Source organism: Pseudomonas phenolilytica (assembly GCF_021432765.1).
Lineage (GTDB): Bacteria > Pseudomonadota > Gammaproteobacteria > Pseudomonadales > Pseudomonadaceae > Stutzerimonas > Stutzerimonas phenolilytica.
In genome coordinates, this window is sequence record NZ_CP058908.1 from 1,530,520 (window position 1) to 1,588,190 (window position 57,671).

General features: G+C 63.3%; 47 protein-coding genes and 1 tRNA gene (1 of these 48 running past the window's edge). 29 read left to right on the top strand and 19 right to left on the bottom strand.

Going from position 1 to position 57,671, the window contains the following annotated elements; genetic code table 11:
• A protein-coding gene (locus HU825_RS07245) for a TIGR02444 family protein (RefSeq protein ID WP_043297904.1) crosses the window boundary here: on the bottom strand, positions 1–446 show its 5' portion. 34 nt of this gene lie to the left of the window's left edge; only the first 446 of its 480 coding nucleotides appear in the window; its start codon is at positions 444–446; its stop codon lies beyond the left edge, outside the window.
• A gap of 65 nt (positions 447–511) precedes the next feature.
• Between HU825_RS07245 and HU825_RS07250 the strand changes: the two genes are divergently transcribed.
• Genes HU825_RS07250 through HU825_RS07270 form a run of 5 tightly spaced genes read left to right on the top strand, consistent with a single transcriptional unit; the run spans position 512 to position 4,917 of the window.
• Entirely contained in the window at positions 512–2,422 is a 1,911-nt protein-coding gene (locus HU825_RS07250; RefSeq protein ID WP_234303208.1) for an ATP-binding cassette domain-containing protein, read from the top strand.
• A complete protein-coding gene (locus HU825_RS07255) occupies positions 2,419–3,003 on the top strand; it encodes a mechanosensitive ion channel family protein (protein ID WP_234303209.1) in 585 nt (194 codons plus the stop codon). Before HU825_RS07250 ends, HU825_RS07255 begins: the two co-directional genes overlap by 4 nt.
• A 6-nt stretch (positions 3,004–3,009) precedes the next feature.
• On the top strand, positions 3,010–3,771 hold the full coding sequence (locus tag HU825_RS07260) for a TerC family protein (RefSeq protein ID WP_043297906.1): 762 nt from the start codon (positions 3,010–3,012) through the stop codon (positions 3,769–3,771).
• A gap of 46 nt (positions 3,772–3,817) precedes the next feature.
• Positions 3,818–4,450, top strand: a complete 633-nt coding sequence (locus HU825_RS07265; RefSeq protein ID WP_234303210.1) for a LysE family transporter — start codon at positions 3,818–3,820, stop codon at positions 4,448–4,450.
• An 11-nt stretch (positions 4,451–4,461) separates the two neighbouring features.
• Positions 4,462–4,917, top strand: a complete 456-nt coding sequence (locus HU825_RS07270; protein WP_008568334.1) for a YaiI/YqxD family protein — start codon at positions 4,462–4,464, stop codon at positions 4,915–4,917.
• A gap of 23 nt (positions 4,918–4,940) precedes the next feature.
• Here the strand turns inward: HU825_RS07270 and HU825_RS07275 are convergent, their stop codons facing one another.
• Together HU825_RS07275 and elbB are read right to left on the bottom strand one after the other, a co-directional pair.
• Positions 4,941–5,405, bottom strand: coding sequence for a thioesterase family protein (locus tag HU825_RS07275; protein ID WP_234303211.1), 465 nt, complete (start codon positions 5,403–5,405; stop codon positions 4,941–4,943).
• 141 nt (positions 5,406–5,546) lie between these two features.
• Entirely contained in the window at positions 5,547–6,212 is a 666-nt protein-coding gene (gene elbB, locus HU825_RS07280; protein ID WP_043297909.1) for an isoprenoid biosynthesis glyoxalase ElbB, read from the bottom strand.
• Between the two features lie 293 nt (positions 6,213–6,505).
• On the opposite strand from elbB, the gene hemB reads away from it, so the two are divergent.
• Positions 6,506–7,519, top strand: coding sequence for a porphobilinogen synthase (hemB, locus tag HU825_RS07285; RefSeq protein ID WP_008568330.1), 1,014 nt, complete (start codon positions 6,506–6,508; stop codon positions 7,517–7,519).
• Between the two features lie 16 nt (positions 7,520–7,535).
• The gene (ppk1, locus tag HU825_RS07290; protein WP_234303212.1) at positions 7,536–9,743 is read left to right on the top strand and encodes a polyphosphate kinase 1; all 2,208 of its coding nucleotides are present in this window, start codon (positions 7,536–7,538) and stop codon (positions 9,741–9,743) included.
• A 48-nt stretch (positions 9,744–9,791) separates the two neighbouring features.
• On the opposite strand, the gene ppx is transcribed toward ppk1, so the two are convergent.
• Positions 9,792–11,297, bottom strand: coding sequence for an exopolyphosphatase (ppx, locus tag HU825_RS07295; protein ID WP_043297911.1), 1,506 nt, complete (start codon positions 11,295–11,297; stop codon positions 9,792–9,794).
• Between the two features lie 177 nt (positions 11,298–11,474).
• On the opposite strand from ppx, the gene trxA reads away from it, so the two are divergent.
• From trxA to HU825_RS07315, 4 genes are all read left to right on the top strand, one after another.
• Positions 11,475–11,801 carry a thioredoxin TrxA gene (trxA, locus tag HU825_RS07300; protein ID WP_003283463.1) on the top strand — a complete coding sequence of 109 codons (327 nt, stop codon included), beginning with the start codon at positions 11,475–11,477 and terminating at the stop codon, positions 11,799–11,801.
• A 228-nt stretch (positions 11,802–12,029) separates the two neighbouring features.
• Positions 12,030–13,289, top strand: coding sequence for a transcription termination factor Rho (rho, locus tag HU825_RS07305; protein ID WP_008568325.1), 1,260 nt, complete (start codon positions 12,030–12,032; stop codon positions 13,287–13,289).
• A gap of 122 nt (positions 13,290–13,411) precedes the next feature.
• Positions 13,412–14,878, top strand: coding sequence for a 4-hydroxy-3-polyprenylbenzoate decarboxylase (gene ubiD / locus HU825_RS07310; protein WP_234303213.1), 1,467 nt, complete (start codon positions 13,412–13,414; stop codon positions 14,876–14,878).
• A 74-nt stretch (positions 14,879–14,952) separates the two neighbouring features.
• Complete coding sequence (locus HU825_RS07315) at positions 14,953–15,924, top strand: CDP-6-deoxy-delta-3,4-glucoseen reductase (RefSeq protein ID WP_234303214.1); 972 nt, start codon at positions 14,953–14,955, stop codon at positions 15,922–15,924.
• A 57-nt stretch (positions 15,925–15,981) separates the two neighbouring features.
• Here the strand turns inward: HU825_RS07315 and HU825_RS07320 are convergent, their stop codons facing one another.
• The 3 genes from HU825_RS07320 to HU825_RS07330 form a co-directional block, all read right to left on the bottom strand.
• The gene (locus tag HU825_RS07320; protein WP_234303215.1) at positions 15,982–16,653 is read right to left on the bottom strand and encodes an SPOR domain-containing protein; all 672 of its coding nucleotides are present in this window, start codon (positions 16,651–16,653) and stop codon (positions 15,982–15,984) included.
• The gene (gene argS / locus HU825_RS07325) at positions 16,654–18,393 is read right to left on the bottom strand and encodes an arginine--tRNA ligase (protein ID WP_234303216.1); all 1,740 of its coding nucleotides are present in this window, start codon (positions 18,391–18,393) and stop codon (positions 16,654–16,656) included.
• A 102-nt stretch (positions 18,394–18,495) separates the two neighbouring features.
• Positions 18,496–20,718 carry a primosomal protein N' gene (locus HU825_RS07330; RefSeq protein WP_234303217.1) on the bottom strand — a complete coding sequence of 741 codons (2,223 nt, stop codon included), beginning with the start codon at positions 20,716–20,718 and terminating at the stop codon, positions 18,496–18,498.
• A 173-nt stretch (positions 20,719–20,891) separates the two neighbouring features.
• Here HU825_RS07330 and rpmE point away from each other — a divergent pair, with 173 nt between their 5' ends.
• The 3 genes from rpmE to HU825_RS07345 all read left to right on the top strand — a co-directional run bounded on the left by rpmE (position 20,892) and on the right by HU825_RS07345 (position 23,331).
• Entirely contained in the window at positions 20,892–21,104 is a 213-nt protein-coding gene (gene rpmE, locus HU825_RS07335) for a 50S ribosomal protein L31 (RefSeq protein WP_008568318.1), read from the top strand.
• 19 nt (positions 21,105–21,123) lie between these two features.
• A complete protein-coding gene (locus HU825_RS07340; RefSeq protein ID WP_234303218.1) occupies positions 21,124–21,915 on the top strand; it encodes a thermonuclease family protein in 792 nt (263 codons plus the stop codon).
• A 147-nt stretch (positions 21,916–22,062) separates the two neighbouring features.
• On the top strand, positions 22,063–23,331 hold the full coding sequence (locus HU825_RS07345) for a malic enzyme-like NAD(P)-binding protein (RefSeq protein WP_008568316.1): 1,269 nt from the start codon (positions 22,063–22,065) through the stop codon (positions 23,329–23,331).
• 65 nt (positions 23,332–23,396) lie between these two features.
• Here the strand turns inward: HU825_RS07345 and HU825_RS07350 are convergent, their stop codons facing one another.
• A complete protein-coding gene (locus HU825_RS07350) occupies positions 23,397–25,796 on the bottom strand; it encodes a penicillin-binding protein 1A (RefSeq protein WP_077682697.1) in 2,400 nt (799 codons plus the stop codon).
• Between the two features lie 178 nt (positions 25,797–25,974).
• On the opposite strand from HU825_RS07350, the gene HU825_RS07355 reads away from it, so the two are divergent.
• The 11 genes from HU825_RS07355 to hemE all read left to right on the top strand — a co-directional run bounded on the left by HU825_RS07355 (position 25,975) and on the right by hemE (position 41,534).
• Positions 25,975–27,039, top strand: a complete 1,065-nt coding sequence (locus tag HU825_RS07355; protein ID WP_043297919.1) for a pilus assembly protein PilM — start codon at positions 25,975–25,977, stop codon at positions 27,037–27,039.
• Complete coding sequence (gene pilN, locus HU825_RS07360; RefSeq protein WP_043297920.1) at positions 27,039–27,611, top strand: type 4a pilus biogenesis protein PilN; 573 nt, start codon at positions 27,039–27,041, stop codon at positions 27,609–27,611. Before HU825_RS07355 ends, pilN begins: the two co-directional genes overlap by 1 nt.
• On the top strand, positions 27,608–28,231 hold the full coding sequence (gene pilO, locus HU825_RS07365) for a type 4a pilus biogenesis protein PilO (RefSeq protein ID WP_043297921.1): 624 nt from the start codon (positions 27,608–27,610) through the stop codon (positions 28,229–28,231). The genes pilN and pilO overlap by 4 nt, the downstream gene beginning before the upstream one ends.
• Positions 28,228–28,755: a type 4a pilus biogenesis lipoprotein PilP gene (gene pilP / locus HU825_RS07370; RefSeq protein ID WP_043297922.1), complete on the top strand. Its 528-nt coding sequence runs from the start codon at positions 28,228–28,230 to the stop codon at positions 28,753–28,755. Before pilO ends, pilP begins: the two co-directional genes overlap by 4 nt.
• A gap of 55 nt (positions 28,756–28,810) precedes the next feature.
• Positions 28,811–30,955: a type IV pilus secretin PilQ gene (gene pilQ, locus HU825_RS07375; protein ID WP_234303219.1), complete on the top strand. Its 2,145-nt coding sequence runs from the start codon at positions 28,811–28,813 to the stop codon at positions 30,953–30,955.
• Positions 30,956–30,962: 7 nt separating this feature from the next.
• Complete coding sequence (gene aroK / locus HU825_RS07380) at positions 30,963–31,508, top strand: shikimate kinase AroK (protein ID WP_043297924.1); 546 nt, start codon at positions 30,963–30,965, stop codon at positions 31,506–31,508.
• Positions 31,509–31,528: 20 nt separating this feature from the next.
• On the top strand, positions 31,529–32,632 hold the full coding sequence (gene aroB, locus HU825_RS07385) for a 3-dehydroquinate synthase (RefSeq protein ID WP_043297925.1): 1,104 nt from the start codon (positions 31,529–31,531) through the stop codon (positions 32,630–32,632).
• 9 nt (positions 32,633–32,641) lie between these two features.
• On the top strand, positions 32,642–34,195 hold the full coding sequence (locus HU825_RS07390; RefSeq protein WP_234303220.1) for an AAA family ATPase: 1,554 nt from the start codon (positions 32,642–32,644) through the stop codon (positions 34,193–34,195).
• A gap of 177 nt (positions 34,196–34,372) precedes the next feature.
• Positions 34,373–38,818, top strand: a complete 4,446-nt coding sequence (gltB, locus tag HU825_RS07395; RefSeq protein WP_234303221.1) for a glutamate synthase large subunit — start codon at positions 34,373–34,375, stop codon at positions 38,816–38,818.
• A gap of 111 nt (positions 38,819–38,929) precedes the next feature.
• Positions 38,930–40,348 (top strand): FAD-dependent oxidoreductase, encoded by a 1,419-nt coding sequence (locus HU825_RS07400; protein WP_043298838.1) that lies wholly within the window; start codon positions 38,930–38,932, stop codon positions 40,346–40,348.
• 121 nt (positions 40,349–40,469) lie between these two features.
• Complete coding sequence (hemE, locus tag HU825_RS07405) at positions 40,470–41,534, top strand: uroporphyrinogen decarboxylase (RefSeq protein ID WP_234303222.1); 1,065 nt, start codon at positions 40,470–40,472, stop codon at positions 41,532–41,534.
• A 45-nt stretch (positions 41,535–41,579) separates the two neighbouring features.
• Here the strand turns inward: hemE and HU825_RS07410 are convergent, their stop codons facing one another.
• Positions 41,580–42,860, bottom strand: a complete 1,281-nt coding sequence (locus HU825_RS07410; protein ID WP_043298841.1) for an MFS transporter — start codon at positions 42,858–42,860, stop codon at positions 41,580–41,582.
• Between the two features lie 144 nt (positions 42,861–43,004).
• Between HU825_RS07410 and HU825_RS07415 the strand changes: the two genes are divergently transcribed.
• Entirely contained in the window at positions 43,005–43,904 is a 900-nt protein-coding gene (locus tag HU825_RS07415; RefSeq protein ID WP_043298843.1) for a LysR family transcriptional regulator, read from the top strand.
• A 48-nt stretch (positions 43,905–43,952) separates the two neighbouring features.
• Here the strand turns inward: HU825_RS07415 and HU825_RS07420 are convergent, their stop codons facing one another.
• Positions 43,953–44,378: a hypothetical protein gene (locus tag HU825_RS07420; protein WP_077682686.1), complete on the bottom strand. Its 426-nt coding sequence runs from the start codon at positions 44,376–44,378 to the stop codon at positions 43,953–43,955.
• Positions 44,379–44,647: 269 nt separating this feature from the next.
• Between HU825_RS07420 and HU825_RS07425 the strand changes: the two genes are divergently transcribed.
• Positions 44,648–45,136: a DUF3015 domain-containing protein gene (locus HU825_RS07425; RefSeq protein WP_008568296.1), complete on the top strand. Its 489-nt coding sequence runs from the start codon at positions 44,648–44,650 to the stop codon at positions 45,134–45,136.
• A gap of 67 nt (positions 45,137–45,203) precedes the next feature.
• Positions 45,204–47,057: an Lnb N-terminal periplasmic domain-containing protein gene (locus HU825_RS07430; protein WP_234303223.1), complete on the top strand. Its 1,854-nt coding sequence runs from the start codon at positions 45,204–45,206 to the stop codon at positions 47,055–47,057.
• 16 nt (positions 47,058–47,073) lie between these two features.
• On the opposite strand, the gene HU825_RS18755 is transcribed toward HU825_RS07430, so the two are convergent.
• The 8 genes from HU825_RS18755 to rpsU form a co-directional block, all read right to left on the bottom strand.
• On the bottom strand, positions 47,074–47,208 hold the full coding sequence (locus tag HU825_RS18755; RefSeq protein ID WP_284692204.1) for a hypothetical protein: 135 nt from the start codon (positions 47,206–47,208) through the stop codon (positions 47,074–47,076).
• A 237-nt stretch (positions 47,209–47,445) separates the two neighbouring features.
• The gene (gene trxC / locus HU825_RS07435) at positions 47,446–47,880 is read right to left on the bottom strand and encodes a thioredoxin TrxC (protein WP_043298850.1); all 435 of its coding nucleotides are present in this window, start codon (positions 47,878–47,880) and stop codon (positions 47,446–47,448) included.
• 78 nt (positions 47,881–47,958) lie between these two features.
• Positions 47,959–49,236: a bifunctional O-acetylhomoserine aminocarboxypropyltransferase/cysteine synthase gene (locus tag HU825_RS07440; RefSeq protein ID WP_234303224.1), complete on the bottom strand. Its 1,278-nt coding sequence runs from the start codon at positions 49,234–49,236 to the stop codon at positions 47,959–47,961.
• A 102-nt stretch (positions 49,237–49,338) separates the two neighbouring features.
• Entirely contained in the window at positions 49,339–51,129 is a 1,791-nt protein-coding gene (locus HU825_RS07445) for an SLC13 family permease (protein ID WP_234303225.1), read from the bottom strand.
• A 238-nt stretch (positions 51,130–51,367) separates the two neighbouring features.
• Positions 51,368–51,444: transfer RNA gene (locus HU825_RS07450), tRNA-Ile, on the bottom strand.
• Positions 51,445–51,556: 112 nt separating this feature from the next.
• Positions 51,557–53,413 carry an RNA polymerase sigma factor RpoD gene (gene rpoD, locus HU825_RS07455; RefSeq protein WP_054094459.1) on the bottom strand — a complete coding sequence of 619 codons (1,857 nt, stop codon included), beginning with the start codon at positions 53,411–53,413 and terminating at the stop codon, positions 51,557–51,559.
• 67 nt (positions 53,414–53,480) lie between these two features.
• Complete coding sequence (gene dnaG / locus HU825_RS07460) at positions 53,481–55,424, bottom strand: DNA primase (RefSeq protein ID WP_234303226.1); 1,944 nt, start codon at positions 55,422–55,424, stop codon at positions 53,481–53,483.
• Positions 55,425–55,562: 138 nt separating this feature from the next.
• Positions 55,563–55,778, bottom strand: coding sequence for a 30S ribosomal protein S21 (gene rpsU, locus HU825_RS07465; RefSeq protein ID WP_003290642.1), 216 nt, complete (start codon positions 55,776–55,778; stop codon positions 55,563–55,565).
• A 197-nt stretch (positions 55,779–55,975) separates the two neighbouring features.
• Here rpsU and tsaD point away from each other — a divergent pair, with 197 nt between their 5' ends.
• Positions 55,976–57,001, top strand: a complete 1,026-nt coding sequence (gene tsaD / locus HU825_RS07470) for a tRNA (adenosine(37)-N6)-threonylcarbamoyltransferase complex transferase subunit TsaD (protein ID WP_156716177.1) — start codon at positions 55,976–55,978, stop codon at positions 56,999–57,001.
• A gap of 48 nt (positions 57,002–57,049) precedes the next feature.
• Here tsaD and plsY read toward each other — a convergent pair whose 3' ends face one another.
• Positions 57,050–57,619 (bottom strand): glycerol-3-phosphate 1-O-acyltransferase PlsY, encoded by a 570-nt coding sequence (gene plsY / locus HU825_RS07475; RefSeq protein WP_043298938.1) that lies wholly within the window; start codon positions 57,617–57,619, stop codon positions 57,050–57,052.
• Positions 57,620–57,671 lie beyond the last annotated feature (52 nt).

Genomic DNA, 57,671 nt, shown 5'->3' on the forward strand with positions numbered 1-57,671 from the left:
GCCGCGTCGCGCAGCACCGCCAAGGCTGCGCGACTGCTTTCGCTGTTCACGGGCAGCAGCGCTTCCAGCCAATGCGCCTGCTCAGCGCTCGTCGGCCAGGTGTCACAGCAATGTTCCAGGCGTTCCAGCAGGACGCGTTCTCCTTGCAGTTCCAACGATTTGAGCTGTTCGCGTAGCCGATTCAGCGCCGCATCCTGCTGCGCGGCCGCGCGCCATTGCTGACGCAGCTGGCGCAGAGAGTGGAGATGTTGCTGCAAGGGTGTGGCGATTGCCATGAGTTGTCCCAGGCGCACTGGATCGGATGCGCTGCCGCGCACCTCCAGCCAGGCGCCACACAACAGCAGGCAGACGTCGGCACCTTGCGCTTGCAGTTCCAGACAGGCGGACTCCACGCCGGGTCGGGCATAGCAGGCGAGAGCGAAAGACCAGAGATCGGCGGTAGGCATGGGCTCGGTTTTTTTTGTCGGCGCCCGACCGCATTTCGGGCGAGCTGATAAACTCCGCCGCCATTATGATCCGACTTCAGAACCTCACTCTACAGCGCGGCCCCCAGCGTCTGCTGGAAGGCGTCGAGCTGACCCTGCATCCTGGCCAGAAGACCGGTCTGGTGGGCGCCAACGGTGCCGGCAAATCCACCCTGTTCGCGTTGCTGCGCGGCGAGCTGGTGCCGGACGGCGGCGACTGCCAGCTGCCGCCGGACTGGCGCATCGCCCATATGCGTCAGGAAATCGAGACGCTCGATCGGCTGGCGGTGGATTATGTGCTCGATGGCGACGTCGAGTTGCGGCGCATCCAGCGTGATCTGGCCGTGGCCGAGCAGGCGCACGACGGCAACGCGCTGGCGCGCCTGCACACCGAGCTGGACAACGCCGACGGCTACAGCGCCGATGCGCGCGCGCGCAAGCTGCTCGCCGGACTGGGCTTTTCCCACGCGCAGATGGCCCTGCCGGTCGGCAGCTTCTCCGGTGGCTGGCGCATGCGCCTGAACCTGGCGCAGGCGCTGATGTGTCCGTCCGAGCTGCTGCTGCTGGACGAACCGACCAACCACCTCGATCTCGATGCGATCCTCTGGCTGGAGGACTGGCTGAAGAACTATCCGGGCACGCTGCTGCTGATTTCCCACGACCGCGATTTCCTCGATGCGGTGGTCGATCACGTCATTCATCTCGAACAGCGTACGCTGACGCTCTATCGCGGCGGCTACTCGGCCTTCGAGCGCACCCGTGCCGAGCGCCTGGCGCAACAGCAGCAGGCGTACGAGAAACAGCAGGCGCAGCGCGCGCACATGGAGAGCTTCATCCGTCGCTTCAAGGCAAAGGCGACCAAGGCACGTCAGGCGCAGAGCCGGATCAAGGCGCTGGAGCGCCTCGAGGAGTTGGCGCCGGCCCATGTCGATTCGCCGTTCGATTTCAGCTTTCGCGAGGCCGACAAGGTGTCAAGCCCGCTGCTCGATCTGGCTGAAGGCCGGCTCGGCTACGGCGACAAGACCGTGCTGGACAAGGTCAAGCTGCAGCTGGTGCCCGGTGCACGGATCGGCCTGCTGGGACCGAACGGTGCGGGCAAGTCGACGCTGATCAAGACCCTGGCCAACGAGCTCAGCCCGATCGCCGGCCGCCTGCAGCGCGGCGAGAATCTGGTGATCGGCTATTTCGCCCAGCATCAGCTGGATGCGCTCGACCCCAAGGCCAGCCCGCTGTTGCATCTGCAGCGCATCGCACCCGGCGAGCGCGAGCAGACCCTGCGCGACTTCCTCGGTGGATTCGATTTTCGTGGCGAGCGCTGTGATGAGCCGGTGCTGAATTTTTCCGGCGGCGAGAAGGCACGACTGGCGCTGGCACTGATCGCCTGGGGCAAGCCGAACCTGCTGCTGCTCGACGAACCGACCAACCATCTCGATCTGGAAATGCGCCTGGCGCTGACCCTGGCTCTGCAGGAGTTCGAAGGCGCGGTGCTGGTGGTTTCCCACGACCGCCATCTGCTCAAGAGCACCACCGACGAGTTTCTGCTGGTGGCTGACGGTCAGGTACAGTCCTTCGATGGCGATCTGGAGGATTACGCACGCTGGCTGGTGGATTACCGCGCGCGCCAGCAGCCCACGACGGTCAACGACGGCGCGCCGGATAAGACCGACCGCCGCGCCCAGCGCCAGGCCGCCGCTGCGCTGCGCCAGCAGCTGGCACCGCACAAGCGGCACGCCGACAAGCTGGAGAAGGACCTTGGCGGCGTGCACGAGAAGCTGGCCGAGCTGGAAGATCGACTCGGCGACCCGGCGCTCTACGAGGCGGCGCGCAAGGACGAGCTGCGCGAGCTGCTGGCGCGTCAGGCTGAGCTGAAGGTGCGCGAAGGCGAACTGGAGGAGGCCTGGCTGGAAGCGCTGGAAACCCTCGAGCGCCTGCAGGCGCAGCTGGAGGCAAGCGCATGAACGAGCGCCTGCTGACCCTCTTCGGCCCGTGGCGCGAACCGCTGCTGCTTGGCCTGCAGGTGCTGTTGATCCTGCTGGTGGCCTACGTGCTGCAGCGCCTGGTGGCGCGCGGTCTGACCCGCCTGGGCAGTCGCTATCCGCTACCGCCGGAGTTGCTGCTGCCGGTGCGTGGCGGCATCCGCTGGTTCATCATGGGTGGTGCGCTGATCATGGTTCTGGAGCGCCTCGGCGTATCCGCTACCGTACTGTGGACGGCGATTTCCGGCTTCGTCGCGGTGGCGGCCGTGGCCTTCTTCGCGATCTGGAGCGTGCTGTCCAACCTGCTCTGCGCGGTGCTGATTCTTACCGTCGGGCCGTTTCGGCTTGGTGATGTGGTGGAGATCGTCGAGGCGTTCGACAAGCCCATCGTCAAAGGCCGCGTGATCGATATCAATCTGCTCTACACCACCCTCGAGGAGAGCGCCGAAAGTGTAACCGGTGCCATCGTTCAGGTGCCCAACAGCTTGTTTTTCCAGAAAGCCGTGCGCCGCTGGCGCGGCAGCGAACTGCAGTTCACCCCACAACCCCCCAACGAGAAGTAAACCCTTATGGAATGGCTGAGCAACCCGGAAATCTGGGTCGCATTTCTAACCCTGACCGCCCTGGAAATCGTCCTCGGCATCGACAACATCATCTTTATCTCGATCCTCGTCAGCCGGCTGCCCAAGGCGCAGCAACCGAAGGCGCGCTTCTTCGGTCTGGCGCTGGCGATGGGTACGCGGATCTTGCTGCTATTGTCGATTGCGTGGGTCATGCGCCTGACCGACGACCTGTTCACCGTCTGGGAGCAGGGCGTCTCCGGACGCGACCTGATCCTGTTCTTCGGCGGTCTGTTCCTGTTGTTCAAGAGCACCATGGAAATCTGGCACAGCGTCGAAGGTGAGGAAGAAGAACAGCACGGTGCCGGCGGCGCGGTGAAGGCCGGCTTCCTTGGCATCATCCTGCAGATTGCGGTGATCGATATCGTCTTCTCGCTGGACTCGGTGATCACTGCGGTGGGCCTGGTGCAGAACGTGCCGGTGATGGTCGCGGCCATCGTCATCGCGGTGCTGGTCATGATGATGTCGGCAGGCACCATCAGCGATTTCATCGAGAAGCACCCGACCCTGAAGATCCTGGCGCTGTCGTTCCTCATCGTGGTCGGCACCCTGCTGATTGCCGAAGCCTTCGGTGTGCATGTACCCAAGGGCTATGTCTACTTTGCGATGGCCTTCTCGCTGGGCGTCGAAGCGCTGAACATCCGTATGCGCAAGGCGATGGGACGCAAGCTCAAGGAGCCGGTGAAGCTGGGCAAGGACGTGCCGGACTGATCGCCGGCCTCGCAGCGCCCGACCTTCGTTCACCAGGAGATGGAACATGACGCTTGAAACCTGGCTTGCCTTCTTCGTCGCCTGCTGGGTGATCAGCCTGTCGCCTGGTGCGGGGGCGATCGCCTCGATGTCCTGCGGGCTGCAGTACGGCTTCTGGCGCGGCTACTGGAATGCCATCGGCCTGCAGCTGGCGCTGGTCCTGCAGATCGCCATCGTCGCCGCCGGTGTCGGCGCGGTGCTGGCGACCTCGGAACTGGCGTTCGGCCTGATCAAGTGGTTTGGCGTCGGCTACCTGCTGTGGCTGGCATTCAAGCAATGGCAGGCGCAACCCGAAGCGCTGGACGATTCCGCTGCGCCGCGGCCGATCGGGCGGCCGCTAAGCCTGGTGCTGCGCGGCTTCCTGGTGAATGCCAGTAATCCCAAGGCAATCGTGTTCATTCTCGCCGTACTGCCGCAGTTCCTCGATCCGCAGCGACCGCTGGTGCTGCAGTACACGGAAATGGCCGCGACGATGGTGGCGGTCGATCTCATTGTCATGGCCGGTTATACCGGGCTGGCTGCCCGGGTGCTGCGCCTGCTGCGTACGCCGCACCAACAGCGGCTGGTCAATCGCAGCTTTGCCGTCATGTTTGCCGGTGCGGCCGCGTTGCTGGCGACCGTCAGGCGCGCCGCCACGTGAGCACGCAGCGAATGCGCGTCTGGATCGACGCCGACGCCTGCCCGCGTGCCGCCAAGGATCAGGTGGTCAAGTTCGCCCTGAAGCGCGGCTTCGAGGTGTGGCTGGTAGCCGGGCAGAGCCAGGTCAAGCCGGCGTTCGCCTGTGTCCGGCTGGTCGTGGTGCCGAGCGGTCCGGATGCGGCTGACGACTATCTGGTCGAGCATGCCGTTCCGGGCGATCTGGTGATCTGCAGCGACGTGCCGCTGGCCGATCGTCTGGTGAAGAAGGGCGTGGTCGCGCTCGATCCGCGCGGGCGCGAGTTCGATGAGCGCAACATGGGCGAGCGCCTGGCGGTGCGCAACCTGTTCACCGATCTGCGCGAGCAGGGCCAGGTCGGCGGCGGTCAGGCCGCCTATGGCGAGCGCGAGCGCCAGGCCTTCGCCAATGCCCTGGATCGGCTGCTGACGCAGCTGATGCGGCGCCAGTAGCGCGCGTGGCATCCGCGCGGTGCTTAGCCGCACAGATAGGTTCCGGTTCCCACCGCGACCAGCACGCCCTCCTCGTTGTGCAGTTCCGAGCGTACGACCGCTACCTTGTTGCCTGCGCGCAACGGCACCGCGCTGGCGCTGAAGCGTTTGCCGCGTCCGGGGCGCAGGTAATCGATGCGCAGGTCGATGGTGCCGAGCCGCGCCAGGCGCGTCGCACGTTCATGCTCGGTGAGATGCCGGTGTCGGTCGAACACGCCGAGCATCGCCGTGGCGCCGCCGGCAACATCCAGCAGCGAGGCAATGACGCCGCCATGCAGGATGCCGTGGACGAAGTTGCCGACCAGCTCGGGCTTCATCGACAGGTGCATGACCACGCTTGAGGTCGAGATTTCGTCCAGTTCGATGCCGAGGGCTTGATTGAAGGGGATTCGCTCGAACATCTCGCGAACCGCCTGAGCCTGTTCGGCAAGCAGCGTGTCTTCGTGCATGATCGGTTTCCTGCGTGGACGAGTGACAACGCTGCCTCACGGGCGCCCAGCTGAACAGAGCGACGGCGCGAGTGCCCGCGGATTTGGCGAGTTTCACGCAAAAAAATCCCGGGTTGCCCCGGGACTTTCTGGCGATGGCTGTCAGTCCTCGCTGGCCAGTTCGAGCACGCGGTCGACCAGTTTGTAGATGCCGGCGGCGGCCTCGCTGATCGATTGGGCGAGCATGTAGGCCGGCGTGGTGACCAGATTGTGGCGCGGGTCTTCGACGATGTCGCCGACTTCGCATGCCTGGTGCTCGGCGCCCATCGTGACCACCGCGCGGGCGGCGTCGGCGTCATCACTGCCGAGCGTGCAGACCACGCCGGCACCGAAGATCTGTGCCGCCATAGTCGGAGCGATGCACATCAGGCCGACCGGCTTGCCGGCCTGGGCGAACGCCTGGGCCAGCGCCAGCACCTCCGGCAGTACCTTCGCGGCCGCGCCTTCGGTAGCAAAGGTCGACAGGTTCTTCGCCGCGCCGAAGCCGCCGGGCAAGATCAGGGCGTCGAAATCCTCGGCGCGGGCCTCGCGCAGGTCTTTGATCTGGCCACGCGCCAGGCGCGCCGATTCGGTGAGCACGTTGCGCGACTCGGGCATCTCTTCGCCGGTGAGGTGGTTGATCACATGCAGCTGCGGCACGTTCGGTGCGAAGCACTGCACCTTCGCGCCGCGCTGGTCGAGGCGCAGCAGGGTGATCACACTTTCGTAGATTTCCGAGCCGTCGTAGACGCCACAGCCGGAAAGGATCACGGCGACTTTCTTGTTCATAGCGATACTCCTGGTCTAGACACGGCCGAGCGGGCCTGCGTATGCGCTGATGCTAAAACGCGAGCGGATCGCAGGTAAGCCCTTCTGTCAGCTTTGATGCGCGCGCCGTCCCGGTGTTCAGTACGCTCTACGTTGCGCCTGCGCGGCGATTCGCGGCGGTGCAAAGCACTGGCAGTCGGCGCCGTGGCTGGCGACAATGGTCCGGATATTTTTTGGTCCGCCTGTCATCAAGCTGTCATCGGGTTGGCCTATAACCGTCATATTCGCCCGTTCTGCGGGCCAGGAGTTCGTCCGTGAGTCTCGTTCCGGCCAATCGCTTGTTTCCTGCCACTCGCCTGCGGCGCAATCGTCGCGACGACTTTTCCCGTCGCCTGGTACGCGAGAACGTGCTGACCGTGGACGACCTGATCCTGCCGGTGTTCGTGCTCGACGGTGAGAACCGTCGCGAGGCGGTGCCGTCGATGCCCGGCGTGGAGCGCCTGTCCATCGACCTGCTGCTCAAGGAAGCCGAGGAGCTGGTGGCGCTGGGCATCCCGGCGTTGGCGCTGTTTCCGGTGACGCCGCTGGAGAAGAAGTCGCTCGACGCCGCCGAAGCCTGGAACCCGGACGGCATTGCCCAGCGCGCCACCCGCGCGCTGCGTGAGCGCTTCCCGGAGCTGGGGATCATCACCGACGTGGCGCTCGATCCGTTCACCACCCACGGCCAGGACGGCATTCTCGATGCCGACGGCTACGTGCAGAACGACGTCACTGTCGATGCGCTGGTCAAGCAGGCGCTGTCGCATGCCGAGGCGGGCGCCCAGGTCGTCGCGCCGTCGGACATGATGGACGGCCGCATCCAGGCGATCCGCGAGGCGCTGGAAGTCGCCGAGCATCATAATGTGCGCATCATGGCCTACTCGGCCAAGTACGCCAGTGCCTACTACGGCCCGTTCCGCGATGCGGTGGGCTCGGCGGCGAACCTCGGCAAGGGCAGCAAGAACACCTACCAGATGGACCCGGCCAACGGCGACGAGGCGTTGCACGAAGTGGGCGCGGATCTGGCCGAAGGCGCCGACATGGTGATGGTCAAACCGGGGCAGCCGTATCTGGATATCGTCTGGCGGGTCAAGGAGGCGTTCAAGGCGCCGACCTTCGTCTATCAGGTCAGTGGCGAATACGCCATGCACATGGCGGCGATCCAGAACGGCTGGCTGAGCGAGGCGGTCATTCTTGAGTCTTTGGTCGGCTTCAAGCGTGCCGGGGCCGATGGCATTCTCACCTACTTCGCCAAACAGGCCGCACAACAATTGAAACGGGGCCAGTAGGCCCGCGAGGCATTGCATGACCAATCAAGGACTCAGCGAAACGGAATTGCACACCGCCATCGAAGAGGTTCAGCCGCTGGCCGAGGCGGTGGCTGAGGTCCCCGTGGTCGAAGCACCGCTGCCATTGCCGGTGCCGGTCACGGTGCCGGTGCCGAACCTCGACGACAGCAGTTTGTATATCCATCGCGAGCTGTCGCAGCTGCAGTTCAACATCCGCGTGCTGGAACAGGCGCTGGACGAGTCCAATCCGCTGCTGGAGCGGCTGAAGTTCCTGCTGATTTTCTCCAGCAATCTGGATGAATTCTTCGAGATCCGCGTCGCCGGCCTGAAGAAGCAGGTGGCCTTTGCCCGCGAGCAGGCCGGTGCCGACGGCTTGCAGCCCCATCAGGCGTTGGCGCGCATCTCCGAGCTGGTGCACGTTCAGGTGGATCGGCAGTACGCGATTCTCAACGAGGTGCTGCTGCCGGCGCTGGCCGAGCACGGCATCCGCTTCATTCGCCGCCGTCATTGGACCACCAAGATCAAGACCTGGGTGCGTCGCTACTTCCGCGACGAGATCGCGCCGATCGTCACGCCGATCGGCCTCGATCCGACTCACCCGTTCCCGCTGCTGGTGAACAAGAGCCTGAACTTCATCGTCGAGCTCGAAGGCATCGATGCGTTCGGCCGCGATTCGGGCCTGGCGATCATCCCGGCGCCGCGTCTGCTGCCGCGGGTGATCCGCGTGCCGGAAGACGTCGGCGGTACGGGCGACAACTTCGTATTCCTCTCCTCGATGATTCACGCGCATGCTGACGACCTGTTCCACGGCATGCGCGTCAAGGGCTGCTACCAGTTCCGCCTGACCCGCAACGCCGATCTGTCCGTGGATACCGAGGACGTCGAGGATCTCGCCCGCGCGCTGCGCGGCGAGCTGATGTCTCGCCGCTACGGCGATGCGGTGCGGTTGGAGGTGGCCGACACCTGTCCGCAGCACCTGGCCGATTTCCTGCTCAAGCAGTTCAGCCTCGGCGAGAGTGAGCTGTACCGGGTCAACGGCCCGGTGAACCTGACCCGGCTGTTCAGCATCACCGGTCTGGATAGCCATCCGGAGCTGCAATATTTGCCGTTCACCCCGACGATCCCCAAGTTGCTGCAGAACAGCGGCAACATCTTCAACGTAGTGCGTAAGCAGGACATTCTGCTGATGCACCCGTTTGAGTCGTTCACGCCGGTGATCGATCTGTTGCGCGAAGCGGCCAAGGATCCGTCGGTGCTGGCCGTGAAACAGACGCTGTATCGCTCGGGCGCCAACTCCGAGATCGTCGACGCACTGGTCGAAGCGGCGCGCAACGGCAAGGAGGTCACCGCGGTGATCGAGCTGCGCGCGCGGTTCGATGAGGAGTCCAACCTGCAGCTCGCCAGCCGGCTGCAGCAGGCTGGCGCGGTGGTGATCTACGGCGTGGTGGGCTACAAGACCCACGCCAAGATGATGCTGATCCTGCGCCGCGAGAACGGCGAGCTGTGCCGCTACGCGCACCTGGGAACCGGCAACTACCACGCCGGCAACGCCCGTCTGTATACCGATTACAGCCTGCTGACCTCGGACGATGCGCTTTGCGAGGACGTCTCCAAACTGTTCAGTCAGCTGATCGGCATGGGCAAGACCATGCGTATGAAGAAGCTGCTGCACGCACCGTTCACCCTGAAGAAGGCACTGCTCGACCTCATCGCGCAGGAAACCCAGCACGCCAGCGAAGGCAAGCCGGCGCACATCATCCTCAAAGTCAACTCACTGACCGATCCGCGGATGATCAAGGCGCTGTACAAGGCCAGCCAGACCGGTGTGCGCATCGACCTGGTGGTGCGCGGCATGTGCTGCCTGCGGCCGGGTATCGCCGGGGTTTCGCACAACATTCAGGTGCGCTCGATCATCGGCCGATTCCTCGAGCACAGCCGGGTGTTCTATTTCCATAACGACGGCGACGAGAAGCTCTATCTCTCGAGTGCTGACTGGATGGAGCGCAACCTGGATCGGCGGGTGGAAACCTGCTTCCCGGTCGAAGGCAAGAAGCTGGTTACGCGTGTGAAGAAGGAGCTCGAAGCCTTCCTCACCGACAACACCCAGAGCTGGATTCTGCAGCCCGATGGCAGCTACGTGCGCAACAGCCCGAGCGGCAACCAGAATCCGCGCAATGCGCAGTACGCGTTGCTCGAGCGGCTGAGCAACCCTAACTCGCGCTAGTACGAGGGATGTGCGGCGCCAGCCGGGTTGCGCTGGCGCCGTGATCGCTCAGCGGACGCTGAGGGTGAAGCCGATGCGCTTGAGCCATTCGGCTTCGAGGGCGAAATCGGCCTCCGTGAGCGGGTTGTCCTGCAGCCAGCCATCGGCGAATACCACGTCCAGGCTGTCGCCATCGACACTCAAGCGGTAGGCCGGCGCCTGCTGCGCGCCGCGGATATGGTGGAAGAGGATGGCGAAGCGCAGCAGCACGCACAGGCGCGTCAGCTTGACGCCTTCCTCGGACAATTCCTCGAACTTCTGCTTGGGAATGTTGCGGCGGTGGCCGCGCACCAGCAGCGCAAGCATCTGCTGATCCTGGCGCGAGAAGCCGGGCAGGTCGGAGTGCTCGATCAGATAGGCGCCGTGCTTGTGGTAGTGATAGTGCGCGATATCCAGTCCGACCTCATGGATGCGCGCCGCCCAGCCCAGCAATTCGCGCAGCCACTCGTCGTCCAGCCCCCAGCTCTCGGCCACCTGATCGAAGGCCTCCAGTGCCTTGGCTTCCACGCGCGCGGCGTGTTCGGTGTCGACGTGATAGCGCTCCATGAGGAAGCTCAGAGTCCGATCGCGCACGTCCTCGCGATGGTGGCGGCCGAGCAGATCGTAGAGCACGCCCTCGCGCAGAGCGCCTTCGGAGTGGGTCATGCTGTCCAGTTCGAGCGCATCGAAGATCGCCTCGAGGATCGCCAGTCCGGCCGGGAATACACCACGTCGATCCGGCTTGATGCCGTCCATGTCGATGCGCTCGACATCGCCGAGCTTGAACAGCCGGCGCTTCAGCCAGCCGATGCCCTCGGCCGTGACCTCGCCATTGCTGTAGCCGCCGCCCTTGATCGCCTGGCCGACCGCGCGAATCGTGCCCGATGCGCCGATCGATTCCTGCCAGCCCAGCCGGCGCAGCGCATGTTCGATTCCCATCAGCTCCACGCGCGCGGCGGTATAGGCTTGCGCATAGCGCGCCGGGGTGATCTTGCCGTCGCGGAAGAAACGCTGGGTATAGCTGACGCAGCCCATCTGCAGGCTTTCACGCAGCTGCGATTCGAAATGCTCGCCGATGATGAATTCCGTGCTGCCGCCGCCGATATCGGCGACCAGACGCCGGCCAGCGCGACCGGGGAAGGTATGCGAGACGCCGAGGTAGATCAAGCGCGCTTCCTCCCGACCGGAGACGACCTCGACCTGGTGGTTGACGATTTCCTCCGCGCGGCGAATGAACTCGGCGCGGTTGCGTGCCTCGCGCAGCGCGTTCGTACCGACCACACGCACGGCGCCTTGCGGCAGGTGGTTGACCAGTTGCGCAAAGCGCCGCAGGCAGTCGAGGCCGCGCTGCATGGCGGCTTCGTCGAGCAGGCGGGTGGTCTCATCGATGCCCGCAGCCAGCTGCACCTTCTCGCCGAGACGTTCGAGGATGCGCATCTCGCCATTGTTGGTACGTGCCAGCACCATGTGGAAACTGTTCGAGCCCAGATCGAGGGCGGCGATCAGGGGATAGGATTCGGGAGCGGTCTTGCGCATGGGCTGGTCTCGATGCAGAACCTCGACATCGTGACACGATCGACATTCATCCGCCAACGTGAGGCGCTGACGCAGGCGCAGCCACCGGGCGTGCCCGCCGGCCGCCTGCGGCTTTCGGTCAGCCGGAAGGCGGGCTATCATGTCGGCCACTTTCCGTTCAGACCCTGGAGACTATCCATGAGCGAATACATCAACAATGTCAGCGACAGCAGCTTCGAGCAGGACGTTCTCCAGGCGGACGGCCCCGTGCTGGTCGACTATTGGGCCGAGTGGTGCGGGCCGTGCAAGATGATTGCCCCGGTACTCGACGAGATCGCCAAGGATTACGAAGGCCGCCTCAAGGTCTGCAAGCTGAACATCGATGAAAACCAGGAGACTCCGCCCAAGTACGGCGTGCGTGGTATCCCGACGCTGATGCTGTTCAAGAACGGCAACGTCGAGGCCACCAAGGTCGGCGCCCTGTCGAAATCGCAGCTGGCGGCGTTCCTCGATAGCAATATCTGAGCCTTCTCGCTACACGCAAAGCCCTCGCATCCGCGGGGGCTTTTTGCATTCCAGGGTGGACGCTACGTTGATGCGGTGCTAAATTCGGCCACGCGATCATTCCTTCGGTCGCCCTCTGCATGCCGTCGCCGACGCACATCAGCCTCTCAAAGCACCACGAACCTGTTCGTCTCCTGCTGCGCGGCTTCTCAAGCTAATCGCTGTCTACATCCTTCCTGATCTCTTTCTATGAATCTGACCGAACTCAAGCAAAAGCCCATCACCGAACTGCTGGAAATGGCCGAACAGATGGGCATCGAAAACATGGCCCGTTCGCGCAAGCAGGACGTGATTTTCTCCCTGCTCAAAAAGCACGCCAAAGGCGGCGAGGAAATCTCCGGTGACGGCGTGCTGGAGATTCTCCAGGACGGTTTCGGTTTCCTGCGCTCCGCGGATTCGTCGTACCTGGCCGGCCCGGACGACATCTACGTCTCGCCGAGCCAGATCCGCCGCTTCAACCTGCGTACCGGCGACACCATCGTCGGCAAGATCCGTCCGCCGAAGGAGGGCGAGCGCTATTTCGCCCTGCTCAAGGTCGACTCGATCAACTACGACCGACCGGAAAACGCGAAGAACAAGATCCTCTTCGAGAACCTTACTCCGCTGTTCCCCAACGAACGGCTGAAGATGGAGGCTGGCAACGGCTCCACCGAGGACCTCACTGGTCGCGTCATCGATCTGACTGCACCAATTGGCAAAGGCCAGCGCGGCCTGATCGTCGCCCCGCCGAAAGCGGGCAAGACCATCATGCTGCAGAACATCGCCAGCAACATCACCCGCAACAACCCCGACTGCCATCTGATCGTCCTGCTGATCGACGAGCGCCCGGAAGAAGTGACCGAGATGCAGCGCACCGTGCGCGGCGAAGTGGTCGCCTCCACCTTCGACGAGCCGCCGACCCGTCACGTGCAGGTTGCCGAAATGGTCATCGAGAAGGCCAAGCGCTTGGTCGAGCACAAGAAGGACGTAGTCATCCTGCTCGACTCCATCACCCGTCTGGCGCGTGCCTACAACACCGTGATCCCGAGCTCCGGCAAGGTGCTGACTGGTGGTGTCGACGCCCACGCGCTGGAAAAGCCCAAGCGCTTCTTCGGCGCGGCGCGCAACATCGAGGAGGGCGGCAGCCTGACTATCCTCGCCACCGCGCTGGTGGAAACCGGCTCGAAGATGGACGAAGTGATTTACGAGGAATTCAAAGGCACCGGGAACCTGGAGCTGCAGCTGGATCGCCGTATCGCCGAGAAGCGCGTGTTCCCGGCGATTAACATCAACAAGTCTGGTACTCGTCGCGAAGAGCTGCTGACCAGCGAGGACGAGCTGCAGCGCATGTGGATCCTGCGCAAGCTGCTGCATCCGATGGACGAGATTGCTGCCATCGAGTTCCTGCTCGACAAGCTCAAGGACACTAAGACCAACGACGAATTCTTCATGTCCATGAAGCGCAAGTAAGCATCACGTCGTTGCCAACAAGGCCGGGGAAACCCGGCCTTCGTCTATCTGCAGGTTTTGGAAAACCCGACGCGAGCGCTAAACTTTGCGCCCCGACCTGCCGGCCCATGCGAGGCTCAAGCATGCAGTATCGCGATCTGCGCGACTTTATCAGCGGCCTGGAACAACGCGGTGAACTCAAGCGCGTCACGACGGCCGTGTCTCCCGTTCTGGAAATGACCGAGATCTGCGACCGTACCCTGCGCAAACAGGGCCCGGCGCTGCTGTTCGAGAACCCGACGGGTTTCGACATGCCGGTACTCGGCAATCTGTTCGGCACCCCGCAGCGCGTTGCGCTGGGCATGGGCGCCGAGGCGGTGGGTGAGCTGCGCGAGATTGGCAAGCTGCTGGCCTACCTCAAGGAGCCGGAGCCGCCAAAAGGGCTCAAGGACGCCTGGAGCAAGCTGCCGATCTTCAAGAAGGTCATCAGCATGGCGCCCAAGGTGCTCAAGGATGCGCCCTGCCAGGAAGTGGTGCTCGAGGGCGACGACGTCGACCTGGCGAAGATTCCGGTGCAGCACTGCTGGCCGGGCGATGCCGCGCCGCTGATCACCTGGGGGCTGACCATCACCAAAGGCCCGAACAAGGAGCGGCAGAACCTCGGCATCTACCGCCAGCAGGTGATCGGCCGCAACAAGGTGATCATGCGTTGGCTCAGTCATCGTGGCGGCGCGCTGGATTACCGCGAATGGTGCGAGAAGTACCCCGACCGTCCGTATCCGGTGGCGGTGGCGCTGGGCGCGGACCCGGCGACCATCCTCGGCGCGGTGACCCCGGTGCCCGACACCCTCTCCGAATATGCATTCGCCGGCCTGCTGCGCGGCTCGCGCACCGAGCTGGTCAAAGCCATCGGCTCGGACCTGCAGGTGCCGGCCTATGCCGAGATCGTGCTCGAAGGGCACATCTATCCCGGTGAAATGGCCGACGAAGGGCCGTACGGCGACCACACCGGCTATTACAACGAGGTGGATCGCTTCCCGGTGTTCACCGTCGAGCGCATCACCCATCGCCGCGATCCGATCTACCACAGCACCTACACCGGCCGTCCTCCGGATGAGCCGGCCGTCCTCGGCGTGGCGCTGAATGAAGTGTTCGTGCCGATTTTGCAGAAGCAGTTCCCGGAGATCGTCGACTTCTACCTGCCGCCCGAGGGTTGCTCCTACCGCATGGCGGTGGTAACCATGAAGAAGCAGTATCCCGGCCACGCCAAGCGGGTGATGCTCGGCGTGTGGAGCTTCCTGCGCCAGTTCATGTACACCAAGTTCGTCATCGTCACCGACGACGACATTAACGCGCGCGACTGGAACGACGTGATCTGGGCGGTCACCACGCGCATGGACCCCAAGCGCGACACGGTGCTGATCGACAACACACCCATCGACTACCTGGACTTCGCCTCGCCGGTTTCCGGTCTGGGCTCGAAGATGGGCCTGGATGCCACTCATAAATGGCCGGGCGAAACCAGCCGCGAATGGGGTCGCGCCATCGTGCAGGACGAGGCGGTGAAACGACGGGTCGACGAACTCTGGTCGCAGCTGGGCATCGATTGAGATAACACGAGGCGGGCTCGAGCCCGCCCGCAGCCTTGGCGGGGCGACCCGCTCATTGAAGAAACGACGTGCACATGAAAGTGACCTTGCAGCCATCCGGCGCCGTTCTCGACGTAGTCCCCGGCGAACGCATTCTCGACGCCGCGCGGCGCCTGGGCTACGAGTGCCCGCAGAGCTGTCGCAACGGCAACTGCCATATCTGCGCTTCGCTGCTGGTTGAGGGGCGCGTGCGTCAAAGCGGCGAAGAACGTGACCACGGCGAGTTGCTTGCCTGTCTGGCCGAGCCATTGGAAGACTGCGTGCTGCACTGGGACGGCGTGCTGGCCCCCGGCGAGCTGCCGGTGCGCGAGCTGAGCTGCCAGCTGAGCGGCTACGAGGAAGTGGGTGGCGATGTGGTACGTCTGCTGCTGCGCCTGCCGGCCGGCAAGCAACCGCGTTACTACGCCGGGCAGTACCTGCTGCTGCAGCGCGCCGATGGCGAGTGGTCGGCGTTTTCCCTGGCCTCGGCTCCGGGGCGCGGGCGTGAGCTAGAGCTGCATGTACTTGCGCGCGAAGATTCGGCGATCGAGCTGCTGGCACATGTGCGCCGCCAGGGTTTCGCCCGCGTGCAACTGCCGTTCGGCGATACGCATCTGGCCGAGTTACCGGACGGTCCGCTGGTGCTGGTCGCCGCCGGTACCGGCATGGCGCAGATGCACAGCCTGATCGAATACTGCCGCGCCGCCGGCTTCGCACATCCGGTGCATCTGTACTGGGGCGTGCGGCGACCGGAAGACTTCTATCGTCTGCCGCACTGGGAAGAGTGGCAGGGTATGGCCAACCTGCACCTGCACCGGGTGGTCAGCGATGTCTGTGGCTGGGAGGAGCGCTGCGGGCTGCTGCACGAGGCGATTCGCGAGGATTTCAGCGACCTCGGCGAGCTGCACGTCTACGCCAGCGGCTCTCCTTCGATGGTCTATGGCACGCTGGACGCGCTGGTGGCGGCCGGTATGGATCCGCATCAGATGCGCGCCGATGTATTCGCCTACGCACCACGCGAGACCTGAACGGCGGCGCAATAAAGCAAGCAGAAAAACGCCGGGTCGAGCCCGGCGTTTTTCGTTTCAGCGAACCTGGCGCTGTTGTAGCAGCAGATTCTTGTAGCCGCTGGCGGCCAGAGTCTTCTGCGCCGCGCCCAGTTGTTCACGGCTGCTGTACGGCCCGACTAGGACGCGATACCAGGGTTCGTCGCGCACCTTGACGTTCTCCACGCGCACATCCTGGCCGAGCAGGATGATTTGGGCGCGCACCTTTTCCGCCTCGGCCTGCTGGCGGAACGAGCCGGCCTGGAGGAAATACTGCGTCACCGGCGCCTTGGCCACGGTCGGTGGCGGCGGCGGAACCTGACCGCTGAGGGCGGCCAGGGCGCGCGCTTCGTCGAGCTTGGCCGCTTCGGCCGGTGTCACCGGTTTGCTCGGCGGCGGCTCCGGCTGCTTGGTTTCCGGCGGCAGGATCACTTCCGATTCCGGCAGCAGCGTGTAGAAGTCGTACTTGGGCTTGCTCGGCGGCTCGCTTGCCGCCGTGCTGTGCTTGGGCTGCTCCTTGATCGCGGCTTTGGGGGTTTCCTTGTTGCGCTTCACCTCGTCGCCACCCGGTTCCAGGCTGGCCAGGAAGACGATGAAACCGCCGATCACCAGTCCACAGGCGAGCCAGATCCAGCCGGGGACGGCTTTCTTCGTCGGCGCCTGGTAGCGACTGGCGCCGCGCTTGGGGGCGGCCTTCTTGCGCGCAGCCACTTACATCCGCTCCAGCGGTTCCAGGCCGAGCAGCTCCAGGCCCTGCTTGAGGGTTTTGCCGGTCAGGGCCGCCAGACGCAGGCGGCTGTCTTTCTGCGCCGGCTCGTCGGCGCCGAGGATCGGGCAATGCTCGTAGAAGCTGGAGAACAGCCCGGCCAGGTCATAGAGGTAGCTGCACAGCTGGTGCGGTTCGCCTTTGGCGGCAACATTGTTCAGCACTTCGCCGAACTGCGCGAGGCGGGCGGCCAGCGCCAGCTCCTGCTCGGCTTCCAGTCGGATGCGGCCGGTGATTTCATCGATGCCTTTGCCCAGCTTGCGGAACACGCTGGCCACGCGGGTGTAGGCATACAGCAGGTATGGCGCGGTGTTGCCTTCGAAGCTGAGCATCAACTCGAAGTTGAAGCGGTAGTCGCTGGTGCGGTGCTTGGACAGGTCGGCGTATTTCACCGCGCTGATACCCACGGCACGGGCGATCTGGCGCAGCTCGCTTTCATCGAGCTCCGGATTCTTCTCCTTCACCAGGCTATAGGCGCGTTGCTCGGCTTCATCCAGCAGATCGATCAGCTTCACGGTGCCGCCGTCGCGAGTCTTGAACGGCCGGCCATCGGCACCGTTCATGGTGCCGAAGCCCATGTGCTCCAGCTGCATGCCGTCATGCACGAAGCCAGCGCGCCGCGCCACTTCGAAGGCCATCTGAAAATGCAGCGCCTGGCGCTGGTCGACGAAATACAGCACGCGATCGGCGTGTAGCACCTGGCTGCGATAACGCATGGCGGCGAGGTCGGTGGTGGCGTAGAGGTAGCCTCCACCGGCCTTCTGCACGATCACCGGCAGCGGGTTGCCCTCGGCGTTCTTGAACTCGTCGAGGAACACGCACTGGGCACCGTCGTCCTCGGTCAGCAAGCCTTTCGTGCGCAGGGCCTCGACGATGCCCGGCAGCTCGGCGTTATAGGCGCTCTCACCCTTGACGTCGGCCGGACTCAGGCTGACGCCGAGGCGGTCATAGACGGCTTGGCAGTGGCTCAGTGAGACGTCGTTGAAGCGCTGCCACAGACGCAGGCACTCGGCATCGCCGGCTTGCAGGCGAACCACCAGCTCGCGGGCGCGGTCGGCGAACTCGGCGGATTCGTCGAAGCGCTTCTTCGCCGCGCGGTAGAACTGCTCGAGATCGGCCAGCTCGCTTTCGGCGGCCGCCGGCTGCTCCTCCAGATAGGCCAGCAGCATGCCGAACTGGGTGCCCCAGTCACCGACGTGGTTCTGCCGGATCACGTCGTCGCCGAGGAAGGTCAGCACGCGCGCGACGGCGTCACCGATGATGGTCGAGCGCAGGTGGCCGACGTGCATTTCCTTGGCCAGGTTCGGCGACGACAGATCGATCACCACGCGCTGCGCTGCGCCGACTTTGCGCACCGCCAGCTGCGGATCGGCCAGGGCCGCCTCAAGGCGTTCGGCAAGGGCAGCGGTGTTCTGGAAGAAGTTGAGAAAGCCCGGGCCGGCGATCTCCACCTTGCTGACCTGAGCATCCTGCGGCAGCGCGGCGATCAGCTTCTCGGCCAGTTCACGCGGCTTCAGGCCGGCGGGCTTGGCCAGCATCATCGCGATGTTGCTGGCGAAGTCGCCGTGGCTCTTGTCCTTGGTGTTTTCCACCTGGATCGTCGGGCTCAGGCCAGCAGGCAGCACGCCGTCGGCGGTCAGGCGGTCGAGGGCTTGCTGGATCAGGTGGCGAATGCTGTCTTTCATGATCGGCTCGGTCGGGCGGGCTTGCGCGAAAACCCGGCATTATAGAAGCAGCGACAAGCTTCAGGCCACCGGTGGCAAGCCACCGCCGGCGTTCACCTGCCGCTAGAAAAGATCGATCGGATCGACATCCAGCGACCAGCGCACCGCCCGTCCGCCCGGCAGCTGCTCGAGCTGCACCAGCCAGGCGCTCATCAGGCGGTGCAGTGGCGCGCGGCTGTTACCTTGCAGCAGCAGCTGTGCGCGATAGCGTCCGGCGCGGCGTTCCATCGGTGCGGGCACCGGGCCGAGCAGCTCGATGCCGCTGAGCTGCAGTTCGTCCAGTAGTCGTTCGGCCAGACTGCAGGCCTGTTCGAGAAATTCTTCCGCCTGACCCGGCCGGTGCGCCTCGGCCCGCAGCAGTGCGAGATGGCTGAATGGTGGCAGACCGGCGGCGCGCCGCTCGGAAAGCGCCTGCTCGGCGAAAGCGAAATAGCCTTGTTCGGTGAGCTGCACGAGCAGCGGATGATCGGCCAGATGGGTCTGAATGATCACGCGCCCGGGTTCCTCGGCGCGTCCGGCGCGTCCGGCGACCTGGACGATCAGCTGCGCCATGCGTTCGCTGGCGCGAAAATCGGCGGAGAACAACCCGCCATCGGCGTCCAGGATCGCTACCAGCGTCACCCGCGGAAAATGGTGGCCCTTGGCGAGCATCTGTGTGCCGACCAGCAGACACGGCTCTCCGCGGTTGATGGTGCCGAACAGCTGCTCCATCGCGCCCTTGCGCGCGGTGCTGTCGCGATCGATGCGCAGCACCGGGTAATCGGGAAAGAGAATGCCGAGCCGCTCCTCGGCGCGTTCGGTACCGGCGCCCACCGGGCGCAGATCGACCTTGGCGCACTGTGGGCAATTGCTCGGCGGGCGTTCGACATGTCCGCAATGGTGGCAGCGCAGTTCGTGGTGGCGCTGGTGCAGGGTCATGCGCGCATCGCAGCGCGGGCACTGGCTGAGCCAGCCGCAGTCGTGGCACAGCAGTGTGGGGGCGAAGCCGCGGCGGTTGAGGAACACCAGCACTTGCTGGCCGGCCGCCAGGGTCTGCGCGATCGCCTGCTGCAGCGGGCCGGAGATGCCTGAATCGAGTGGGCGGCTCTTGACGTCCAGGCGCAGGAAACGTGGTGGCTGGGCGCCACCGGCGCGACGGGTCAGCTTGAGCAGGGCGTAGCGGCCAGCGTGGGCGTTGTGCAGGCTCTCCAGCGACGGCGTGGCCGAGCCGAGCACGATCGGCAGATTCTCCTGGCGGGCGCGCAGCAGGGCGAGGTCGCGGGCGTGGTAGCGCAGCCCCTCCTGCTGTTTATAGGAGGCGTCGTGTTCCTCATCGATGATGATAAGGCCGGGGTTCTTCAGCGGCGTGAACAGCGCAGAGCGCGTACCGATGACGATATCCGCTTCGCCGTCGCGTGCTGCGAGCCAGGCATCCAGGCGCTCGCGGTCGTTCACGCTGGAGTGCAGCAGGGCGATGCGGGCGTTGAAGCGCTGCTCGAAGCGCGCCAGCGTCTGCGGCCCGAGATTGATTTCCGGAATCAGCACCAGTGCCTGTTTGCCGGCGGCGAGCACCTGATGGATCAGCTGCAGATAGACCTCGGTCTTGCCGCTGCCGGTAACGCCGGCGAGTAGAAACGCTTGGAAGCCGCCCAGTCCGGCACGGATGGCCTCGAAGGCCGCGCGCTGTTCGCTGTTGAGTGCCAGCTCCGATTGCAGCAGCCAACTGCCGCTGTGGCTGCGCGACTGGCTGCGGCGCCGGCTGTCGATGCGCAGCAGGCGTTTGTCCAGCAACAGTTCGAGGCTGTCGCGGTTCAGCTGCAGCTTGCCGAGCAGGCTGTGCGGTACGCCGTGCGGGTGCTGGGCGATGGTCTTGAGCGCTTCACGCTGGCGCGGCGCGCGTGCCAGGCGCGGATCGTCGGCGCGGGCGCCTTCGGCCAGCTGCCAGAAACGCTCCTGCCGCGCTTCCGCCGCCTCGCCCTGACGCAGCAGTGCCGGCAATGCCCAGCTGAAGGTGTCGCCCAGGCTATGCTGGTAATACTGGGCGGCCCACAGACAGAGTCGGAACAATGCGACCGGCAGCAGCGGCTGGCGGTCGAGCAGTTCGAGTGCCGGCTTGAGCTTCGCCTCCGGCACTTCACTGTGGTCGGACAGCTCGACCAGTACGCCCACCACCTCGCGCCGGCCGAAGGGCACGCGCAGGCGCACCCCCGGTTGCAGCGCGGCGATTGCGCAGCCGGCCGGCGGCAGATAGTCGAACAGGCGGCGCAGCGGCGAGGGTAGGGCCAGGCGAAGGATGGTCGTGGGCACGCGGCAATCCCTGGAGAGCGGGCGCCGATGGTAAACGATCGCCGCGCGCGCTGCTGCTTTGGCGGCCACGGCCCGCGCTTGCATCACCCGAATGCTCTGGTATCATTCGCGCCCTAATTCGTGCGGTACTCGGCATAGGGTCGGGTGGCGGCACGCAATCCAGAGGATTCATCATGAAAGCCGATATCCATCCGAACTACGTCGAAATCGACGCCACCTGCAGCTGCGGCAACGTCATCAAGACTCGCTCCACGCTGGGCAAGAACCTGAACATCGACGTGTGCTCCGAATGCCACCCGTTCTACACCGGCAAGCAGAAGGTACTGGATACCGGCGGCCGTATCGATCGCTTCAAGCAGCGTTTCGGTGTGTTCGGCGCCAAGTAAGCTGGCGTATCGAGAACTTATGCAGTTCTCCGAGTACATGAAAAAGGCGTCCCTGGTGGGCGCCTTTTTCGTTTCCGTCACCTGCAGCTTGTCGGTGCAGGCCTTCTGTCCGGCACCGGAGCGCCTGCCTCAGTTCGCGGTAGCGCAGGTCATCGATGGCGATACCCTGCGCCTGACCGACGGCCGCAGCGTCCGCCTGATTGGCCTTAACACGCCGGAGCTGGGACGTAAGGGACGTGCCGCCGAGCCGCTGGCAGACGCGGCGCGTAGCCATCTGCAGCAACTGGTGAAGGCCAGTGACGGTCGGCTCGGTCTGCGCATGGGGGGCGAAGCGCGCGATCGCTACGGTCGCGTGCTGGCGCATGCTTACGATGCGCAGGGAAACAACTTGGAGGCAGCATTGCTGGCGCAGGGGCTCGGCTTCTTCGTCGCGGTGGCGCCCAATACCGAACTGGTCGACTGCCATCGTACTGCCGAGGCGCAGGCGCGCCAACAGCATCGAGGTCTCTGGAAGCGACCGCTGCTGCGCCAGGCGCGGGAAATTCGCGCCGGCGGCTTCGCTCTGGTCGAAGGGCGGGTCGAGCGCGTCGAGCGCAACCGCGGGGGGCTGTGGATCGAGCTTGACGGACCGCTGGTGCTGCACGTGCCGCTACGCGATGTCGCAGCGTTCGCTGCGGTGCAGGCGTCGCTGCGAGGTGCGCGAATCGAGGCGCGCGGCTGGGTGGTCGATCGTGGCTCGCGGACGCGACGCGATCAGGCGCGCTGGCTGATGCGGCTGTCTCATCCGGCGGCGCTTGTCGTTCGTCCGTGAGAAAACGCCGTTTAGCCTGGCATTTATTCCCTAAAAGTCGCAGTCATCAGCGCTTGACACTCTCCTCTTGGCTCGCTTGTGACGGCGCGCGCTCTTGGCGTATGCTCGACCGCCTGTCTGTCCCAGTAAAAACAAGCGGAAATGCCAATGACTGACCTGAAAACCGCCGCTCTCGACTACCATTCCCAGCCGCGTCCGGGAAAACTGAGTGTCGAGCTGACCAAGCCTACCGCCACCGCCCGCGATCTGTCGCTGGCCTACAGTCCAGGTGTTGCCGCTCCCGTACGAGAAATCGCTCGTGATCCCGAGCTGGCCTACCGCTATACCGGCAAGGGCAATCTGGTCGCTGTGATCTCCGACGGTACCGCGATTCTCGGTCTGGGCAACCTCGGCCCGCTGGCCTCCAAGCCGGTGATGGAGGGCAAGGGTGTGCTGTTCAAGCGCTTCGCCGGCGTCGATGTGTTCGACATCGAGGTGGACGCCGAAAGCCCGCAGGCCTTCATCGACACTGTCAAGCGCATCTCGATCACCTTCGGTGGTATTAACCTGGAAGACATCAAAGCGCCCGAGTGCTTCGAGATCGAGCGCGCGCTTATCGAGCAGTGCGATATTCCAGTCTTCCATGACGATCAGCACGGCACGGCCATCGTGACCGCGGCGGGCATGCTCAACGCGTTGGAGATCGCTGGCAAGACCATCGAAGAGGCAAAAATTGTTTGCCTCGGTGCCGGCGCTGCCGCGACGTCCTGCATGAAGCTGCTGGTCAGCATCGGCGCGAAGATCGAGAACATCTTCATGGTCGACCGCAAGGGCGTGATTCATGCCGGTCGCGACGATCTCAACCAGTACAAGGCGATCTTTGCCCACGAAACCGACAAGCGCACGCTGGACGATGCGCTGGACGGCGCCGATGTGTTCGTCGGCCTGTCCGGGGCCAATCTGCTGAGTGCCGAGGGTCTCAAGCGCATGGCGGCCGATCCGATCGTTTTCGCCTGCTCCAATCCGGATCCGGAGATCAGTCCCGAGCTGGCGCACGCCACCCGTTCCGACGTCATTATGGCCACCGGTCGTTCGGACTACCCGAATCAGGTTAACAACGTGCTTGGCTTCCCGTTCATCTTCCGCGGTGCGCTGGACGTGCGGGCGACCCGCATCAACGAGGAAATGAAGATCGCTGCGGCGCTCGCCCTGCGTGATCTGGCGAAGCTGCCGGTGCCGGCGGAAGTCGCGGCTGCCTATGGCGTGTCCGACCTGCAGTTCGGTCGCGAGTACATCATTCCGAAACCGATGGACCCGCGTCTGATCACGCTGGTATCGGACGCGGTTGCCAAGGCGGCAATCGACAGCGGCGTGGCGACGTTGCCCTATCCGTCGAACTACCCGCTCAAGTCGGTCAACGACGTATTCAACGGCTGATCCCGACCTGAATGAAAAAGCCCCGCAGATTCTGCGGGGCTTTTTTGTTTGGGGTCGAAGGGGTTCTAGAACAGGTCGATCGGCGCCGCTTCGCTGGCTGGCAAAGGGCTGCCAGGCACCGGCGCGCCGGGCTCGAGTTCGCTCATCGAGGGGGGCGAGTCTTCGCTTTTGAATAGCTCGAAATATGCATTCGGCGTCGACGGTGTTGCTGCACGGCCGCTCTGCGGATCGACCCGTAGTGTCAGCAGCCCGGCGGGCTCGGCTGGCAAATGTTCTGGAAGATCTTTGAGCACGGTTCCCATGTACTTCATCCAGATGGGCAATGCCACGGTGCCGCCGTACTCGTGCCGGCCTAGGCTCTGTGGCTGATCGAAGCCGGCCCAGACCGTCGTCACCAGATCCGCGTTGTAGCCCGAGAACCAGCTATCGATCGAATCGTTGGTGGTGCCGGTCTTACCGGCTAAGTCGTGGCGGCCGAGCGCCAGCGCGCGCCGGCCGGTACCGCGAGTGATCACGTCCTGCAACATGCTGGTCATGATATAGGCGGTTCGTTCATCGATGATCTGCTCGGCAGTGCGGGGGGGCGTGTCCGCCTCCGCAGGTGCGACTTGGTCCGTACTGACGGTGGCCGCGTTCGGCGCATCCGGAACACGGGTGGGGTTGGCGGCGAAGACCTGCTGGCCTTCGCGATCCTCGACGCGCTCGATGAGATAGGGCTCGATCTTGTAGCCCCCGTTGGCGAACACGGTCCAGCCGGTAGCGATCTCCATCGGTGTGAGCGTCGCGGTGCCCAGCGCCAGCGAAAGGTTGCGTGGCAGATCCTGCGCTTGGAAGCCGAAACGGCTGATGTAGTCGATGGTGTAATCGATGCCAATGCTTTGCAGTAGCCGGATCGAAACGAGGTTACGCGACTTATATAGCGCCTCGCGCATGCGGATAGGACCGAGGAAGGTGTTGTTGTCGTTCTTCGGTCGCCAGATGCGATCCATCCCTTCTTCCACGAAGACGATTGGCGAGTCGTTAACGAGCGTGGCGGCGGTGTAGCCCGCGTCGAGCGCGGCGCTGTAGACGAAGGGTTTGAAGCTCGAGCCCGGCTGGCGTTTGGCCTGGATCGCACGGTTATATTTGCTTTGACCGAACGAAAAACCACCGGCCAATGCTTCGATGGAGCCGTCGACGGGATCCAGCGATACCAGCGCTGCCTGTGCGACTGGAACCTGGCTAAAGGTGGCACTCTCGCCATCGAGACGGATGCGGATCAGGTCGCCACGCGCCACGACATCGGCAGGTCGCTGGGGGCGAGGACCAAGGCTGTTGGTGGCCAGAAACGGCCGGGCCCATTTCATGCTCTCCCAGCTCACCGCGTGTTCGCTGCCGTCACGCAACAGCACCTTGATCCCTTCGCCGCCGACCTGGCTGACGATTGCCGGGAGCAGGCCGGAAAGTGCGCGATGCTGCGCCAGTTCTTCAAGCCAGACAGCTGGTGTCTTGTCACCCAGGCGAGCCTCGGGACCCCGGTACCCGTGGCGTTGGTCGTATTCGATCAGGCCTTCAAACAACGCCCGATTGGCGGCCTGTTGCCGCTCACTGCTGACGGTGGTGTAGACGCGAAAGCCATCGGTATAGGCTGCACTGCCGAAGCGGCCGACCATCTCCGCGCGTGCCATTTCGGCGATGTAGGCTGCATCCAGCTCCGGCGCAGCGCCATGGTAGCGTGCGGTTTCGGGCTCAGCGATGGCTTGCTGGTAGCTGGCCTCATCGATCGAGCCCAATCGATACATGCGACCCAGAATCCAGTCGCGGCGCTCCTTGCTGCGAGCGGGATTGACCAGTGGATTGAACGCCGAGGGGGCTTTGGGTAGGCCGGCAATCATCGCCTTCTGAGCGAGGGTCAGCTCGCCGATCGATTTACCGTAATAGACCTGCGCCGCCGCCTCGATACCGTAGGCTCGATGACCCAGGTAGATCTTGTTCACGTAGAGCTCGAGAATTTCGTTCTTGGTGAGCTCGCGCTCGATCTGCAGGGCCAGCAGAATTTCATTGATCTTGCGGGAAAAGCTGCGCTCGCTAGTCAGGAAGAAGTTCTTGGCGACCTGCATGGTGATAGTGCTGCCGCCGGTCTGAATGTGGCCGCTCTTCAATAATTGCGCGGCAGCGCGCAGCAGCCCGGTGACGTCGACGCCATAATGATTTGCGAAATTGTCGTCTTCGGCGGCCAGCAGCGCCTGGATGAAGTCGCTGGGAATCTCCTCGAAGCGAACAGGAGAACGACGCATTTCCCCGAACTCCGCAATGAGCTTGTCATCGGCGCTGTAGACCCGCAGCGGGATCTGCAGCTGGATGCTGCGTAGCGAATCCACGGACGGCAGGTTCGGACTCAGATAGAGAAAAGCACCGCTGAGGCTGAGCGCAAATGCGCAAAAAAGTGCAAGGCAAGACCAGAAGAGAAACTTCAGAAAGCGCATCGGGGTTCTTGAAATCCAGAATATAGGAGGGCGCCGCAGGCGATGCTGAAAGGGAAAAACCGGTCACATTATAAGCGGTTTTTTTGTCGGCTAGCCATTTGCGCTTCTGTCAAGGCTGTAATCTAATGTGGATAACCATAATTAATCCGTAAGTCGCGGATAAAATAGGAAATTGGTCGTGCTAGGGCTCTTCACGAAGAAAGCGAACACGCTACTTGGGATCGATATTAGTTCGACATCCGTCAAGCTCCTCGAATTGAGCCGCTCGGGTAATCGCTATCGGGTGGAGGCTTACGCCGTTGAGCCATTACCGCCGAATGCCGTCGTCGAGAAGAATATCGTCGAGCTCGAGGGTGTCGGTCAGGCGCTGCAGCGTGTTGTCGCCAGGGCCAAGGTAAGCGTCAAGCAGGCGGCGGTTGCCGTGTCTGGCTCGGCGGTCATTACCAAGAGCATCGAGATGGAGTCCGGCCTCTCGGACGATGAGTTGGAAAATCAGCTCAAGATCGAGGCGGATCAGTACATCCCTTACCCCCTTGAAGAGGTAGCCATCGACTTCGAGGTACAGGGTCCTGCCGCGCGTTCGCCCGGACGTGTAGAAGTGCTGTTGGCAGCCTGTCGCAAAGAAAACGTCGAGATCCGCGAGGCCGCCCTTGCGCTGGCGGGCCTAACTGCGAAGGTGGTGGATGTCGAGGCCTATGCGCTGGAGCGCTCCTACGGCCTGCTTGCTCCGATGTTGGCAGGTGCGCAGGGCGAGCTGACAGTGGCTGTCGTTGATATCGGTGCCACCATGACAACTCTAAGCGTGTTGCACAACGGACGCACCATCTATACGCGCGAGCAGCTATTCGGCGGCCGTCAGCTGACCGAAGAGATTCAGCGGCGTTATGGTTTGTCCGTTGAGGAAGCTGGTTTGGCCAAGAAACAGGGTGGTCTTCCAGATGACTACGACAGCGAGGTGTTGCAGCCGTTCAAGGAGGCGGTGGTGCAACAGGTCTCGCGTTCGCTGCAGTTCTTTTTCGCCGCCGGCCAATTCCATGATGTGGATTACATTTTGCTGGCCGGCGGTACGGCGTCGCTGCCAGGACTCGATCGTCTGATCCAGCAGAAGATCGGTACTCAGACTCTAGTCGCCAATCCCTTTGCCGATATGTCGCTGAGTAACAAGGTCAACGCAGGAGCGCTGGCCAGTGATGCACCGGCGCTGATGATTGCGTGTGGCTTGGCGATGAGGAGTTTCGACTGATGGCACGGATCAACCTGCTTCCCTGGCGCGAGCAGCTGCGCGAGGAGCGTAAGCAGCGCTTCCTGGCGACGTTGGCCGGTGTACTTCTGCTCGCGGGTGGACTTGTCTTCCTCGGTGATCGTTATTTTCAAGGTGCTATCGAGTATCAGAACGCGCGTAACGACTTCGTGCGCAAGGAGATTGCTGTGCTCGATGCGCGTATCAAGGAGATCCGAGAGCTGAAAGAGCGGCGCCAGCAGCTTCTGGAGCGCATGAAGATCATTCAGGATCTACAAGGCAATCGACCGGTTATCGGTCGTGTGTTCGATCAGTTGGTGCGCACCTTGCCCGATGGCGTCTATTTCACCGGCTTGAAGATGACCGGGAAGAACATCGCCATCGTCGGCGCCGCCGAATCGAATAATCGGGTTTCCAACCTGATGCGCAACCTCGATGGGTCAGATTGGCTTGATGCGCCGAACCTCACGGAGGTCAAGGCGGTCACCGCAGGCGCGGTGGATCAGGAAAACGTGTTCCAGCTTACGGTGCAACAGACGCAGCCTGGCGTCGCCATGGAAGGAGGCAAGCCATGAGTCTGGCCGATTCGCTGGAAAGTCTGCGCAAGGTCGATCTGGCAGAACTGGATCTCAACAACCTCGGCTCCTGGCCCGGGCCTGTTAAGGTCATTGCCTCGGTACTTCTGCTGTCGGTCGTACTTGCGTTGGGTTACTACTTTCATTTGAAGGACCTGCAGGCGAGTCTTGAGCAGCAGCAGGCTCAGGAGGAAACGCTGAAGCAGCAGTTCTCGACGAAGGCGTTCCAGGCGGCGAATCTGGAAGCCTACCGAGAGCAAATGGCTGAAATGGAAACTTCTTTTGGTGCACTGTTGCGTCAACTGCCTAGCGATACGGAAGTTCCCGGTTTACTTGAGGATATAACTCGCACCGGGTTGGGAAGTGGGCTGGAGTTCGAGGAGATAAAGCTACAGCCGGAAGTTGTTCAGCAATTCTATATAGAACTCCCCATACAAATAAAAGTGGTGGGTGGCTATCACGATTTGGCGACGTTTGTGAGCGGCGTTGCAAGCTTGCCACGTATCGTCACGTTGCATGATTTTGAGATCAAGACCGAAAAAGCGGATACCTCCAACAAGTTGCGCATGAGTATTTTGGCCAAGACTTATCGCTATAACGACAAGGGGCTGCAAAAATGAAAAAAGCCCGTTTCGCCGTATTGGGCTTGGGTCTGCTAGCGCTGACAGGTTGTGGCGACGGATCCGATTTTTCCGATTTGCAGCAGTATCTCGATGAGGTGCGAGCCCGACCGAAAGGCTCGATCGAGCCTCTTCCAGCATTTGTTCCATACGAGGCCTTCACCTATAGCGCAGCCGCCCTGCGTCATCCATTCCAGCCGCCGGTGAAAATAGACCTGGCGCAGCGAGAAAAGGGGTCCAAGGATATTCGTCCGGACGAGACCCGGATCAAGCAGTTCCTCGAAGGTTTCAATATTGAAAATTTCGTCATGGTTGGAACATTGGCTAACGGTGACGGCCGATTCGCCTTGGTCAAAGGGGGGGATGGCGTTCATCGCGTCAAGGTCGGTGATTACTTGGGACGAAACCACGGTCGCATCGTCGATATCACTGATGCGGAGATCGAGGTGCTGGAGATAGTTCCGGATGGCGAGGGTGGGTGGCTAGAGCGCCCGCGCAGTTTGAATTTGAAAGAGCGCACCTGAGCGCGGGGCAACAAGAATGGAAAACCTGTACCGGTCTGCACAACGGAAGAACTCTATGAATAGCACCGTCTCGCGTCTTGGTGTCGCATTGTTGGCGCTCCTGGCCGCCCCGGCTCTGCTGGCTGCCAACCTCAACGCGTTGGATGTTGCAGCGCTGCCCGGTGATCGTGTCGAACTCAAGCTGGCGTTCGACGAGCCGGTGAATAAGCCACATGGCTATACGCTCGAGCAGCCGGCGCGCATTGCGCTGGATTTGCCCGGCGTGTCCAACAAGCTGGGTGTGAAGAATCGTGAGTTGGGAGTAGGTAATGCTCGCAGCGTTACGGTTGTTGAGGCGCAAGGGCGTACCCGTCTGATCGTCAACCTGACGACCCTGGTGCCCTACTCGACGCGCATCGAGGGCAGCAACCTGTTCGTTGTGCTCGGCGAATCCTCGGCGCCGGTTGCCGTATCCAATTCCGCCGTGGCTGGCCCGGTAGCTACGCCAGCGCCTGCTAAGCCACTGCTAACGAGCAAGGCAATCAACAACATCGATTTTAGGCGCGGCGAAGATGGCGCCGGTAATGTAATCATCACGCTTTCCGATCCTTCGATCAGTTCGAATATCGAAGAGCAGAGCGGGAAGATCCACGTTTCGTTTGCCAAAACTCAGTTGCCTGAGGCTTTGCGGGTTCGTCTGGATGTGCAGGATTTCGCTACTCCAGTGAAGTTCGTCGATGCGACTACACAGGGTGGTGGTGCAGCTATCGCCATTGAACCTACAGGTCGCTACGACTATCTGGCCTATCAGACCGATGACAAGCTGACGATCAGCATCAAACCGCTGACCGAAGATGAGGCGCAGAAACGCAAGGCAGAGCGCTTTGCCTATTCGGGCGAGAAATTGTCGCTCAACTTCCAGGACATTGATGTCCGCTCGGTACTGCAGTTGATTGCAGACTTTACCGATCTCAATTTGGTCGCCAGCGATACGGTGCAGGGCAACATCACGCTACGGTTGCAGAATGTGCCGTGGGACCAGGCTCTTGATCTGGTCCTCAAAACCAAGGGGCTGGACAAGCGGCAGGTTGGCAATGTGCTGCTGGTCGCGCCGGCTGATGAGATTGCAGCGCGCGAGCGCCAAGAACTTGAGTCGCAGCGGCAGATCGCGGATCTCGCGCCGCTGCGCCGAGAAGTGGTCCAGGTTAATTACGCCAAGGCTGCCGATATCGCCCGACTGTTCCAGTCTGTAACTGACAAGGACGGCGCGAGCGAAGATCGCGGGTCCATCGCAGTCGATGATCGCACCAACAACATTATTGCCTACCAGACGCAGGAGCGACTCGACGAGCTGCGCCGCATCGTCGCGCAACTGGATATTCCGGTACGCCAGGTGATGATCGAGGCGCGTATCGTCGAAGCCAACGTCGACTATGACAAGAGCCTGGGTGTGCGTTGGGGGGGCAACCTCTGGGCGGGCGACAAGTGGAACGCCTGGGGCAAGAATGGGCAGCTGGGTGTAGCTGATGATCCGGATGCGAGCGGCAAGCCTGGCGATGATGGTTATGTGCCGTCCCGGCAGGTCGGGCGTTTCCCTGGTATCCCGGAAGTGCCAATGAACAGCCCGTTTGTTGATATGGGGGCTGTTGGCGCAACGTCGGGTATCGGCTTGGGGTTCATTACTGACAACGCGATTCTTGATCTGCAGTTGTCCGCTATGGAAAAGACTGGTAATGGTGAGGTCGTCTCGCAGCCGAAGGTTGTTACGGCAGACAAGGAAACGGCCAAGATCCTGAAAGGTTCAGAGGTTCCCTATCAGGAGGCCAGCTCCAGCGGCGCGACCAGCACGTCTTTCAAGGAAGCTGCGCTTTCACTGGAGGTGACGCCGCAGATCACTCCGGATAATCGCATCATCATGGAAGTCAAGGTAACCAAGGATGAGCCAGACTTCTCGCAAGCGGCGAGTACCGGCGGTATCCCAGCAATTCGCAAGAATGAAGTGAACGCCAAGGTGCTGGTCAGCGATGGTGAAACCATCGTGATTGGCGGCGTTTTCTCCAACACGCAGAGCAAGTCGGTAGACAAGGTTCCGTTCCTCGGTGATCTACCGTTCATTGGTCGAGTGTTCCGCCGCGATCTGGTTCAAGATCGGAAGTCCGAACTGCTGGTATTCATCACGCCACGGATCATGAATAATCAGGCGATCCAAGCCAGCCGCTAACCAGTGAATGCAGAATCTGATCCTCGTAGGCCCGATGGGAGCTGGCAAGAGCACCATCGGGCGTTTGCTTGCCAAAGAGTTGCGCTTGCCGTTCAAGGACTCGGACAAGGAGATCGAGCAGCGCACTGGCGCCAGTATCCCCCTGATTTTCGATGTGGAAGGTGAAGGCGGCTTCCGTGAGCGCGAGCACGCCGCCATTGCCGACCTTTGCATGTTGAACGGAGTAGTGCTGGCTACGGGTGGGGGCGCTGTGTTGCGGGAGGACAATCGTCGCGCATTGCGCTCCGGTGGACAGGTCGTTTATCTGTGCACGTCCGTGGAGCAGCAGCTGGAGCGAACTTCCAGGGATCGTAATCGTCCGCTCCTGCAGGCCGCAGATCCACGGGCTGTGTTGGAGACTCTCATGGCCGTTCGCGATCCGCTTTATCGAGAGATCGCTGACATCGTGGTGGAAACCGATGAGCGTCCGCCGCGACTGGTGGTGATGGAAATTCTCGATCGGCTTCACGCACTCCGGCACCGTGAAAGCCGTGGCGGAACTGCGCTATCCTAGCCTCCTTTTTTGGAGGCCTCATGCAGACACTTCAGGTCGATCTCGGCGAGCGCAGTTATCCGATAGAAATTGGCGAGCAACTACTGGACCGCGCCGATTTGCTATCCGCTCGAATCCGCGGCAAGCAGGTGGCGATCGTCACCAACGAGACCGTTGCGCCGCTGTATCTGGATCGACTGGCGCGTTCGTTGAGTGCTTTCTCGGTCACGCCGATCATTCTTCCTGATGGCGAAGCCCACAAGAATTGGCAGACGTTGCAGCTGATCTTCGATGGCCTGCTCGGCGCGCGACATGACCGCGGTACCACGATCGTCGCGCTGGGCGGCGGTGTGATCGGCGATATGGCCGGCTATGCTGCGGCCAGCTATCAGCGGGGCGTCGACTTCATCCAGGTGCCGACGACCTTGTTGTCGCAGGTTGACTCTTCGGTCGGCGGCAAGACCGGGATCAATCATCCGCTGGGCAAGAACATGATCGGTGCGTTCTACCAACCACGCGCGGTGATCATCGATACGACTACGCTAGGCACATTGCCGGCTCGTGAGCTATCAGCCGGACTCGCGGAAGTGATCAAGTATGGCCTGATCTGCGATGCGCCTTTCCTAGGGTGGTTGGAGGCTCATATCGAAGGCCTGCGCGCGCTGGACCCGCAGGTGTTGAGCGAGGCCATCTACCGTTCCTGTGCCGCCAAGGCGCGCGTAGTGGGGGCGGACGAGAGGGAGTCGGGAGTCCGTGCCATTCTGAATCTGGGGCATACCTTTGGACATGCCATCGAGACACATCAGGGCTATGGTGCCTGGCTGCATGGTGAGGCAGTGTCGGCAGGCACGGTGATGGCGCTGGAGATGTCGCGCCAGCTGGGCTGGATCGAAACTGCTGAGCGTGACCGTGCGATCCGCCTCTTGGTGCGCGCGGGTTTGCCGGTCGTACCGCCGCAGGATATGGAGACGTCGGACTTCCTGCGGCACATGGCGGTCGACAAGAAGGTTCTCGACGGCAAGTTGCGGCTAGTGCTGCTCAAGAAGCTCGGTGAGGCCGTCGTGACTGGCGATTTTCCCCGGAAGGCGCTGGAAGACACGTTGCGCGTCGACTATGGGGCGCTGACGCAACATTTAGGAGCGTAAGAAATTTCCATGACCAGTTTGTCTGCGGACGACTCGTTTCTGAATCATTACGGGTTCAGTCATGATCCTTTTGCCGCCCGTGTCCCGGGTTTCAAATTCTTTCCCGCTCAGCGCAAGCCTGTGCTGGGGCAGCTGCATCACCTGGCACGATACAGTCAGCTGCTATTGGTGGTGACCGGCCCGCAAGGGAGCGGCAAGACGCTGCTGCGCCAGGCGCTGGTCGCCAGCAGCAACAAGCAATCCGTGCAAAGCGTGGTGATTACGCCGCAGGAAACCGCAGATGCGGCCGCGATACTGCAGCAGGTGGCTCAGGCGCTGAACTTGCAGCGGAGCGATTTCGATGCGGTGATGGCGCAGATCGTCCAGTTGGCACTCACCGGCCAGGAGGTGTACCTGCTGGTCGATGATGCCGAGCGCCTCACCGGTGCGGCAATCGAGACACTGCTGCGCTTCGCGGCAGGCAGCCCGGAGGCACGGCCACACGTGTTTCTGTTTGGCGAGCCGGCGCTGGTTGGGCGGTTGGAGGCGCTCAGCGACGGACCGGGTGAGCGCTATCACGTCATCGCTCTGCAGCCTTACGAGGAGGACGAAACGCGTGAATACCTTGCTCAGCGTCTTGAGGGGGCGGGCAGTGGCCTGGAATGCCTGAGCGAGGAGCAAATCACGCGCGTTCATGAGCTGGCCGGCGGATGGCCTGGTGCAATTAACGAGGTTGCGCGAGAGGAACTGATCGAGGGTATGCAGGCGAACAAGAAGCGCTCGCGCGCTGGCGGTTTTTCCCTGCCTGTTCCGAGAAAACACCTGCTGGCAGTGCTTGCTGTGCTGGTCGTCGTTGGGCTGGCGTTGCTGTTTCGTGGCGCTGGGGAGCGGGATGCGGCGGCACCGAGCAGCACGGCGCTTCCGCTGGGCGGCGCACCGGCTGAATCACCAGCGACCGGTGAGGCCGCAATCGAGTTCGACGGTGCGGATCGGCCGGCGGCGCTGCCGCTGACAGGGGATGCCCAGCCGGTAATTCGTGAACCATTGGCCGCAGCAGCCGGAGGCGAGCAAGAGGATGGGGCGACCGACATGCAAAGCGATGTCGATTCACCCCGGCTGATGGATCCGGCGCCACTGCCACCGGCCGAGACGACACGCGAGCCTGTTATGGCACCGGCACCGGCACCGGCACCGGCACCGGCACCCGCACCCGCACCGATAGCGGCGCCTCCAGTTAGAACGCCCGTGCCGGCCCCGGCTCCTAAACCGGCGGCCCGGGCGAAGACGGCCACGAACGTGGCTGGAGGAAATTGGTACGCCAGCCAACCTAGCGGCAACTATCTGCTGCAGATTCTCGGAACGCGTAGCGAGCAGAGTGCGCAGGCGGTGATTGCCAAGCATGGTGCGAGCTACCGCTATTTCATCAAGCAGCACCAGGGTAAGCCGCTCTACGTAGTGACCTATGGCAGCTTCGCCAGCCGCACCGCAGCCACTGCGGCAATCAAGTCGCTACCGGCAGAACTGCAGTCGAGTAAACCGTGGGTTCGCAGCTTGGGTAGCGTCCAGCAGGAGATACGCAGGTAAGCAAAAATGCCCCAAAAAAGTGCGCAATGCACCGAATTGGGGCTTGCAAAAAAAAATTGTGTCGTTCCACGGTTGCTTTGTAAACTGCTCCCCCTTTCGCCCGCGTGAATGACGGGGCTCTCCTGTGCTCCGTCAGTAAGGGGTTGATTTACAACGCATTTAGCTGGTGGAGTGCCTATGAGAGCAGGTCTGTTTCGTCCTGAAGAGTTCAAGGATAACTGCGGCTTCGGTCTGATTGCCCACATGCAGGGCGAGGCAAGCCATCACCTGCTCAAAACCGCAATTGCGTCACTCACTTGCATGACTCACCGCGGCGGCATCAATGCCGACGGTAAGACCGGTGACGGCTGTGGCTTGCTGATGCAGAAGCCGGACGCTTTCCTCCGTGCCATGGCGCGCGAGCACTTTGCGACCGAGCTGCCGGATCAGTATGCGGTCGGCATGATCTTCCTCAGTCAGGACCCCAGCGAAGCCGACATCGCGCGCGCGCGCCTCAACGAAGAAGTTGCGGCACAAGGGCTGACGCTGGTCGGCTGGCGCGAAGTGCCGGTGGACACCAGCGTACTTGGCCGCCTCGCCCTCGAGCGTCTGCCGCGCATCGAGCAGATCTACGTGGCGGGCGCCGGCCTGTCCGAGCGTGATTTCGGTATCAAGCTGTTCTTCGCCCGCCGCCGGGCGGAGGTCGCGCTTGCCGACCGGGAGTTCTATGTCTGCAGCCTGTCGGACAAGGACATCATATATAAAGGCCTGATGATGCCGGCCGATCTGGCGCAGTTCTATCCCGATCTCGGCGACGAGCGCCTGGCGACCGCGATCTGCGTATTCCACCAGCGTTTCTCGACTAACACCCTGCCGCGCTGGCCGCTGGCCCAGCCGTTCCGCTATCTCGCGCACAACGGTGAAATCAACACCATCACCGGCAACCGCAACTGGGCGCAGGCGCGGCGACTCAAGTTCGCCAACGAACTGTTACCGGATCTGGAAAGCCTGGCGCCGCTGATCAACCGCACCGGCTCAGACTCCTCTAGCATGGACAACATGCTCGAGTTGCTGGTCACCGGCGGCATGGACCTGTTCCGCAGCCTGCGCATGATCATTCCGCCAGCGTGGCAGAACGTCGAAACGATGGACGCCGATCTGCGCGCGTTCTACGAATACAACTCCATGCACATGGAGCCGTGGGACGGCCCGGCCGGCGTGGTGCTGACCGACGGACGCCATGCGGTATGCCTGCTGGACCGAAACGGTCTGCGCCCGGCGCGCTGGGTGACGACGAAGAACGGTTATATCACTCTGGCTTCCGAGGTTGGTGTATGGGATTACCAGCCTGAGGATGTCATCGCCAAGGGCCGCGTCGGTCCGGGCCAGATTCTCGCCGTCGATACTCACACCGGTCAGATTCTGCACACCAGCGACATCGACAACCGCCTGAAAGCCCAGCATCCCTACAAGAAGTGGCTGCGCGGCACGGCGCTGCGCATCCAGTCGACCCTGGACGACAACGACCACGGCTCGGCAGTCTACGACGTCGACCAGCTCAAGCAGTACATGAAGATGTTCCAGGTCACCTTCGAGGAGCGTGATCAGGTGCTGCGTCCGCTGGCCGAGCAAGGTCAGGAAGCGGTCGGCTCGATGGGTGACGATACGCCGATGGCCGTGCTGTCGCACCGCGTGCGTTCGCCCTACGATTACTTCCGCCAGCAGTTCGCGCAGGTCACCAACCCACCGATCGACCCGCTGCGCGAAGCCATCGTCATGTCGCTGGAAACCTGCCTGGGGGCCGAGCGCAACGTCTTCGAGGAAACCGCCGATCACGCAAACCGCGCGATCCTGACCACGCCGGTGATCTCGCCGGCCAAGTGGCGGACCATCATGGAACTCGACCGCCCTGGTTTCGAGCGCCATTTCCTCGACCTGAACTACGATGAGAGCCTCGGCCTGGAGGCTGCGGTGCGCAACCTGGCCGAGCAGGCCGAGGAAGCGGTGCGTGCTGGCAAGGTTCTGCTGGTGCTCAGCGACCGCCACATCGCGCCGGGCAAGCTGCCGATGCACGCCTCGCTGGCGGTCGGTGCGGTGCACCATCGCCTGGTGGAAACCGGCCTGCGCTGCGATTGCAACATCCTGGTGGAAACCGCCACCGCGCGCGATCCGCACCATTTCGCGGTACTGATCGGCTTCGGTGCCACCGCCGTATATCCGTTCCTCGCCTACGAGGTGCTCAGCGACCTGATTCGCACCGGTGAGGTACTCGGCGATCTGTACGAGGTGTTCAAGCACTACCGCAAGGGCATCTCCAAGGGCCTGCTGAAGATCATCTCGAAGATGGGCATCTCCACCATCGCGTCCTATCGCGGGGCGCAGCTGTTCGAGGCGATCGGACTGGCGGAAGAAGTGGTTGAACTCAGCTTCCGCGGCGTCGCCAGCCGCATCCAGGGCGCGCGTTTCGTCGATCTCGAGGCCGAGCAGAAGGCACTCGCGGACGAGGCCTGGAATAACCGCAAGGCGATCCAGCAAGGTGGTCTGCTGAAATTCGTCCACGGTGGCGAATACCACGCCTACAACCCCGACGTGGTCGGCGCCCTGCAGGCGGCGGTGCAGTCGGGTGACTACGCCCGTTTCAAGGAATACAGCGCGCTGGTCGACAAGCGTCCGGTATCGATGTTGCGTGACCTGTTGGGCGTCAAGCTGGCGGAGCAGCCGCTGGCGCTGGAGGAAGTCGAGCCGCTGGATTCGATTCTCAAGCGTTTCGATTCCGCCGGCATCTCCTTGGGCGCCCTATCGCCCGAGGCGCACGAGGCGATCGCCGCGGCGATGAACCGCATCGGAGCGCGCTCCAACTCCGGCGAGGGTGGCGAGGATCCGGCACGCTACGGCACCGAGCGCAGCTCGAAGATCAAGCAGGTTGCCACCGGTCGCTTCGGCGTCACGCCGGAGTACCTGATCAACGCCGAGGTGCTGCAGATCAAGGTGGCCCAGGGCGCCAAGCCTGGCGAGGGCGGGCAACTGCCCGGGGGCAAGGTCAACGGCCTGATTGCCCGGCTGCGCTATGCCGTGCCAGGGGTGACGCTGATCTCGCCGCCGCCGCACCACGACATCTATTCCATCGAGGACTTGGCACAGCTGATCTTCGATCTCAAGCAGGTCAACCCTCGCGCGCTGGTGTCGGTCAAGCTGGTGGCCGAGCCGGGCGTCGGCACCATCGCCGCCGGCGTCGCCAAGGCCTACGCGGACCTGATCACCATCTCCGGTTATGACGGCGGTACCGGCGCCTCGCCGCTGACCTCGATCCGCTACGCCGGCTCGCCGTGGGAACTGGGTCTGGCTGAAACCCACCAGACCCTGCGCGGCAACGACCTGCGCGGGAAGGTGCGGGTGCAGACCGACGGCGGCCTCAAGACCGGCCTCGACGTGGTCAAGGCGGCGATCCTCGGCGCCGAGAGCTTCGGCTTCGGCACCGCGCCGATGATCGCGCTGGGCTGCAAGTACCTGCGCATCTGCCACCTGAACAACTGCGCCACCGGCATCGCCACGCAGAACGAGCAGCTGCGCAAGGATCACTTCATCGGCACCGTCGAGATGGTGGTCAACTTCTTCCAGTTCGTTGCCGAGGAAACTCGTGAGTGGCTGGCCAAGCTCGGCGTGCGCAGTCTCGGCGAGCTGATCGGGCGTACCGATCTGCTGGAAATCCTGCCCGGCGAAACCGCTAAGCAGGGCAACCTTGACCTGACTCCGCTGCTCGGCGGAAGCAATGTTCCGGCCGATAAACCGCAGTTCTGCGAGGTGGAGAAGAACCCGCCGTTCGATCAGGGCCTTCTGGCCGAGGAGATGGTGCGACTCGCCAAGGGTGCGATCGAAGCCAAGAGCGGCGGCGACTTCGAACTGGAAATCTGCAACTGCGATCGCTCGATTGGCGCGCGGGTATCCGGTGAAATTGCCCGCCTGCACGGCAACCAAGGCATGGCCACGGCGCCGATCACCTTCCGCTTCAAGGGCACGGCGGGGCAGAGCTTCGGCGTATGGAACGCCGGCGGCCTGAACCTCTATCTCGAAGGCGATGCCAACGACTACGTGGGCAAGGGCATGACCGGCGGCAAGCTGATCGTCACCCCGCCCAAGAACAGCGCCTATGCCTCGCAGGACTCCGCCATTATCGGCAACACCTGTCTGTATGGTGCCACCGGTGGCAAGCTGCTGGCGGCCGGTACGGCCGGTGAACGCTTCGCGGTGCGCAACTCCGGCGCGCATGCCGTGGTGGAAGGCACCGGCGATCACTGCTGCGAGTACATGACCGGTGGCTTCGTCTGCGTCCTGGGCAAGACCGGGCACAACTTCGGTTCCGGCATGACCGGCGGCTTCGCCTATGTGCTGGATATGGACAACAGCTTCATCGACCGGGTCAACAACGAGCTGGTGAACCTGCAACGCATCACCGGCGAAGCGATGGAGGCCTATCGCAGCCACCTGCACGGCGTGCTGCGCGAGTATGTCGCGGAAACCGCGAGCGAGTGGGGTGCCGAGCTGCTGGAGAATCTCGACGATTACCTGCGGCGCTTCTGGCTGGTGAAGCCGAAGGCGGCCAACCTGGCCTCGCTGCTGTCGAGCACTCGGGCCAACCCGCAATAACAAGCAGCTTCAGGCCGCGAGCCTCACGACCCGAGCGGCGTGAGGCGCGGCTCCGTGATCGTCATGCGGTTTGCAGCCTGAGGCTGGCCGCTGCTGTTGAGAGGTTTTGAAATGACTGAACGTCTGAATAACGACTTCCAGTTCATCGAGGTCGGGCGCAAGGATCCGAAGAAGAAACTGCTGCGCCAGCGCAAGAAGGAGTTCGTCGAGATCTACGAACCCTTCAAGCCGCAACAGGCCTGCGAGCAGGCGCACCGCTGCCTGGGCTGCGGCAATCCCTATTGCGAGTGGAAGTGCCCGGTCCACAACTACATTCCCAACTGGTTGAAGCTGGTGTCGGAGGGCAACATCCTCGCTGCCGCCGAGCTGGCGCATCAGACCAATACCCTGCCGGAAGTCTGCGGCCGCGTGTGCCCACAGGACCGCCTGTGCGAAGGCGCCTGCACCCTGAACGACGGGTTCGGCGCGGTCACCATCGGCTCGGTGGAGAAGTACATCGCCGATACCGCCTTCGCGATGGGCTGGCGGCCGGACCTGTCCAAGGTCAAGCCGACCGGCAAGCGCGTCGCCATCATCGGTGCCGGACCGGCCGGTTTGGGCTGCGCCGATGTGCTGGTACGCAACGGCGTGGCGCCGGTGGTGTTCGACCGTAATCCGGAAATCGGCGGCCTGCTGACGTTCGGCATCCCCGAGTTCAAGCTGGAGAAGACCGTGCTCAGTCGCCGCCGCGAGATCTTCAGCGGCATGGGCGTCGAGTTTCGCCTGAATACCGACGTGGGCAAGGACGTCAGCATCGAGCAGCTGCTCGACGAATACGATGCGGTGTTCATGGGCATGGGCACCTACACGTACATGAAGGGCGGTTTTCCCGGCGAGGATCTGCCCGGCGTGCACGACGCGCTGGATTTCCTCATCGCCAACGTCAACCGCAACCTCGGTTTCGAGAAGTCCGCCGACGACTTCATCGACATGAAGGGCAAGAAAGTGGTGGTGCTCGGCGGCGGCGACACCGCGATGGACTGCAACCGCACCTCTATTCGCCAGGGTGCCAAGAGCGTGACCTGTGCCTACCGCCGCGATGCGGCGAACATGCCGGGTTCGCGTCGTGAAGTGAAGAATGCCAAGGAGGAGGGCGTGAAGTTCCTCTTCAACCGCCAACCCATCGCCATCGTCGGCGAGGACCGGGTCGAAGGTGTCAAGGTGGTCGAGACCCGTCTCGGCGCGCCGGATGCCCGCGGTCGTCGCAGCCCGGAGCCGATCCCCGGTTCGGAGCAGGTGCTGCCGGCCGATGCGGTGGTCATCGCCTTCGGCTTTCGCCCGAGTCCGGCGCCGTGGTTCGAGGCGCAGGGTGTTCAGCTCGACAACCAGGGCCGCGTGGTGGCGCCGGCGCAGGGCGAATTCAAGCACCAGACCGCCAACCCGAAGATCTTCGCCGGTGGCGACATGGTGCGCGGTTCCGACCTGGTGGTGACGGCGATCTACGAAGGCCGGCAAGCCGCCGAAGGGATCATGGATTACCTCGGCGTCTGAGCCTGTGCCGGGCGCGCCGCGCCTGACATGAATCAAGCCCACGGAAAAGGCACGGCACTCGCCGTGCCTTTTGTTTTCCGCTTTGCGACAATGCACGGCACTTTTTTGCTGGGACCCCGCCATGACCACCTTGAAGAACGATCGCTTCCTTCGTGCCCTGCTCAAGCAGCCTGTCGACGTCACCCCGGTGTGGATGATGCGCCAGGCCGGCCGTTACCTGCCGGAATATCGCGCCAGTCGCGCCAAGGCCGGCGACTTCATGAGCTTGTGCATGAATCCGGAGCTGGCCTGCGAGGTGACCCTGCAGCCACTGGATCGCTATCCGCTGGATGCGGCCATCCTGTTCTCCGACATCCTCACCGTGCCGGATGCGATGGGCCTTGGGCTGTACTTCGAGGCCGGCGAAGGGCCGCGCTTCAAGAAGGTAGTCAGCAGCGCCGCCGACATCGACGCGCTGCCGATCCCCGATCCGGAAAAGGATCTGGGTTACGTGATGGACGCCGTGCGCACCATCCGCCGCGAACTCAACGGCCGCGTGCCGCTGATCGGCTTCTCCGGCAGCCCCTGGACCCTGGCGACCTACATGGTCGAGGGTGGCTCTTCGAAGGATTTCCGCAAATCGAAGGCGATGCTCTACAGCGATCCGGCAGCGATGCACGCACTGCTCGACAAGCTGGCGCAATCGGTCACGGCCTACCTCAACGGCCAAATCCTTGCCGGGGCGCAGGCCGTGCAGATCTTCGACTCCTGGGGCGGCAGCCTGTCGGCAGCGGCGTACCAGGAATTCTCCCTGGCCTACATGCAGAAGATCGTCGACGGACTGATCCGCGAGCACGACGGCCGCCGCGTGCCGGTGATCCTGTTCACCAAGGGCGGCGGACTGTGGCTGGAGTCGATGGCGGATGCTGGTGCTGAGGCGCTCGGCCTGGACTGGACCTGCGATATCGGCAGCGCGCGTGCGCGGGTTGGTGACAAGGTCGCGCTGCAGGGCAACATGGACCCCAGCGTGCTGTATGCCAAGCCGGAGGCGATTCGTGCCGAGGTTGGCCGCATCCTCGCCAGCTTCGGCCACGGCAACGGCCACGTCTTCAACCTCGGTCACGGCATCACCCCGGAAGTCGATCCGGCGCATGCCGGCGCGTTCATCGAGGCCGTGCACGAGCTGTCGGCGCAGTACCACCGCTAAGCGCGTCGCGCTGGACGAAACGCCCCGCTCATGCGGGGCGTTTTGCTATCCGCGTGCGCGGTTCTCCGGCGTGGCCGGCAGGTGTGCCAAATGCAGCGCCACCAGCAGCGAGACCAGCAGCAGGGCGGCGATGAACAGGCCTACGCCGGTCCAGCCGCCGGCATGCCAGAACAGCCCGCCCAGCGTTCCGGCGATGCTCGAGCCCAGGTAATAGCCGAACAGGTACAGCGACGACGCCTGGCCCCGCGCCTGAGTGGCGCGACGGCCGATCCAGCTGCTGGCCACCGAATGCGCGCCGAAGAAGCCGAAGGTGAACAGCAGCATGCCCGGCAGGATCGTTGCCAGCACATCGAACAGCGTCAGCCCCAGCCCGCCCAGCATCAGCACGATCATCGCCCAGAGCACCTTGCGCCGGCCGATCCGGTCGGCCAGCGCACCGGCCTGCGCCGAGCTGTAGATGCCCGACAGGTAGACCACCGCCAGCAGGCCGACCAGCGTTTGACTGAGTTCGAACGGCGCGGCGATCAACCGGTAGCCGATGTAGTTGAACAGCGTGACGAAACTGCCCATCAGCAGGAACGCCTGCAGGAACAGCCACGGCAGGCCAGCGTCGCGAAAGTGCATGGTGTAGCCCTGCACCAGCCCGCGCGGGCGCAACGGGCGCGCGCGGAAGTGCCGCGAGTCGGGCAGAAAGCGCCAGAACAGCAGCGCGGCCAGCAGCGCCAGCCCGCCCATCACCGCCAGCACGCTCTGCCACGGCAGGTAATCGACCAGCACGCCGCTGATCAGCCGGCCGCTCATGCCGCCGATCGCATTGCCGCCGATATACAGGCCCATCGCCAGGCCGAGGTGCCGTGGATCAATCTCCTCGCTCAGATAGGTCATCGCCACCGCCGCCAGCCCGCTCAGTGCCAGCCCGACGAGGGCACGCATCAACAGCACGCCGTGCCAGCCGGGCATCACGGCACTGAGCAGGGTGAACAGGGCGGCGGCCAGCAACGCGGTGACCATCACCGGTTTGCGGCCGATGGCATCGGAGATGGGCCCGGTGATCAGTAGGCCGATCGCCAGGGTGATGGTCGAGGATGACAGCACCAGGCTGCTTTGCGCCGCGTTGATGGCGAACGCCTGCGACAGCATGGGCATCAACGGTTGCACGCAGTAGAGCAGGGCGAAGGTCGCGAAGCCGCCAGCGAACAGCGCCAGCACGGTGCGGGTGAAGCGTGGCGTGCCCTTTTCGGTGAAGGCGTCGTGGGCCACGGCATCGGTGGAGGGCTGCGCGTGGGATTGAGCCGACTCGCCGGTCGCGCTCTGGAAACTGTTCATCGCCGATTCTCGCTGTCGTTCACCCGCTCGACATTCGGGCGTCGGGGTAGCAGGCTGATGAAGAGAACGATAGGGAGCTTTATTTAATGTTTCCAATATATTATTCGACCCAATCAATATGACTGGCGAATCAATGGGGTTGTCATGGAGCTACGCCACCTGCGGTATTTCGTCGCTGTGGCCGAGGAGCTGCACTTCGGCCGTGCAGCCGAGTTACTACGCATTTCCCAGCCGCCGCTGAGCCAGCAGATCCAGGCGCTGGAAGCCGAGCTGGGGGTGCGTCTGTTCGATCGCACCAACCGCCGGGTTTCGCTGACCGACGCCGGCCGGCTGTTCCTCGAGGAAACCCGCCGCACGCTGGCGCAGGTCGACAAGGCGGTGGATGTGGCGCGCCGCGCCAATCAGGGTGAGATCGGCGAGCTGCAGATCGGTTTCACCTCCTCGGCGCCGTTCACCTCGATTCTGCCGCGGGCGATTCTGGCCTTCCGCGAAGCCTTTCCGGCCGTGCACCTGGCGCTGCAGGAGATGACCAGCAAGCAGGTGGTGGACGCGGTGCAGGACGAGACGCTGCAGGTCGGTATGATCCGCCCGTTCGCGCTGCCGGCCGGCCTGCAGACCACGGAGCTGTTCAGCGAACCCCTGGTGGCGCTGATGCACGCCGGGCACCCGTTGGCGAGCGATAGAGAGGAGGGGATCTGGCTGGCCGAGTTGGCCGCCGAGCCTTTCGTGTTCTTTCCGCGCAGCTACGGCACCGGACTCTACGACCAGTTGCTCAACCTGGCGCGCCAAGCCGGCTTCAACCCGCGCATCGCCCAGGAGGCGAACGAGGCGCTGACCATCATCGGTCTGGTCGCTGCGGGGCTGGGGGTTTCGGTGCTGCCGGCGTCGTTCCAGCGTATCCGCATTGACGGTGTGGCATTTCGGACCGTGCTCGACAAGGAGGCGACCACCGCCGTCTGGCTGGTCAAGCGCCGTCAGGAGCAGTCACCGCTGACGCGCGCCTTCATCGACCTGGTCACGCGTGAGGCGCTTGCCGCCCGCTAGCGTGCGGTGAGAGTCCGTGCCGGCTGAGGGCCGGCACGGAGCGCACGGTCAGTTGTAGCGGTACTTCGCTTCGATCTTGCGCTTCTGCAGGGTGAACTGGGTCATGTCGATCTGGTTCTGTGCCAGCTGGTCTTCCAGCTTGTCCAGCTCGCCATTTTCCAACTTGCTGACGTGATGCTTGGTGGCGTGGTAGTTGATGGTTTCCGCGGCGCTGTGGCCACTGACCGGATCCCACAGAATGGAAAGCGGCCAGAACAGCAGGTTGACCACGCCAAGGCCGTACTCACGACCGTAGAACGAACCACCGCCGGGAAGCAGACCCAGCGCGGTACCCAGCGCAGGGCTCTTTTCCTCGACCGCCAGGCCGGCGGCTTCGAAGTGGCGCAGCTCGGATTCCTGATACGAATTCAGGCCGCTCGCGCAGCCGGTGGTAGCCAGGATCGCACCTGCAAGAAGGATAGGGGTGAGTTTCACGACAGCTCCTTGTTGTCTGTTATTCATACGCGCTCCGTGACGCGCGGCGCGGAAGCTATCATGCAGTGATATCAATTTGACATGACTTTGCGCAGGTATCTGCTCTTTTGGTGTGCGCCGACGAGGGGTGGATGCATGGCTGCAACCGCTTTAGCTTGAACCATTCAGCAGCGAAGGCCTTTGTGGCTTGACACCGATCGTCACTCTGCCAAAGCTACAACGTAGCCGGCGAGGGCGCCGGCCTTTCCCTCACGCACAAGAGAACGATCATGAAACGGATTCTGCTAGCGTCCCTTCTCCTCTCCGCTTCGGCCAGTGCCTTCGCTACCGCACCGGGTGGCCCAGGTTGCGGCTGGGGCAATATGCTGTTCGAAGGCCAGCGCGGCCTGCCATCCCACCTGGTAGCCTCGACCACCAACGGCACCTCCGGTAACGCCACCTTCGGCATGACCTCCGGCACCAACGGTTGCTCGACCGATGGCGCGCTGCAGTACAACGGCAAGTCCATGATCGTGCTGGGCAGCATCATGACCGAGCTGTCCGAAGACATGGCGATGGGCGAAGGTGAGGCTCTGACCACTTACGCCGTCGTGCTCGGCATCAAGCCCGAGGATCGCGCGCATTTCGCCAGCGTCACCCAGGCGCACTTCGACGAGATCTTCAGCTCCGCCGACGTGACCGCCGAGCAGGTGCATGCCGCCACTCTGGCGGTGCTCAAGCAGGACGCTCGCCTGGCCCAGTACGCCGAGCAGGCCTGAGTTTCACGTTCCTTCTCTCGTGCCCGCTCCGGCGGGCACTTTCGTATCTGCTTGCCATTGGCCGAATATGCTTCGACCCCTGCTACTGCTGGCGCTGTGTAGCGCGAGCCCCCTCGTGCTGGCTGCCCCACCTGACGATTCCACGCTGCGATCACTGGCCGACGAGCCCTACTGGCGCTCGCTCGGACATTACGAGCGCGGCAAGCTGGGCGGTTGGCGCAGTTATGTCGATGACGACGATTTCTTCCTGGCCGACGGTGGTGAACACGACCCGGCTGCCGAGCTGGCGGCAACCCTTGCCGCGCTCTACGCGCCGGCGAGCGCGGGCGACCGTCATGCCCAGTGTGTTTTCCCGGCGCGCACGCGTTGGTTGCGCGAGCGGCTGAGCCTCACCGATCTGCCGCCGGTCGAGTGCGACGAGTTCCGCACCTGGTTTGCCGAAGTCGCGCCGCACAGTACCGTGCTGGTCTTTCCGGCGGCCTATCTCAACAGTCCGTCGTCGATGTTCGGCCACACGCTGCTGCGCATCGATCAGGCCGATATCGATACCCAGGGCAGTCCGCTGCTGAGTTCGGCACTCAACTTCGGCGCCTACATCGAGGGGATGGACAACAGCGTCCTCTATGCGTGGAAGGGCCTGATGGGCGGTTATCCCGGGCTGTTCTCGCTCTTGCCCTACCGCGAGAAGATCGGCGAATACAGCCGCCTGGAGAATCGCGATCTGTGGGAGTACCGGCTGAATCTGACGCCGGACGAGACGGGCCGGATGCTCGAGCATGTCTGGGAGCTCAAGCAGATTCGCTTCGACTACTTCTTCTTCGACGAGAACTGTTCCTACCGTCTGCTTGAACTGCTGGAGGTTGCCCGGCCCGGCCTGAGATTGACTGCACAGTTCCCGCTGACCGCCATTCCGGCCGATACCGTGCGCGCGGTGATCGACGCCGGGCTGGTCGCCGACATCGACTATCGGCCGTCGCGCGAGCGTGAACTGCTGACCCGTACCGCACCGCTCGAGAGCGAGGAGCTGCGCTGGGTACGCCAGTTGGCCGACGATCCTCAGCAGCTCGAACGGGACGATTTCCAGGCGCTGCCGAGCGAGCGGCGGGCACTGATTCAGGACGGCGCCTATCGCCTGGTGCGCTACCGGGTGACTGGTGAGGAGCGCGATCCGGCGAATGCCGCGCACAGTTACCGTCTGCTGCAGGCGATCAATCGCAACCCGCCGCCGCGCCTGGACGTCGAGCGCCCGGTGCTGCCGGAAAACGGCCATGAATCGCGCACCCTGCAGTTCGGCGTCGGCAGCCGCGATGAGCGGGCCTTCGCCGAATACGGGCTGCGCATGGCCTATCACGACCTGATCGACAACCTGGAAGGCTTCCCGCTCGGCGCACAGATCGAGATCGCGCAGCTGCGTCTGCGTCAGTACGAGGGCAACCACTGGAAGCTGCAGCGGCTGGACCTGGCTGGAATCCGCTCGCTGACGCCACTCACGCCGCTGCTGCGGCCGTGGTCGTGGCAGATCGCGGCGGGGCTGGAGCGGATTGCCGAGGGCGACGGCGACGATCGGCTCGTCGGTCATCTTAATGGCGGCGGCGGCTTCACCTGGCAGCTGCGCGAGGATCTGCTCGGTTTCGCCCTGGCCACCGCGCGCCTGGAGCACCATCCGGAATTCGGCGCGGTGATCAGTCCGGCAGCGGGCTTCGACAGTGGGCTGCTCTGGCGCAACGGCGCCGGCAACTTGCTGCTGGAGGCGCGCGGCGACTACTTCCACAACGGCGAGGTGCGGCGGCGGATCAGCCTCGCTCAGCAGTTCGAGCTGCGTGACACCGCCGGCCTGCGGGTCGGCCTTGAGCGCAGCTTCAGTCACCGTGGCGAACCGGAAACGGAGTTTCAGGTTCAGCTGCGCTGGTATTTCTACTGAAGCGGCGGCAGGTGTATCAGGGCTGTTGATGGTGGCCCGGCGTGGTGCCCGGCGCGTGCTCGTGCACCAGCCGGGTCACGCGGATATCGGTGATGCCGAGAATCTCTGCCTGCCTGAGCAGCTCCTCGCCAGCGGCATCCGCTTCAGGCATCACCAGACCGTTTTCCGCATCGGCATGATGCAGGCGGATCAGGTGCGCAGCGGCCGTGGCGTTCGACAGGCTTTCGTCCTGCGACTCGATGACCTATGCGCGCGGATCGTTCTGGTAGATGTAGTTCACTTCAAACGTGCGGTTGGTATTGCCGAACATGAGGGCGTCTCCGGACAGATGGATCTGTGCGGTGGACCAAATCGCCGTCCTGATCGTTCAGGCGCTCCGGACCTGCGGTCAGATGCCGTGCTGGCGCAGCCAGGTCAGCAGCTGCGGCAATGGCAGTGCGCCGCTTTGGCGAGCCACCTCACGACCGTCGCGAAACAGCAGCAGGCTGGGAATCGAGCGGATACCCAGCTGCGTAGAAAGCTGCGGGTTGGCTTCGCTATCGAGCTTGGCCAGGCGGCAGCGGCCCTGCAGCTGGCGGGCGGCTTCGGCGAAGGTCGGGGCGAAGCTGCGACACGGGCCGCACCAGCTGGCCCAGACATCGACCAGTAAGGGCAAGTCGCCCTTGAGCTGGCTGGCGAACTGACTTTGCTGCAGGTCGAAGGGCTTGTCCGGCAGGACTTCGGCCTTGCAGCGGCCGCAATGCGGCGCGTCGTGCAGGCGGTTGGCGGGAATCCGGTTGAGACCGGCGCAGTGTGCGCAGGGAATGATCAGTGACTCGGTCATGGCGAGGCTCCACAGGCGGTATGCCGAATAATGTGGAGCCGCGCGGCGCGATATCAAGGATCGCGCCGCGGGCGGCGGTCAGGCCTGGGCGGCTTCGAGCGCCTGGCTGAGGTCGGCGAGAATGTCGTCGATATGCTCGATGCCGATCGACAGCCGGATCAGGTCCTGGGAGACGCCGGCGCGCGCCAGTTCCTCGGCGTTGAGCTGGCGGTGGGTGGTGCTTGCCGGGTGGCAGGCCAGCGACTTGGCGTCGCCGATGTTGACCAGGCGCAGGACCAGTTTCAGCGCGTCGATGAAGCGGGCGCCGGCTTCCATGCCGCCGACGATGCCGAAGCAGAGAATCGATGCCGGGCGACCGCCCATATAGCGGCGCGCCAGGCCGTGCTCGGGATGGTCCGCCAGCCCGGCGTACTTCACCCAGGCCACCTGTGGGTGGGCCTGCAGGAACTCGGCGACCTTCTGCGCATTCTCGCAGTGGCGCTCCATGCGCAGCGCCAGGGTTTCCAGACCCTGCAGGATCAGGAACGAATTGAACGGCGAGATCGCCGCGCCCATATTGCGCAGCGGCACCACACGGCAGCGGCCGATGAACGCCGCCGGGCCGAAGGCCTCGGTGTAGGTCACACCGTGGTAGGAGACATCCGGTGTGTTGAGCAGGGGAAATCGCGTCTTGTGCTGCGCCCACGGGAACTTGCCGGAGTCGACGACGATACCGCCGATGCTGGTGCCGTGGCCGCCCATGTACTTGGTCAGCGCGTGCACGACGATATCGGCACCGTGCTCGAAGGGGCGGCAGAGCACCGGCGTGGCGACGGTGTTGTCGACGATCAGCGGTACGCCGTGGCGATGCGCGGCGCCGGCCAGGGCCTGGATATCGATGATGTTGCCGGCCGGGTTGCCGATGGACTCGCAGAACACCGCTTTGGTGCGCTCATCGATCAGTGCTTCCAGCGCGGCGATGTCGTCGTGGGGGGCGAAGCGTACTTCGATGCCCTGGCGTGGCAGGGTATGGGCGAACAGGTTGTAGGTGCCGCCATAGAGCTTGGCCACCGAGACGATGTTGTCGCCGACTTCGGCGATGGTCTGGATGGCGTAGGTGATCGCCGCCATCCCCGACGCTACCGCCAGCGCGGCAACCCCGCCTTCCAGCGCCGCGACGCGCTGTTCGAGCACATCGGTGGTGGGGTTCATGATGCGCGTATAGATGTTGCCCGGCACCTTGAGGTCGAACAGGTCGGCGCCATGCTGGGTATTGTCGAAGGCGTAGGACGTGGTCTGGTAGATCGGTACGGCGACCGCCTTGGTGGTCGGGTCCGGGCTGTAGCCGGCGTGGATGGCCAAGGTTTCCAGTTTCATGTCGCGCTCCTGTTGTTGTTCGACGAAAAACCGGAGCTTGAAACGGAATGCGCGCCGGATCAATGACTCAGCGCAAGCGGCACGGGATTAAGGGCTCGGTGCTCAGGCCGTGTGCAACGGCCACACCAGCGGGATGACCACGATCGCGACCCCGACCATCAACAGATTCAACGGGATACCGATGCGCATGAAGTCGCTGAAGCGGTAGCCGCCGGCGTTGTAGACGAAGGTGTTGGTCTGGTAGCCGATGGGGGTGGCGAAGCTGACGCTGGCAGCGAACATCACGGCCACCACGAACGGCCGCGGATCGAGACCGAGACTCTGGGCGATGCCGATGGCCACCGGCGTGACCAGCACCGCCACGGCATTGTTGGACAGAATCTCGGTGAGGATGGTGGTCAGCAGGTAGACGAAACCGAGCATCAGCAGCGGGCTGGCGTCGGGCAGTGCGGTCATGGTCTTGGCCACCACCAGATCGACCAGACCGACCTTGTCCATCGCGATGCTGATCGCCAGCATGCCGAAGATCAGGCTCAGCACCTTCCAGTCGACCGCCTTGTAAGCATCTTCGACATCCAGGCAGCGAGTGGCCAGCACCACCGCGCCGGCGATGATCGCTAGGCCTTCGATGGGCATGAAGCGGAAGGCGGACAGAATCACCACCGCCAGCGTGGCGAGAATGGCGATCGGCGCCTTGTCGCGGCGGTAGGCGCGCTCCTGCACGGCGTTGAGACTGATCAGCTCGCCATTGTCGGCGAAGCGCTTGATCTGCGCCGGAGTGCCTTCGACCAGCATGACGTCGCCGAACTGCAGCTCGAAGTCGTCGAGGTTGCCGCTGACGTTGGCATCTTGGCGATGCACGGCCAGCACGTTGATACCGTAGCGTGCGCTGAGGTCGAGATCGCGCATCGGCCGGTGGCTGTAGCGCGAACCACGACCGACGATGGCCTCGGCCAGCACCAGGTCCTGGCTACTGACGGTCTCGAAGGCATCGCCGCGGTTGAAGCTGAGGTGGCCGCTTTCGCGCAGATCGACCACGTTGCGCACCTGGCCGTGCAGCACCAGTAGGTCGCCGGCCTGCAGGACGAAATCGTGCTCGGGACGGCTGATCTGCTGATCGTCACGGCTTACCTGCAGCACCTGCAGACCGCTACCGCCATTGAGATTGGCCTCGCTCAGCGTCCTGCCGATCATCGGCGACGTATACGGCACCCGCAGCTCGCTCATGAAGGTGCGGTCCAGATCCGGGCGCAACTGCTTGGACAGGGTTTCCCGATCCGGTAGCAGACGGCGGCTGAACAGCATCAGATAGACGAAACCCACCGCGCAGAAGGCCAGCGCCGCGGGGGTGATCTCGAACATGCCGAATGGCTCCAGGCCGGCCTTGCGTGCGACACCGTCGACGAGGATGTTGGTCGAGGTGCCGATCATTGTCAGCATGCCGCCGAGCACCGTGGCGTAGGACAGAGGGATCAGCAGCTTCGATGGCGAACTGCTGGCGCGCTTGGCCAGCGCAATCGCCACCGGCGTGAGGATGGCCACGACCGGGGTGTTGTTGAGAAAAGCGGACACCACCAGCGCGGTGATCATCAGCCCGGCCAGCACGCGCGTGGGGCTGTCACCGACCAGATCACCCAGCCAGTTGCCTAGCGCATCGATACAGCCAGTACGCTCCAGCGCGGCGGAGAGAATGAACATGCAGGCGATGGTCACCGGGGCGGAGTTGGACAGCACACTCAGTACCTCGCCTGGGCTGAGCAGCTGCGTCGCCAACAGCACGGCCACCGCGATCGCCACCACGATATCCGGGCTCCAGGTTTCGCGAACGAACGCGACCAGCACCCAAACCAGCAGAGCGCAGACGAACAGCAGCGGCAGCGATTCCGAAAGCATGGAGATCCTTAAAGCGTGGCGATGAGCAAAAGCGACAGGCCGCCCCGGCGACCCCGCGCGCACGATAGTGGCCACGGTTTAGAGAGTCCAGAAACCAATACTGCTGTTTATATTCGTTTTGGTTATTTGGCTGCTTTGGGCGAGGTCGACGACGTCGCGGCTGCATGTATGAGGTGCTGGCGATGAGGATGGATTACGGGCAGAAAACGAAAAAGCCGCGCAATGCGCGGCTTAAAGATGGTGGGCCCACACGGACTCGAACCGTGGACCAAAGGATTATGAGTCCTCTGCTCTAACCAACTGAGCTATAGGCCCCAGAAGGAGCGGCGGATTATACCGATGCCGTTGTCAATGTGCCACGCGCAACGGGAGCTGTCGGTGAGGCTGGTGCAGAAAATAAAACCCCCGGCGGGCCGGGGGTTCAGGTTCACTCGTCGAGGAAGGAGCGCAGATGCTCGCTTCTCGTCGGGTGGCGCAGCTTGCGCAGTGCTTTGGCCTCGATCTGGCGGATACGCTCGCGGGTGACGTCGAACTGCTTGCCGACTTCCTCGAGGGTGTGGTCGGTGTTCATGTCGATACCGAAGCGCATACGCAACACCTTGGCTTCGCGAGCGGTGAGGCCGGAGAGAACTTCGCGGGTGGCTTCCTTGAGGCTCTCCACGGTCGCCACGTCGATCGGCGATTGCATGGCGGAATCCTCGATGAAGTCGCCCAGATGCGAGTCTTCGTCGTCGCCGATAGGTGTTTCCATGGAGATCGGTTCCTTGGCGATCTTCAGGACCTTGCGGATCTTGTCCTCGGGCATCTCCATGCGTTCGCCCAGCTCTTCGGGCGTGGGCTCGCGGCCCATTTCCTGCAGCATCTGACGGGAAATGCGGTTGAGCTTGTTGATTGTCTCGATCATATGCACCGGGATGCGGATGGTGCGCGCCTGGTCGGCGATCGAGCGGGTGATCGCCTGGCGAATCCACCAGGTGGCGTAGGTCGAGAACTTGTAGCCGCGACGGTATTCGAACTTGTCCACCGCCTTCATTAGGCCGATGTTGCCTTCCTGAATCAGGTCGAGGAACTGCAGGCCGCGGTTGGTGTACTTCTTGGCGATGGAGATGACCAAGCGCAGGTTGGCCTCGACCATTTCCTTCTTCGCACGGCGGGCCTTGGCCTCGCCGATGGACATGCGACGGTTGATATCCTTGATGTCGGCAATCGCCAGCTCGCACTCCTGTTCCAGCTCGATCAGCTTCTGCTGGCAGCGCTGAATGTCTTCCTTGCGGGCACCGATCGCTTCTGCGTACTTGCTCTTGCCCGCGGCCAGTTCTTCGGCCCAGGCAAGATTGGTTTCATTGCTCGGGAATTGGCGCAGGAAGTCCGCGCGCGGCATGCGCGCATCACGCACACACAGCTGCATGACTGCACGTTCTTGAGCACGAATCTGGTTCAGTGCATCGCGAACGCGTTCGACCAGGGCGTCGTACTGTTTCGGTACGAGCTTGATCGGCATGAACAGGATGGCCAGCGCCTCGAGCTCGTCGATGGCCTGCTGACTGGCGCGTCCGTGCTTTTTCAGCGCTTTCTTGGCTTTTTCCAGCTGCTCGGCCACAGCACCGAAGCGTACGCGGGCGACTTCCGGGTCGGGGCCACCGTCGCCTTCTTCCTCTTCGCTGTCAGAGTCTTCTTCCTCGTCATCGTCCTTATCGTCGGCAACCGGCTTGGCTGCGACCTGTGGAGCGACGGGTTCGACTTCCTGAGGTGCACCGGCAGCGCCGTCGTCGTCAGGATCGATGTAGCCGCTGAGGATGTCCGAAAGGCGGCCGCCTTCGTTCGTCACGCGCTCGTAGTCGGCGAGGATGCCGTCAACAGTGCCGGGGAAATGAGCGATGGCGCTCATCACCTCGCGAATGCCTTCCTCGATACGCTTGGCGATTTCGATTTCGCCTTCGCGGGTCAGCAATTCGACGGTGCCCATCTCGCGCATGTACATGCGCACGGGATCGGTGGTGCGGCCGATATCGGTTTCCACTGCGGCAAGCGCAGCGGCAGCTTCTTCGGCGGCGGCTTCGTCGGTGTCGGCTTCGGCCAACAACAGGGCATCGGCATCCGGGGCAACCTCGAATACGTTGATGCCCATGTCGTTGATCATACGAATGATGTCTTCCACCTGTTCCGGATCGGAAATATCCTCCGGTAGGTGGTCGTTGACCTCTGCGTAAGTCAGGTAACCCTGCTCACGGCCACGCTGGATCAACTCTTTGAGGCGGGACTGCTGTTGCGCTTTTCCGGACATATAACCCTATCCACTGAAGGTTCTGGCGGGCTGAAAACAAGCTGAGCATTATAGCCGAGCTAAGACCTCACGCGCCAGTTGAGGTCGTTGTTGCGGGTGTGCTGTCGCGACTCAGGAGGTGACGCAGCTGGTCTTTTTCCTCGGTGCTGAGCGCGCCCTGGCGGGCCTTGCGCAACAGCAGTTCGAGGCTGCGTTCGCGCTGTCTGGCGGCAAGGGTGTTAATGGTGTCGAAAAATTGTTGTTCAAGGTTATCGGCCGATATCAGCCATTCTTTCTCGGCCAGTGCACGTAAAAGTCGCCCCTGATCGGTGCCGTGCCAGCGCGCGATCAGTTGCAGGCTGCGCAGCCGGGGATTTTTCTGCAGTGTGCCGAGCAGAGCTACCAGCAGCTGGGCGTATGTGTCGTCTTCGGCTGCGAAATGGCTGGCATCCTCGACCTTCTGTGCCAGTTCCGGGTGATGCAGCAGCGTGCGCAGGGTGGTCAGTGCTGGTGGCTCGACCGTGGTTGGCGTGCGCGGTCCGCGTGGCTTGAAGTCTGGCCGCTGCCCCGGTTTTTTCCAGTCCTTTTTCCATTCCTTCGTCGGCTTCTTGGGCGCGAGCGAGGACTGGCCAGAGTCCGGGGTAAAGTAATTGTCGTGGTCGCCCGTGCTGGTGTCGTAATAGAAGCTGTCGTCGTAGGGCGTGGCGGTGGCGTTTGCATCCGTCACCGGCACGGCCATGGTTTGCAGCGCCTCGCCGGTCAGTCCGGTCAGGTCCGCCAGGCGCTGGCGCATGAGGGTGCGCAGATTGGTGCCGGGTACTTTTTCGATAAGCGGCGCCGCCAGCGTGGCGAGATGGGCCTTGCCTTCGAGCGAGCGTGGGTCGGCCTCTTCGCTTAGTTGTTGGAAAAAGTAGTCCGCCAGCGGCTGGGCGTGTTGGTTGATTCGCGCGCGAAAGGCGTCGGTGCCTTCGGCGCGTACAAGACTGTCCGGGTCCTCGCCTTCGGGCAGGAACAGGAAGCGTGCGCGACGTCCGTCCTGCAGGCTCGGCAGAGTCGCCTCCAGGGCACGCCAGGCCGCCTTGCGTCCGGCGGAGTCGCCATCGAAGCAGAACAGCACGCTGGGTACGAGGCGGAACAGCCGCTTGAGGTGCTCCTCGCTGGTGGCGGTGCCAAGGGTCGCCACAGCGTTGCGCAGGCCTTGCTGGGCAAGCGCGATCACGTCCATGTAACCCTCGACCACGATGATTTCGTCGAGGTTGCGATTGCTCTGCCGTGCCTCGAACAGGCCGTAGAGCTCCTGCCCCTTGTGGAAGACCGGAGTTTCCGGCGAGTTCAGATACTTGGGCTTATCGTCGCCCAAGACCCGGCCGCCGAAGGCGATCACACGGCCGCGACTGTCGCGGATGGGAAACATCACGCGGTCGCGAAAGCGATCGTAGCGCTTGCCGTTTTCGGCGTTCTCGATCAGTAGGCCTGCATCGATCATGGCCTTCTGCTGCAGCGCATCGCCGCCCAGGTGCTTGAGCAGGTTGTCCCAGCCTGGCGGGGCGAAACCCAAACCAAAATCGCGGGCGATCACGCCGGACAGGCCGCGGCCCTTGAGATACTCCACAGCCGCTTTGCGTGCGGGATGGCTTTTCAGGGCCTGGCGATAGTAGTCGGATGCGGCAGCAAGAAGCGGGTAGAGTGGCGAGTCGACCGGTTGGCGCGGCTTGTGGCTGCGTCCGCTGTCCTCATGCGGGACTTCCAGGCCGGCGCGGCGGGCCAGGTCCTCGACCGCCTGGGGAAAGTCCAGGTGATCGTGGTCCATGACGAAGCCCAGCGCGTTGCCACCGGCGCCGCAGCCGAAGCAATAGTAGAACTGCTTATCCGGGCTGACGCTGAAGGACGGCGTCTTCTCGTTATGGAATGGACAGCGTGCGGTGTAATTTTTGCCGGCTTTCTTCAGCTGGATGCGCGAGCCGATCACTTCGACGATGTCGGAGCGATTGAGCAGGTCATCGATGAAGGATTGCGGAATCAGACCGGCCATAACAGTCTCGGGGTGCGCTCGTGATGTTCGACCCGGAAATGACAAAAACTCCGATCATTCGCCGACCGGCGAAGCGGAGTCTTGTTCAATGCAAAGCCCGGCCTAAGCCGGGCTTTATGCTGCGTCAGCTGTACCGGATCAGTACAGGCGGACGCTGCGGCGCTGCTCGCGCTGCACTTTCTTGGCGTGACGCTTGACTGCAGCGGCAGCCTTGCGCTTGCGCTCGGCAGTCGGCTTCTCGTAGAACTCGCGCGAACGGACTTCGGCCAGCACGCCGGCTTTTTCGCAGGAGCGCTTGAAGCGACGCAGGGCTACGTCGAAGGGTTCATTCTCTTTAACTTTGACAGCGGGCATCCAGGACGTACCTTCACTTGATTACCGGTGGCAACGCGCTTCGGCAAATGACTCGCAAGCACGCTGGTTTTAAGGGTTGCGGATGTTAACCCCTGAACGCCGGGAATGCAAAGCCTGCGAGCGAAAAGCGCTGGTCGGTCGCCGGCCGTGGCGATTAATATGCACGGCTTCATTCGCCTCCGTGGAAGGTTGAACCCATGCTGGTGCTGGGGCTGGAAACATCCTGCGACGAGACCGGGGTCGCGCTTTACGATAGCGAGCAGGGCCTGCTGGCCGATGCGTTGTTCAGCCAGATCGATTTGCACCGCGTGTACGGCGGGGTGGTGCCGGAGCTGGCCTCGCGTGATCACGTCAAGCGTATGCTGCCATTGATCCGCCAAGTGCTTGCCGAGGCGGGCCGCGAGGCTGCGCAGATCGATGCGGTGGCCTATACCGCCGGGCCGGGGCTGGTCGGTGCGCTGCTGGTCGGCGCGTCCTGCGCCCAGGCGCTGGCGTTGGCCTGGGGCGTACCTGCCGTGGGCGTGCATCATATGGAAGGCCATCTGCTGGCGCCAATGCTGGAGGAGCAGGCTCCGGCGTTTCCGTTCGTCGCGTTGCTGGTATCCGGCGGGCACACTCAGCTGGTACGGGTCGATGGCATCGGTCGCTACGAGCTACTCGGTGAGTCGGTAGACGATGCGGCCGGCGAGGCCTTCGACAAGACGGCCAAGCTGATGGGGCTGCGCTACCCGGGCGGACCGGAAATCGCGCGCCTGGCCGAGCAGGGCACGCCGGGGCGTTTCGTCTTCCCGCGGCCTATGACCGATCGTCCCGGACTGGATTTCAGCTTCAGTGGCCTCAAGACGTTCACCCTCAACACCTGGCAGCAGTGCCGGGGCGCTGGCGACGAGTCGGAGCAGACCCGTTGTGACATCGCGCTGGCATTCCAACAGGCGGTCGTCGAAACGCTGACGATCAAGTGCCGGCGCGCGCTGAAGCAGACCGGGCTGAAATCGCTGGTGATCGCCGGCGGCGTCAGCGCTAATCGTGCGCTGCGCCAGGCGCTGGAAACGATGCTCGGCGAGCTGAGCGGACAGGTGTTCTACGCACGCCCGCGTTTTTGTACCGACAATGGCGCCATGATCGCCTACGCCGGCTGTCAGCGGCTGCTGGCCGGGCAGCACGACGGCCCGGCGATTGGCGTGCAGGCGCGCTGGCCAATGGAGTCGCTGCCGGCGATCTGACGGGAGCGTCGGGCGTAGTCGCCATCTAATCTATAGTCAGTCGAATTATTAGAAATGACGTTCCTGGCCGGCGCGCAGCGCACGCAGGTTGCTGCGATGGCGCCAGACGATCAGCACCGCCAGCAGGCTCATCGGCAAGAGCGCGCCGGGTTGCTGCCAGGCCAGCAGCGGCAGGCAGAGCGGCAGGGCGATCAATGCAGCGAGCGAGCTGGTGCGGGTGAGGCGGAATACGGTGAGCCAGGCGACGACGGCCAGCAGTGCGGCGGGCAGATACAGCCCGAGCAGCGCACCGGCTGCGGTGGCAACACCCTTGCCGCCGCGGAAGCGGAAATACAGCGGATACAGGTGACCGATCACAGCGGCGAGGCCGATCCAGCCCTGCTGTTGCACGCTCAAGTCCAGGCGGGCGGCGAGCAGTACCGGCAGCAGCCCCTTGAGCAGATCGCCGAACAAGGTGGCGATGGCCAGGCGTCGGCCAGCCAGGCGTAGCATGTTGGTCGCACCGGGATTGCCTGAGCCGCTGGCACGCGGGTCCGGCAGACCGGTCAGGCGGCTGAGCAGAATGGCGAATGACAGCGAACCGATCAGGTAGGCGAGCAGTGTCAGCAGCCAGAACATGGAATACATCCGGGGCAGGAGGCTCCTGAGTCTAACGATGCGGCCGGTGCTT

Bases quoted from the DNA above. Each gene is read 5' to 3' on its own strand.
- HU825_RS07250 (WP_234303208.1), top strand. From the start codon at position 512: ATGATCCGACTTCAGAACCTCACTCTACAGCGCGGCCCCCAGCGTCTG.
- HU825_RS07255 (WP_234303209.1), top strand. From the start codon at position 2,419: ATGAACGAGCGCCTGCTGACCCTCTTCGGCCCGTGGCGCGAACCGCTG.
- HU825_RS07260 (WP_043297906.1), top strand. From the start codon at position 3,010: ATGGAATGGCTGAGCAACCCGGAAATCTGGGTCGCATTTCTAACCCTG.
- HU825_RS07265 (WP_234303210.1), top strand. From the start codon at position 3,818: ATGACGCTTGAAACCTGGCTTGCCTTCTTCGTCGCCTGCTGGGTGATC.
- HU825_RS07270 (WP_008568334.1), top strand. From the start codon at position 4,462: ATGCGCGTCTGGATCGACGCCGACGCCTGCCCGCGTGCCGCCAAGGAT.
- HU825_RS07275 (WP_234303211.1), bottom strand. From the start codon at position 5,405: ATGCACGAAGACACGCTGCTTGCCGAACAGGCTCAGGCGGTTCGCGAG.
- elbB (WP_043297909.1), bottom strand. From the start codon at position 6,212: ATGAACAAGAAAGTCGCCGTGATCCTTTCCGGCTGTGGCGTCTACGAC.
- ppk1 (WP_234303212.1), top strand. From the start codon at position 7,536: ATGACCAATCAAGGACTCAGCGAAACGGAATTGCACACCGCCATCGAA.
- ppx (WP_043297911.1), bottom strand. From the start codon at position 11,297: ATGCGCAAGACCGCTCCCGAATCCTATCCCCTGATCGCCGCCCTCGAT.
- trxA (WP_003283463.1), top strand. From the start codon at position 11,475: ATGAGCGAATACATCAACAATGTCAGCGACAGCAGCTTCGAGCAGGAC.
- rho (WP_008568325.1), top strand. From the start codon at position 12,030: ATGAATCTGACCGAACTCAAGCAAAAGCCCATCACCGAACTGCTGGAA.
- ubiD (WP_234303213.1), top strand. From the start codon at position 13,412: ATGCAGTATCGCGATCTGCGCGACTTTATCAGCGGCCTGGAACAACGC.
- HU825_RS07315 (WP_234303214.1), top strand. From the start codon at position 14,953: ATGAAAGTGACCTTGCAGCCATCCGGCGCCGTTCTCGACGTAGTCCCC.
- argS (WP_234303216.1), bottom strand. From the start codon at position 18,393: ATGAAAGACAGCATTCGCCACCTGATCCAGCAAGCCCTCGACCGCCTG.
- rpmE (WP_008568318.1), top strand. From the start codon at position 20,892: ATGAAAGCCGATATCCATCCGAACTACGTCGAAATCGACGCCACCTGC.
- HU825_RS07340 (WP_234303218.1), top strand. From the start codon at position 21,124: ATGCAGTTCTCCGAGTACATGAAAAAGGCGTCCCTGGTGGGCGCCTTT.
- HU825_RS07345 (WP_008568316.1), top strand. From the start codon at position 22,063: ATGACTGACCTGAAAACCGCCGCTCTCGACTACCATTCCCAGCCGCGT.
- HU825_RS07350 (WP_077682697.1), bottom strand. From the start codon at position 25,796: ATGCGCTTTCTGAAGTTTCTCTTCTGGTCTTGCCTTGCACTTTTTTGC.
- pilN (WP_043297920.1), top strand. From the start codon at position 27,039: ATGGCACGGATCAACCTGCTTCCCTGGCGCGAGCAGCTGCGCGAGGAG.
- pilO (WP_043297921.1), top strand. From the start codon at position 27,608: ATGAGTCTGGCCGATTCGCTGGAAAGTCTGCGCAAGGTCGATCTGGCA.
- pilP (WP_043297922.1), top strand. From the start codon at position 28,228: ATGAAAAAAGCCCGTTTCGCCGTATTGGGCTTGGGTCTGCTAGCGCTG.
- pilQ (WP_234303219.1), top strand. From the start codon at position 28,811: ATGAATAGCACCGTCTCGCGTCTTGGTGTCGCATTGTTGGCGCTCCTG.
- aroK (WP_043297924.1), top strand. From the start codon at position 30,963: ATGCAGAATCTGATCCTCGTAGGCCCGATGGGAGCTGGCAAGAGCACC.
- aroB (WP_043297925.1), top strand. From the start codon at position 31,529: ATGCAGACACTTCAGGTCGATCTCGGCGAGCGCAGTTATCCGATAGAA.
- HU825_RS07390 (WP_234303220.1), top strand. From the start codon at position 32,642: ATGACCAGTTTGTCTGCGGACGACTCGTTTCTGAATCATTACGGGTTC.
- gltB (WP_234303221.1), top strand. From the start codon at position 34,373: ATGAGAGCAGGTCTGTTTCGTCCTGAAGAGTTCAAGGATAACTGCGGC.
- HU825_RS07400 (WP_043298838.1), top strand. From the start codon at position 38,930: ATGACTGAACGTCTGAATAACGACTTCCAGTTCATCGAGGTCGGGCGC.
- hemE (WP_234303222.1), top strand. From the start codon at position 40,470: ATGACCACCTTGAAGAACGATCGCTTCCTTCGTGCCCTGCTCAAGCAG.
- HU825_RS07410 (WP_043298841.1), bottom strand. From the start codon at position 42,860: ATGAACAGTTTCCAGAGCGCGACCGGCGAGTCGGCTCAATCCCACGCG.
- HU825_RS07415 (WP_043298843.1), top strand. From the start codon at position 43,005: ATGGAGCTACGCCACCTGCGGTATTTCGTCGCTGTGGCCGAGGAGCTG.
- HU825_RS07425 (WP_008568296.1), top strand. From the start codon at position 44,648: ATGAAACGGATTCTGCTAGCGTCCCTTCTCCTCTCCGCTTCGGCCAGT.
- HU825_RS07430 (WP_234303223.1), top strand. From the start codon at position 45,204: ATGCTTCGACCCCTGCTACTGCTGGCGCTGTGTAGCGCGAGCCCCCTC.
- HU825_RS18755 (WP_284692204.1), bottom strand. From the start codon at position 47,208: ATGCCTGAAGCGGATGCCGCTGGCGAGGAGCTGCTCAGGCAGGCAGAG.
- trxC (WP_043298850.1), bottom strand. From the start codon at position 47,880: ATGACCGAGTCACTGATCATTCCCTGCGCACACTGCGCCGGTCTCAAC.
- HU825_RS07440 (WP_234303224.1), bottom strand. From the start codon at position 49,236: ATGAAACTGGAAACCTTGGCCATCCACGCCGGCTACAGCCCGGACCCG.
- HU825_RS07445 (WP_234303225.1), bottom strand. From the start codon at position 51,129: ATGCTTTCGGAATCGCTGCCGCTGCTGTTCGTCTGCGCTCTGCTGGTT.
- rpoD (WP_054094459.1), bottom strand. From the start codon at position 53,413: ATGTCCGGAAAAGCGCAACAGCAGTCCCGCCTCAAAGAGTTGATCCAG.
- dnaG (WP_234303226.1), bottom strand. From the start codon at position 55,424: ATGGCCGGTCTGATTCCGCAATCCTTCATCGATGACCTGCTCAATCGC.
- rpsU (WP_003290642.1), bottom strand. From the start codon at position 55,778: ATGCCCGCTGTCAAAGTTAAAGAGAATGAACCCTTCGACGTAGCCCTG.
- tsaD (WP_156716177.1), top strand. From the start codon at position 55,976: ATGCTGGTGCTGGGGCTGGAAACATCCTGCGACGAGACCGGGGTCGCG.
- plsY (WP_043298938.1), bottom strand. From the start codon at position 57,619: ATGTTCTGGCTGCTGACACTGCTCGCCTACCTGATCGGTTCGCTGTCA.